Below are 57,671 nucleotides of genomic sequence, written 5' to 3' on the forward strand. Positions count from 1 at the left end.
GCGTTAGGTCAATCAGACGACGGGCCAGACGGATCAGGCGATACAGTTTAATTAAGAAGCTGTCGGGCAATCGCTCCAGTCCTACATCCACGGCGGGACGATCGGCCAGCGGGAGCTGATAAACCCCCAATAGCAGTTGCCCGAAAAGGGCTGAGGGCAATTGCTTGCGATCCTCCCAGTTCACTTCGTCTTGGGCACGCAGCAGGGCCAAGAGCAATAGGTGAACGCCGGCCGCACGAGGCGCTGCAAGATCAAGTTGCTCGATGCTGAGGGCAAAGCCCAAGCCATGCGTCTGGTCGATGATGCTCTCGGGATGTCCGGCATAGGCCGCCATTTCCCGAGCCAGTCCGGCAATGGCTAAACGCAGTTGTTCGGGGGTGTCCAGTGTTGGTGCGATAATCCAGATGTCGTCGATCGGGCAGGTTTCGACGGTCTGTGCTGTTTCGGGGGCAGCGGCGCGCTCAATTTGTTCGCGGATCTGCTGGACACGTGACGGAGGGCTGGCTGCTGATGCGACATTCGTTTCGGGCAGCGTGAGCTGCTCCTCTCGCCTTGTTTCGGCCTGCGTCCTGGTTTCAGCTGATTTGGGATGCGGCTCGGAAGGAGGAGGTTCGGCCGCGAGCTCATCGACGCTCGGCAGAAGGTTGTTCTGCGGGGGCGTGACGACTACACCGGGCGTCTGGATGACCCGTTGGGTATCGCCCAGCTCTAGGGCCAACATGCGGTAGGACTGTCCGAGTAAGCGACTCATGCGTTCGAGCAGTTCATCCTGGATTTGCTCAAGGTCGAAGGACTCTGGGTCGGCATCAAACTGCCCTAAGGTGTCGAGCCAAAGCTCGGGAAAAGCGATGGCGTCGGTTGGATAACGATTCCAGGTTCGTTCCGCCTGGCTACGCAGACCAATCAGGCGTTCAATTTTTGGTTTCCCTAATCCGGCGTACAGAGTTTGTGGAATGGCGGGCAGTAAATGTTCAAGGGTGTCCAGCATACGGCTGATGTGCGACTGCGAAATCGGATAGCCTCCAGCGGCAAGACGTCGTGCCAGCTCACGTTGCGAGAGTGTTGCTCCATCTGATTCAAGCATGGTCTTGAGTTTGGTCACTGCCAGAGCACGCTCGATGAAAGTGAGTTGGCCGTGCAGATCGCTTTCAGCAAGATGGCCGAGTAGGGCGCTGATTTCATTGGTCCAGGGTCGGAACAGGCAATTGATGCGGAAGAAACGCTCGTCGCGGGTTTCCTGCCACAGCTCGCCGAGAATCGCCAAGCGCGTATTGCCGCCGTTTCGGATGATGAAATAGGCTTCTCCCGGGCGGCGAGTAATCGGCGGCGGTTGATCCAGCCCGCGCTCACGGATTGATGCCTTAATATCATCATAAAGTGGGTTACGGATGAACCGCGGGTTGTGTTCGTAGGGCCGCAACTGCTCCAGCGTGACCAGCATAGGAGTATCAGTGACTGGATCGGACAACCGCTCCAGTTCTGGGCCGCGAGAGAAATGATCCTGGTGTAGTTTTACGGTGATCTGCTCCTGAGTGAGCTTCTTCATTGGAGCCACCTCAGTTAACGCCGGGTGCGCAAATGGTCGCCAACCTCGAATTTGACGATCTCGGCAGTGCCCGAGCCTTCGAAATAACGAGACAGTTCCGCGACGAACCAACCCATGGCTGATCGCCCGCCTTGCAGTCGAAAGACCACCGTGCAGTACTCCTCGCAAGATTGCTGGCGCGGTTGAGTGGACGGATGAACGCAGATGGGAAAATGATCCAGCATCAAATACTCCTCGCCAGACACCGCTGGCATCAAGATCGATTAACCTAAACGGCTATCGATAGCACTCGCGCGACGAGTCGCCTCATTTAATCATCGAGACTCTATTTACTGTGTAGATTGCCGAACGCCATTCCGGGAACAACTCGGCGGCCAACGCTTGCATGGTTTCAAGCGTTGATGGCGAACGTCGTTCGAGTGACTGGCGACTCTCAATTCTGTGTGCTGGAAGTCCGAGAGATGCAGCGTTGAGGTACGCCACCCGGTCTGGAATTACAGTATCTAGGATTGATATGTTGGGCGTTTTGATGAAGGTTTCGCGCAGACCCCGAATGATCATTCGAGTATCTTTCCACCGTGCGTTCACTTGGTTAAGTAGCAGTCGCAACGGTGGCGTTGTTATGCCCAAGTGACGAAACGGTTCTAGCTCACTCAGCAGCTTAAGGGTGCCGCGATGCAATTCGCGGGCGGCAAGCATTTCCGGGGTGATAGGCGAGAGTGCAACGTCTGAGGCCAGCGCAGCCATTTCCAGCAGTGCGCTACGTGCGCCTTGGGTGTCGATCAAAAGCAGGTCATAACGAGGGCGAAATTCGTCGAGCAAATTGCGCAGCCGTAATCGGCCGTCAGGGGCGTGCAGCAGTAATGTATTCAACTGGCCTTGAGCGTCGTTGGAGACGATCAGGTCGAGCCCTGCGATCACGGTTCTGGAAACAATCTGTGCAGGCGTTGTTAAATTGAGTGCAATGAGTTCGTACGCGCCAGCGCCAGCTTTCTGGCTCAAGGCGTAATAGCTGGAGAGAGTGGGTTGGCTATCCAGATCGAGCAGTAGGACGCGGAGACCAGCATCCGCCAGCAGGCCGCCGAGATTGGCGGCTACTGTGGTTTTGCCTACTCCACCTTTGGTGGAAACCACCGAGACTACGCGCATGGCATCAGGCCTGCTGGTCCAGCTGTTCAACGACCCACTGCTCTATCTCTAGTGAATCCCAGCCTACCGCTCGCTGCCCAATGCGCTTGGCTTGAGGAAATTTACCTTCCTTCATCAGGTTGTAAATGTGCGACCGTTTGAAACCGGTTTTTCGCTCTACCTCTTCACGTCGCATGATATGGCGCTCGACCTTGGGGTTAGGTACACCCGCGGTAGAGAAGGATTGATTGAGCATTGTGGTCACTCCTGGCGCCGTATGGCATCGGGTGGGAAGTGACCTGGATTCAATATCAGAAAGCGAGAGAAGTCATTGCACTGCAAGTGGAGTGATTGCAGCGCAAGGCCTCACTTTTTTACCTTCGCAAGGTTGCGTCTGCCGGCCGCAAATTTTCCGTCCAGCGTGCGCTTACTCAGTCCTTTCACTCCGTCGTAGTGCGCGATGATCGAGTCGACGATAGACGCCTGACTGTCGAAAATAGAGTGTTTTCTGCCGGAGTTTGTCGAGCCTAAGATGGTTTCGACCAGCGCGCCGATAATGTTAAAAAAAATCTCTTTACTATCGTCGCTTAGATGGATCCTATTTTCAGCGAGTTCACGCAGGTTCTCGCGCTCCAGTCCCGCAGCCTTTAACTCGTCAGTCAGAGTTTGGAGCTTCGCTTCGGTAGCTTTTAGCTGTACCTGTAAAGCGTCACGATCGGCCTGCAAGATCAAATACGTATTGTGGTGAATAGTTTCCTGACTGAGTATGGGCGGGCCGAAAAGAAAAGATGGTCGTTGATCAGGGTGGTACATAAACATCCAGCGCTTTAAATCTGAATGCCGGATGGTCAGTAGCCTTATATCTACAGGGGTGCCTGGAGTCACGGTGACACCCAATGCTCCGTACGGAATTTCGCGATTTCGAATGGCATCCAGAATCTTCCAGAAGGTCGCGTGCAAGCACGGCCACTGCGGAAACTCGTTGCTTAGGCGATCAGGATTGCCCCATGCAGACTCAAGAATCAGAGACTCATGAGCAGTTAAATCACTCCAGCGTATTGCCGCTTCAATGGGCCTGTAGAACAGCTTTTCAGTGGCCCTAAAATCGTTAGGTGCATACATAGCGATGGCCTTCTGTCAAAGGGCAGACCCGCTAGGTACGGTCTAACGTCTAATACAATGACTTAGGCTTCCGTGCGGTTGCTGTCCTGTATGTCTTTAGGGGCTTATAAGTCATCGAGTCCTGTCTACGTTCATTGATCTAAGTCTCGCCGTGAACCGTTCCCATTTCCGTAGAAGCCCGCGTCTGACGCGAAGAGCCTGGGCTGCGATCTCTTGGCATCTATGGGCCCATAAGCTCGAGAGTGATTCGATATGAAGTGCGATCATCCCTTGGGCGAGACTCGTTCAGGTATCAGTTGATCCTGTGTCAGTCGATGTAGTCGACCTTCTGCCCGAGTCAATTTGTATCGTCCTCGGACCTAAGCACAGGGTGTCTGAAACGGCCAGTTAAGACCGTAAAGTGGGATGAATGGCACAAGCTATTGCGTTGAGCAATGCAGTTGAGGAGGGCAGCCAGCCTTTCATCCGACATAGCTTCACAACACCTGTAGTTCAAAGGTATGTGACTATATTACAATCGGGTCATCAGTTGTCAACCGTGGTGGGAATGCGTAAGCTACAGGCATGAACCAGCAATCAGTCTCCTCGCCCGGCGTTCGCGGCCCAGTTGATCATGACATTCGAGATCAGATTGTCGCGGCGGCTAACGAGCATTTCAGCCAGTACGGTTACAGCAAAACCACGGTTTCCGACCTGGCCAAGGCCATCGGATTTTCCAAGGCTTACATCTACAAATTCTTTGATTCCAAGCAGGCGATCGGTGAAGCCATATGCGCGAATTGCCTGGCGGAAATTGTTGCGGCTGTTGAAAAGGCCATTAATGTCGAGGATATTTCGTCAACCGAGCGGTTTCGACGTCTGGTCAGAACCCTGATCTCCACAGGTGTGAACCTGTTCTTCAATGACCGAAAACTTTATGATATCGCCGCGTTTTCAGCGTCGGAAAGCTGGCCGAGCTCACAGGTTTACGACGCACAGATTAAACGCTTCGTTTTACAGATCGTTCGTGATGGGCGGGAAAGCGGTGAATTTGAACGCAAAACTCCATTGGACGAGACGGTAGATTCCATCCATTTTGCGTTGCGGCCTTTCGTCAACCCTTTGCTGCTGCAATACAATCTCGACTTCGTTGAGACAGCACCCACGCTCACCTCAAACCTGATATTGCGCAGCCTCATGCCGTGATTCCAGGCTGCGCATTCTGCGCAGCCTTCGCGTGAGCGTCGAAAAAAATACCTTTTCAGTTCCAGCCATTGCATCGAGCAGTGGCGTACACGTTTTGCCTGAAATGTGACCATTGACATAAATGGTCACATGAATAAACATGGCACCTCAGTTTTGTCTGCATTGCCATGGTTCAGCGCCGCTCTGTTACTTGCGCGGTGATCGCCGGGTTCTTTGGGCGCGCCGGACTGTGGCCTTTTTAAGCGATGCAAACGAACTGAAACCCATAAAAAACTACTGCTAACCGGTTCTTTCCGGTGGTCACGAAGAGTTCCAATAATGAAAAAAGACTCGCTCAAACGTCCACTTGGACTGGCTGTCGTGCTTGCTTCTTCTAATGTGCTGGCGAGCGGTTTTGCGCTCAACGAACAAAGCATCAGCGGGATGGGCTCCGGATTTGCTGGTCGCTCTTCTTCGGCTGAAGATGCGAGCACGGTCTTCGGTAATCCGGCGGGTATGGCTCGTTTGAAAAGCGAGCAGGTCAGCGTGGGCGGCGCGACGCTTTTCGCAAAGTCGGATATAAGCCAGACGCGCAGTACATTCGGCGGTCAGAAAGACGGCGACATGGTGCCAGTGACCACGGTACCGATGGGGTACTACGTCAAGCCTATTGATGAGCATTGGGCACTCGGTGTGGGGTTCTATGTGCCGTTTGGTCTGATGACCGATTACGGCAGCGATTTTGCTGGCCGTTACTATGCCAACAAAAGTGAAGTCACGACCCTTACGTTTCAGCCCACGGTCAGCTATGCCTTTAACGATAAAGTATCGATCGGGTTTGGTCCTACCATCAACCGCATCAGCGGCGAGTTGTCCGGCATGGTGCCCAATCCGCTGAGCCCAGGCCGCAATGACGGCAAACTCAAAAGCACTGGGGATGACACGGCTCTGGGTTTCAACGTCGGTATTTTGGTGCAGCCTACAGACCGAACCCGCCTGGGGATGACTTACCACTCCAAGGTCAGCTACCGCCTGGATGCGAAGACCAAGGTCACTGGCGGTCTCTTTAGCGTGTTAGGGGTGAGTGGTCGTAGCTATGACGCTTCGCTGGAAGTGGATACGCCAGAATCAGTCGACATGTCGTTGACTCATCAACTGGATGATGATTGGACCCTCTACGTGGGAAGTACCTGGACTCGGTGGAGTCGCTTCAAGGAATTGACCAGCGAGACCAAGGGGTTGCCCCCTTTGCTGAATGCTCAACTGGGTTCCGTCGTCGAAGAGCAGAATTGGCATGATACGTGGGCTCACGCGGTCGGTGCGGCGTATAAGCTCAACGACCAGTGGGTGCTTCGTTCTGGCTTCTCGGTCGATCAGTCGCCAACCAATAATACCGATCGAGGGCCGCGCATTCCTACGGGCGACCGGAAAGTGTTCAGCGTGGGCGCAGGCTGGACCCCGGCAGATAACTTCACGATTGATGTTGCCTACTCTTATCTGTGGGAAGAGAGTGTTCAGGTCAACCACGTCTCCGCGACCAGGGGCGCATACAGTTCCAAGTATAAAAACAGCGCGAGCGGTCTTGGCGCCTCTGTCAGTTATCGGTTCTGATTGGCTCCCGTTCCACGCGTCGGCCGGGAGTCGCGCATCACTTCCGGCCGTTTAGAACATTCCCAACGCTTTCCGTTGGGAAGGCGATTTTTTATCACGCGCTCAGACGCCCATTACATGTTCCATAAGCCTCTGGTGAAACCGGCGAGGTGTGGCCCAGGTCAGGACGCTGATGGCCTTATTGCCGAAACCCGGCACGACGCTCATTCGTCCCGCTTGCAGTGCGCGGATTCCTGCTTGCACCACGGGCCGAGGTTGCATCATCACCCTTTTCAGAATCGGGGTAATCGTTTGTTTGGCACTTGCTGCAAAGCCGGTATCAGACATGCCTGGGCAAAGCGCAGTAACGATGACGCCGTCACGTTTGAGTTCGCGATGCAGTGCATCGGAAAATCTAAGCACATACGCCTTAGCGGCAGAGTAAACGGCAAAATTTTTAACGCCTTGGTAAGACAGCAGACTGGCAACCATCAAAATATGCCCTTTGCGCCGTGCTCTCATATCTGCAGCAAAGAGGCGAGTCATGGCGGTCAGGCTGGCGATATCCAAGTCGATCATAGCCAAGGAGTTTTCCAGAGGTTCGTCCAGGAATGCGCCCTGTAAGCCATAGCCCGCGTTGTTGATCAGTGTGTCGACGACAATGTTGCGGTCATGCAGAGATCGATGCAAATCGATAATTACATTAATGGATGACAGGTCCGCTTGTTGCACCAACACATCGACGGTGTAACGTGCGCGCAACTCATCAGCGAGCGTTTCAAGCTCATTCAGCCTGCGCGCAACCAGGATCAGTGATCTTCCTTCTGCAGCATACTGTTGCGCAAACTCTTTGCCGAAACCGCTTGATGCGCCGGTAATGAGTACCCAGGAATTATTGCTCGACTGCATAGTAATATTCTCCGACGTATTGCTGTTGTGTTGTTCGGCAACTCGCCGCTCTGTGCTATTCCCACGGGCTGCCAGAGCAGGCTTGGCTGGTTATCGAGTCGCCACAGGCCGAGGTTCAGGCGCTTGCCATCCACCGCCGAGCGCTCTGAATGCCGCGACCGCCGCCCGAGCCGATTCTGTTCGAGCTTGCACGCGTGCATCGGAAGACCGCAGCAGAGTCTCGTCGGCATGCAGCACATCGATCAGGCTGGCTGTGCCCTTTTCATAGGCTGTGAACGACGATTGGCGGGCCTGCGTCAGGGCTTCCTCGCCTGTGGTGAGAGTGGTTGCCTGAACTTCCCGGTTCACCAGGGCGGAGAAGGCGTTTTCGACATCCTCCGTGGCGCGCAGGACAGATTGGCGGTAAGCGGCCAGGGCTTCGGCTTCCTGCCCCTTTGCCTGGTCAATCTGTGCGTTTATACGACCGAAGTCGAAGAGCCTCCAGCGCAGGCCCAGGACGCCTGCCGACTGGCTGGCACCGCCGGTAAACAGGTTGCCGCCGGATACGGCCGTGGCGCTGCCGAGCAATGCGCTCAGTGAAAACTTCGGGTAGTACTCGGCGGTGGCTTCACCAATGCGTGCGTTGGAGGCCGCAAGCCGGCGCTCAGCCACAATCAGATCCGGCCGGCGGCGCAGCAAATCGGCGGGTGTTCCCGTGTCATTCAATTGTGGTGCCAGGGGAATCTTGCCCTGACTCGCCAATTGCATTCGATGCGTGCCTGGGGGTGTGCCGAGGATCACATCGAGCGCGTTCATGGCGGCATCCAGGCCGTTTTGCAGGGCGGGTACTGTCGCCTGGACTTGCGACAGCGCGCCCTCCGTCTGGCGAACCTCATAGCTGGCGGCGAGGCCTTTGCCATAGAGCAGTTGGACTTTTTCCAACAGTTGCTGCTGCGTTTTGACTTGTCGGTTGGCGATCTCCAGCCGGGCCTGCAATCCACGAACCGCGATGTAGATATCAGCCGTCTGCGCAGCGATGGCCAGGCGCGTGGCGGCAGCGCCAGCCTCGGAGGCCTGGTACTCGGCCAGTGCGGCCTCGCGTCCGCGTCGCAGGCCGCCAAATACATCCACCTCCCAGCTCGCATCAAGGTTGAGCTCGTAGGAACTGCCGTATCGATCAAAGCCAGGGGTTGAATTCAACACTTGGCCCAGTGGCGTCTCGATTGACTGATAGGAACGCGCCGCCTGGCCACTGATGTTACCCGAGGGCAGCAAAGCGGCATTGGCGGCGCCCAGTCCTGCGCGCGCTTGCGTGACGCGCGCCGTCGCTTGTGCCAGGTCCAGGTTCTGCGCAAGCGCTTTAGCGACGAAGTCGGCCAACTGTGGATCACCAAAGCCTTCCCACCACGCGACAAGACTCGCCCGCGGCGCACCAGGCCGTTGTTCAACGGCGGCCTGGCCCATGTATCCAGCGGAAAGCGGCGCGTCGGGACGCTGATAGTCCGGACCGACCGCGCAACCTGCTAACAGGCCGGCGCTCACCAGTAGAGCAAGGGGGTGAAAGAGGGGCATTGAGGTTCCTTTGATAAATCATGAGCGTGACCATATTACTTAAAGGTCACTATCTGTCAATTTTCGTTATCAGCTACGGTTCAAATGGCCTACATATTGGGTGGAATTTGTCTCTAACTATTATTAAGGAAAGAACAAATTGCTGATGAGCACGCCGGTGACTCTAACTGATAAATTAGGTCGTGACCATTGACAAAAAAAGTCACCGGTCTAAAAATATGATTTTCATCCTATTACTGAATCAAGGGAATCTATGCGCTTGCTTCGACCTGTCCCTATTGCCGCTTGCTTGTTGCCTCTTGTCCTGACGGCATGCGGTGAGTCATCCACCGCTCAAGATCCGCGCACGCAAGTCCCGCTGGTGAGGTCTGCAGACGTTCAGGGTTCCTCCGCGATCTCGCGTTCATTCACCGGGGTGGTCGCTGCCCGTACTCAGGGCGATTTGGGTTTTCGGGTGTCCGGCAAGATCCTTGAGCGTCTGGTTGACACCGGTCAGACCGTCAAGCGTGGCCAGCCGCTCATGCGCCTCGACCCGGTTGACCTGGGTTTACAGGCGCATGCACAGCAGGAGTCGGTCACAGCCGCTCGGGCCCGAGCCAAACAGACCGCGGATGACGAGGCGCGATACCGTGACCTGGTCGCTGCCGGCGCGGTCTCCGCATCGGCTTATGACCAGATCAAAGCGGCGGCGGATACCGCAAGGGCGCAACTGGGCTCCGCGCAAGCGCAGGCTGACGTGGCACGCAATGCGTCGGGTTATGCGGTGCTGGTGGCGGATACCGACGGCGTCGTGGTGGAGACGCTCGCTGAGCCTGGGCAAGTCGTCAGTCCGGGGCAGCCGGTGGTTCGGCTGGCAAGGGCAGGGCAGCGCGAGGCTATCGTGCACTTGCCTGAAACGTTACGCCCGGCAGCAGGGTCGACCGCCCAGGCGACACTTTACGGCAACACCACCGGTGCTGTTACCGCAAAGCTCAGGCTACTGTCGGACTCGGCGGACCATATGACCCGCACCTTCGAGGCGCGGTATGTGCTGGAGGGCGCGCTGGCGAATGCACCGATTGGTTCGACCGTCACCCTCAGGATTGCCGAAAATGCGGCGCAGGGGCCAGTGTTGCAAGTGCCCATCGCGGCCATTTACAACCCAGGTAAAGGGGCAGGAGTGTGGGTCATCGCCGGGATACCTGCGAAAGTGAGCTGGCGGCCCGTGCAGGTCCTGGGTTTAAGCGACGACTCGGCGCGGGTCGCAGGCGACCTCAAGGAAGGCGAGCCTGTCGTCGCCTTGGGCGCACACCTGCTGCGCGATGGCGAAGAGGTGCGGCTTGCTCAACAGGGTGACGCCAAGGTTACGGGGACTCAACCATGAGCGAAGGTCGATTCAACCTTTCGGCGCTCGCAGTACGCGAGCGCTCGATCACGGTATTTTTGATCTTCCTGATTGCCGTCGCGGGTATTCTTTCGTTCTTCCAGCTTGGGCGCGCGGAGGATCCTCCGTTTACGGTCAAGCAGATGACGGTGATCACAGCCTGGCCAGGAGCTACTGCTCAGGAGATGCAGGATCAGGTCGCAGAACCCCTTGAAAAACGCTTGCAGGAACTGAAGTGGTACGACCGCTCGGAAACCTATACCCGCCCAGGCCTGGCGTTCACGATGCTGTCATTGCTCGATAGCACGCCGCCGTCGCAGGTGCAGGAGGAGTTCTATCAGGCGCGTAAAAAGCTCGATGATGAGGCGATCAAGCTGCCTGCCGGTGTCATCGGGCCGATGGTCAACGACGAATTCGCGGACGTCACATTCGCCCTGTTTGCCCTAAAGGCCAAAGGTGAGCCACAGCGCCTGTTGGTGCGTGATGCCGAGTCCCTTCGCCAGCGCCTGTTGCATGTGCCGGGTGTGAAGAAGGTCAATATCATCGGGGAGCAGCCCGAACGTATCTTTATCTCGTTTTCCCATGATCGCCTGGCCACCCTGGGCGTATCGCCTCAGGACATTTTTGCCGCGCTTAACAATCAAAATGTGCTCACGCCCGCAGGTTCCATTGAAACCCAAGGCCCCGAAGTCTTCCTGCGCCTGGATGGCGCCTTCGATAAGCTGCAGAAAATTCGCGACACGCCTATTACGCTCCAGGGACGCACGCTCAAGCTCTCTGATGTGGCGACGATCGAACGTGGTTACGAAGATCCCAAAACCTTTCTCGTGCGTAGCAACGGTGAAGATGCGCTGCTGCTGGGGATCGTGATGCGCGAGGGCTGGAACGGGCTGGACCTCGGCAAGGCGCTGGATGCGGAGACGGTCAAGATCAACCAGGGCATGCCGCTGGGCATGGCGCTTACCAAAGTCACCGATCAAGCGGTGAATATCGATTCGGCCGTCGGCGAGTTCATGGTCAAGTTCTTCGTCGCACTGCTCGTGGTGATGCTGGTGTGCTTTCTCAGCATGGGCTGGCGTGTCGGCGTTGTGGTGGCGGCCGCTGTGCCGTTGACGCTGGCCGTGGTGTTTGTGGTGATGGAGGCCACGGGGAAGAACTTTGACCGGATTACCCTTGGCTCATTGATCCTGGCGCTCGGCCTGCTGGTGGACGACGCCATCATCGCTATCGAAATGATGGTGGTGAAGATGGAAGAGGGCTACGACCGCATCAAGGCCTCCGCGTATGCCTGGAGTCATACGGCCGCGCCGATGCTTTCCGGTACCCTGGTGACGGCTATCGGCTTTATGCCCAATGGCTTCGCGCAGTCTTCAGCCGGTGAGTACACCAGCAACATGTTCTGGATCGTGGGCATTGCCCTTATTGCCTCTTGGGTGGTCGCGGTAGCTTTTACCCCGTACCTAGGAGTCAAGATGTTGCCGGACATCAAGACGGTCGAAGGTGGCCATGCTGCTATCTACAATACCCATCATTACAACCGTTTCCGACGGGTGTTGACGCAAGTCATTGCGCGTAAATGGCTGGTGGCTGGCACTGTGATCGTTTTGTTTGTTGTGTCGATCCTGGGCATGGGCCTGGTCAAGAAACAATTCTTCCCGACCTCGGATCGTCCTGAAGTACTGATTGAAGTGCAAATGCCCTATGGAACCTCCATTGAGCAAACCAGCGCCACCACCGCCAAGATAGAAGCCTGGTTGCAGCAGCAGGATGAAGCAAAAATCGTCACGGCCTACATCGGTCAAGGTGCGCCGCGCTTTTATCTGGCGATGGCACCGGAACTGCCGGATCCGTCATTCGCCAAAATCGTGGTGCTGACGGACAGCCAGGAGGCTCGTGAGACCCTCAAGTTGCGTCTGCGCGAGGCGGCTGCCGAAGGCCTTGCGCCAGAAGCGCGGGTCAGGGTCACGCAACTGGTGTTTGGTCCGTACTCGCCATTTCCGGTTGCGTATCGAGTGATGGGGCCTGACCCGGTAAAACTTCGCGAAATCGCCGGCCAGGTGCAGGACGTGTTGCAGGCCAGTCCGATGATGAGAACCGTCAATACCGACTGGGGCCCGCTCACGCCGACCTTGCATTTCACGCTGGATCAGGATCGTTTGCAGGCCGTGGGTTTGACCTCAAGCGCGGTGGCACAGCAACTGCAGTTCCTGCTGGCGGGCGTACCGATCACGGCGGTGCGCGAGGACATTCGTTCGGTGCAGGTGGTCGGGCGCGCGGCAGGTGATATCCGTCTTGATCCCGCCAAAATCGAAGGCTTTACCCTGGTCGGCACGGCGGGTCAGCGGATTCCATTGTCGCAGGTCGGGCAAGTCGACGTACGCATGGAGGACCCGATCCTGCGCCGTCGTGACCGTACGCCGACCATCACCGTACGCGGCGATATTGCCGAGGATCTGCAGCCGCCGGATGTGTCGAGTGTGATTGTGAAGGAACTCCAGCCGATCATCGACAAACTGCCGGATGGCTATCGGATCGAGCAAGCGGGTGCAATCGAGGAGTCGGGCAAGGCCGGTAAAGCAATGTTGCCGCTATTCCCGATCATGATTGCCATGACGTTGCTGGTCATCATTCTGCAGGTCCGCTCAATCTCCGCGATGATCATGGTGTTTCTCACCTCACCGCTGGGTTTGATGGGTGTGGTGCCGACCTTGTTACTGTTTCAACAACCCTTTGGTATCAACGCGCTGGTCGGGCTGATCGCGCTCTCGGGCATCCTGATGCGCAATACGCTGATTCTGATCGGGCAAATCCACCACAACGAACAAGAAGGGCTGGACCCTTTCCATGCGGTGGTCGAAGCCACGGTACAGCGGGCCCGCCCGGTCTTGCTGACAGCGATGGCGGCAATCCTGGCGTTCATCCCGCTGACCCATTCGGTCTTCTGGGGGACACTGGCCTACACCCTGATCGGAGGCACGTTTGTCGGAACCATTGTGACGCTGGTATTCCTGCCCGCGATGTATTCCATCTGGTTCAAGATCCGTCCTGAGTCTGAAAGCAGCACGCATACGGCGAAACCCACCCAAGCACTTTCGACTGATAAATGAAGAGGGCTCAATGAATAATCTCAACGGTCAAAAGCGAATCGTCGTCACGGGCGTCGGCATGGTCGGACCGCTGGGGTGTGGCGTTGAGGAAGTCTGGAAGCGCTTGTTGGCTGGGCGTTCGGGCATCCGCCAGTTACCGGCCGAGGTGACCGAGGGGACGGGTGTTGCAGTCGGCGGCCAGGTGCCGTCACTGGCGGAAGACGCTATCGCAGGGTATGACCCGGAACGCATCATTTCGGCCAAGGACCGCAAGAAGATGGACCGCTTCATCGAGTTTGCCCTTGTGGCGGCGCATGAGGCGCTTGAGCAGGCAGGCTGGCACCCGACCGAGGATGCAGACCAGGAAAGGACCGCGACGATCATTGCCTCTGGCGTGGGCGGGTTTGGTGTGATTGCCGATGCTGTGCGAACCACCGATACACGTGGCCCGCGCAGATTATCGCCATTCACCGCGCCGTCTTTTCTCGCCAACATGGCGGCGGGGCACGTTTCCATCCGGCACGGTTTCAAAGGACCGCTCGGCGCCCCGGTGACGGCCTGTGCCGCCGGCGTACAGGCTATCGGCGATGCGGCCAGGCTCATCAGAAGTGGCGAGGCGGACATCGCCCTATGCGGCGGTACCGAAGCGGCGATCGACCGTGTGACCCTGGGCTGTTTTGCCGCGGCCCGTGCGCTATCCACCGGTTTTGCCGAGCACCCGCAGCAGGCTTCACGGCCGTTTGATCGGGATCGCGATGGCTTCGTGATGTCCGAAGGCGCGGGGTTGCTGGTGATCGAGTCACTGGAGCATGCCCTCGCGCGTGGCGCCACGCCACTGGCCGAGCTGGTGGGTTATGGCACCAGCGCGGATGCCTATCACCTGACCGCAGGCCCCGAGGACGGCAGCGGCGCACGGCGCGCCATGGAGCAGGCACTGCGTCAGGCTGCTGTCAGCCCCTTGGATGTTCAACACATCAACGCACACGCGACCTCCACACAGGTCGGTGACAAGGGAGAGTTGGCCGCCATTCGCTCGTTGTTCGGGAGTGGCTCTGGCGTGGCAATCACCTCGACCAAGTCTGCCACCGGGCATCTTCTGGGCGCGGCCGGCGGCATCGAGGCGATCTTTACCATATTGGCGCTTCGTGACCAGATCGTGCCTCCCACGCTCAACCTGAATCATGCCGATGAGGCGGCTGCTGGGCTTGACTTGATAAGCCACAAGTCCCGGGAGGTGGCCATCACGCACGCACTGTCAAATGGGTTCGGTTTTGGTGGCGTTAACGCGAGCGTGCTGTTCCGTCGCTGGGCGCCTGAGTCTGGAGAGTGATGGCAGTTGTGCCCAGGAGGAAGAGATGAGTCGGTGTAAAGGCAGCAAGGCAGATACGACGCGCGCTCTGATTTTGGACGCAGCGGCCAGGTTGTTTTTAAAATTTGGTGTAAACGAAGTCAGCATTGCCAAGATCATGGCTGAGATAGGCATGACCAATGGAGGGTTCTATAAGTACTTCAGCTCCAAGGAAATGCTTGCGGCTGAAGTCTGCAGCCTTTCGTTTCGTAAAACTCAACGTATATGGGAGGCGCAAGCCACACGGGCTGGGCTGACCGCTGAAAACCCCTATCGATATTTGATCACCCAGTACCTCGCTTCTGCGGAAGAGGGCCGGTGTGCAATCGTTGCATTCAGTCATGACGCGGTGGGTGCGTCCCCCGAGCAATTGCTTTCGCAATCCTATCGAGAAGGGACAAGGTTTTTGTTTGACACTCTACTGAGTGTCGCCCAGGCGTCGGACCCTGGGAGGACGAGGGAGCAGGGACTGGTCCACTTCTCTGCAATGCTGGGAACAGCGCTTCTGCGTCGGACGTTCGGGGCCGAGCCATGGGTGCAGGAGGTTGAGAGTGCTTTACTGGATCAATTGGACTGATATTTCTAGACAGCATGCTGACCACTGCTAAGCGCTGCTAGCGGATTGCCTGAAACAGCATCGCGACCATCGTCATCCTCGGGCGTGCCTACAGAAAAAACTATAACCCACTTGTTGAGAGGTAAAGCTATGAGCATTTATGACGTGGTAATTATTGGAGGTGGTCCCGGCGGCTATAACGCTGCTATTCGGGCCGGTCAGATGGGGCTGAGCGTGGCCTGTATTGAAGGCAGGGAAACGCTGGGCGGCACCTGCCTGAACGTAGGCTGCATTCCTTCAAAAGCGCTGTTGCACGCGTCGGAGCTCTACGAGTCAGCAGTGGGTGAAGAATTTGCCAAGCTCGGTATTGAAGTCACTCCCACGCTCAACCTTGCGCAGATGATGAAACAGAAGGGCGACAGCGTAACTACCCTGACGAAGGGCATCGAGTTCCTCTTTCGCAAGTACAAAGCGCAATGGATCAAAGGCTGGGGCCGCATTGCGGGGCCAGGCAAAGTCATCGTCACCGATGCCCAGGGTGTGGAAACCGAACTGCACGCCAAGGACATCATCATCGCCACCGGGTCAGAGCCAACGCCGCTGCCAGGTGTGGACATAGACAATAAGCGAATTTTGGACTCCACGGGGGCATTATCTCTGACCGAAGTTCCCAAGCATTTGGTGGTCATCGGCGCGGGCGTTATTGGGCTGGAATTGGGCTCGGTGTGGCGGCGTCTAGGCGCTAAAGTCACGGTGGTGGAATACCTTGATCACGTCGCCCACGGGACAGATCTGGAGACAGGGAAGACACTGCAACGCTCACTTTCCCGCCAGGGCATCACGTTCAAATTCCGCTCGAAAGTCACCACCGCAACCACGTCGGATCACGGTGTAAACCTCAGCGTAGAACCCGCAGACGGTGGCGACGCCGAGCTGATCGAGGCCGACTACGTGCTGGTGTCCATTGGCCGCCGGCCCTATACCAAGGGGCTAGGGCTGGAAACGATCGGCCTCACGGTCGACAAGCGGGGCATGCTTGAAAACAAAACTCATCGTACGGCGGCAGAGCATGTTTGGGTGATCGGTGACGTCACTTCCGGCCCGATGCTTGCGCACAAGGCCGAGGACGAAGCCACTGCATGTGTGGGACGCATCGTCGGCAAGGCCGGTGAGGTGAATTACAATCTGATCCCCAACGTGATCTATACTCGACCGGAATTAGCGAGCGTTGGCAAGACTGAAGAGCAACTCAAGGCGGATGGCCGCCCCTACAAGATTGGGAAATTCCCGTTCAGCGCCAACAGTCGCTCAAAGGTCAATCACGAGACTGATGGCTTCGCCAAAGTTCTGGCCGATGAGCGAACAGACGAAATCCTTGGTGTGCATCTGGTAGGGCCGAATGTAAGCGAAATGATCGCCGAATTTTGCGTCGCCATGGAGTTTTCTGCCTCTTCTGAAGACATCGGACTGATCAGTCACGCCCACCCAACTCGGTCCGAAGCACTGCGCCAGGCCTCAATGAGCGTGATTGGGTTGCCGACGCAGTTTTGATGACAGCGTAAGCCATATTGGTTCAGCTTAGCGGCGGGGGCGCGCCTTTTGTGATGCAAGGAAACTTCTTCGAGGCACGGTTGGCGCCGTACATCAGCGCGATGCGACCTTTGATGTGAATGCTGATTCTCCCGCTGTTGCTTATTAGGGATACTAAAACCAAAAGGTCTCAGCTCATTCGCGTTTGTTTCACAAGACTGCCCCGTATAAAGAACAGCGCAAGGGCGATCAGGTAGCGGCAAATGGTCTTCCACGCGGTGTGCTCTATGCCAAAGAGTTTGTACCGCGCGGTAGATCTGATCGGGTAGATCGTCTAGAGATCAGTGACACCTGTCGCCGTGTATTGTCATTCACGCTTTACAATCCAGCTGATTGACTTAGGTATCAGTCCGCCTCGTAAGGCTTTGCGTATAAGGGTGCTCGGGGTGGTCAAGTATTTGTCCGAGCGATCCGGTCTCTACCAGCTTGCCCTGCGGAGCGAGTCAATCCCGAGTCGATGTGAGTGTCAAAAGCACACCTCCTTGCCGAGCTGAGGCATAGGCCGCGTCCATGACCTGCATGATTGCCTCGGCGTCGCGTAACGATGCAATTGGCTTGGCCCCTTTGCGGCATTCAGTAAGCACCTGCTTGACGAACAGGGGGTAATAGACGTCGGTGTCCAATTGTAGTCGGCGGCTTCGAGTGCCGGCAGACAGATTCTGTCGATCTCTGATTTCGATTCGGTCGGGACCGGATTTGGCATACATGTGATCGGACGAAAGAGTGAAGGAGAACTCGCGCTGTTCGTCGGCGGTACTGGGGAAGCTGTATCCCGTTTCCACAACACCGATGACGCCATCTTCAGTCTGCAGGGTCAACAACGAATAGTCTTCGACGGCGCCCCGATGGGTGAGTGAATTCATGACGGCTGAAACGCGCGCAACTTCCTTGCCGGTCAGTAGCCTGAAGAGATCAATGAAATGCGTAGCCACGTTGATCGTGGATCCGCCGCCTGAAAAAACCGGATCGATGGCCCACGCTGAGCCAGCTGTTTCATATCGAGCGGGCGGACCTACGATGAAACGGAAAGACATGTAGTTGAAGTCTGTTGCCAGGCGGCCCTCGGCATCTTGCAGTGCGCTCAGAAGTTCACTCATGCGGAAGATCAGCGGTACCGCGCAGTAAAGATTGGCGTGTTCGGCCAGTTCACGTAGCCGTGTGACCTGTGCCATGTTGATGCCACAGGGCTTTTCCAGGGCGAAGGGGATGTTGCGTGCGATCACGGCCTCTGCCAGCGACGGCATTTCCGAATGCCTACCGAACACAAAAGCAAAATCAACTTCTTCGCGCTCAAGCAACTCGTAGGGCGAGCTATATAAAGAGCATTTAAATCGTTGGGCAATCGCTTCGCCCTTCACGTGTTCTGAATCCGATACGGCCACCACCTCGATCCCATTGGCCTCAAGAGCATTTAAATAAAGCGGCACATGCCAATGGCTGACTTCCAGCAAGGCAACTTTCATACGAACTCACTCCGGGCGCGGTGCACGGGCAGGCATCTGGTACAGGAAATGCCCAGGTTGAATAGCCTCGCCTTATAGAGTCCAGCAGTCTTGTAATTATTCATGGTCTTTCCCTTTGTTCGATTTGAAGACAACGGGTTATTTTCCCGCTTTGGTTGACGCGCTTCTGCGTTATCGGCCGGCATCACCTGCCGACGGCAGCAGTAGTTCGGCGTCGGCAGCTGTCATTTTTTCAGGTTGGTAATCGAACCCGAGAAAACGCAGGGCAAGCAACGCCTGACCTTTGTGCATCGGGCTTCCATCCTGGGTGAGACAGCCTCTTTTACGCGCCGCATCGCAAAGCGCTGTCGGGTCCGGAGAGTTGATGATGTCCACAACGAGGGTGCCAGGCTCAAGCCGCTCGGGATCCACTGGCATGGGGTCGGTCTTGCTCATGCCGAGGGGCGTGGCATTGATCACGATTTCATACCCATGTGGGTCGGGTGGACCGGAGCGCGTGCTGCAACCTGTGTCGTCAGCAACGGCTTTTGCCAAGTCCCGGGCGCGGTTGTCGTCTACATCGGAGATGGTAAGTGATCGGGCGCCCGCCGATGCGACGGCAAACGCTATCGCTCTGCCTGCGCCTCCGGCACCGACCAGAAGAACGTTTTTGTTCGCTGGATCGTGGCCTTCCCACTGCATGCCAAGGACACAGCCTAAGCCATCGAATACTGCGCCGACCCAACGCCCGTTTGCTTCGCAACGAATGACATTGATTGCGCCGACCTGACGCGCGGTGGGGTCAAGGACGTTCACCATTTCAAGCATGCTTTGCTTGTGCGGCATGGTGATCAGGAGCCCGGCCATGTTGCTCACGGCTCGTATGCCTTTCACAAAGTCAACCAGGTCTCCCTGACCGACCTCCAGCGGAATGCAGACGGCGTTAGCCTGCGCTTCGGCAAACAATTTGTTCAGCAGCATCGGGGATTTGGCGCTCTTTAGCGGGGCACCCATTAATCCGTATATGCGAGTGCTGCCGGTAATACCTGAATGCATGTCAACCTACTGTTGTTAGAGTGGCGAGCAATTATCAGTAGAAGGCATGCCGGAACCCACTACTGACAAGGTGCGCATAGTTCATGCCGTAATAGTTGCCGCCCTAATACTCTGAGCGCTGAGCAGAGAAATTGAACAGCGCACTGGGAGTATCAAGACGGGCCATCAGGAACGAGTCGCTGGCAATGGCTGGACTTCGCTACTTTCGGATTTTGCGTTGGATTGCTCCTGCACCCGTTCGTATTCCTCTTTCGACATTGGGACCGCATTGGGGTCACCCAGGTCCTGCAGGCGAATCCGGAATGTTTCGCGCGTAGTAAAGGCCGCAATCGCAGAGATGACGCAGATACCAAACGTCAACGCACCGATTTTGAGAGGGATATTTTCACTGCCGGGAGGTGCAATCGATACGAAGAGGGCCGGTAGGAAACCTGTGCAGGCCACCCCTATATTTTGGCCAATTGCCATGCCAGTTACCCGGACCCGTGTGCGGAATAGCTCAGGGAACAAACTCGGGAATACACCATTGAAACCTTGGTAAGCCACACCCCACATGAGTACCGATAGAAATAAAGAAAGCCATATCTGGTGAATACTGATCGCATAGAGATACGCAAATGACAGCAATCCGCCGCAAAGTACACCCACAATGATCGGAGGGCGGCGACCAATCCTGTCCGAGAGCCTACCTACGAAGGGGATAAGGATGACTGCGCACAAATTGCCCAGCACCGGCACCCACATGAACACGCCTGCAGGAAAGCCGATGCCGTAGGCCGGCTGGACTGCATAGGTGGCGCCGAATACGGAGGCGACAATTGCAAGCACTCCAGAAAGCGCCATGCAAATCACGCGTAACACATCTCTCCAGTTCTGCGTGACCACTTCGACCACTGGTAATTTGCGGGTCTCACCTTGGGTCACGGCTTCGACGAATACTGGGGCTTCATGAACTTCACGCCGAATGATCCATCCGGCGACGAGCACCACGGCGCTGAGCAGAAATGGAATTCGCCAGCCCCAGGCAGCAAATTGATCAGCGGGCATGAACTGGGCAAGGGGCAGGAAAACCGCAGCGGCGAGGAGCTGGCCGGCCTGCACACCCTGGAGCGTAAAACTTGCGAAGTAACCTCGACGTCCATCCGGAGCATGCTCCAGGATCATGGAACTTGCGCAGGACATCTCTCCAGCGACGGCAAATCCTTGAATCAGACGCAGCAGTATCAGTAGAGCAGGGGCCCATATACCAATCTGCTGGTAGGTAGGAAGCAGACCAATGCAGATGGTTGAGAAGCCCATCAGGAACATGCAGTAGACCAGTACGGTCTTGCGGCCATGTCGATCGCCCAGGTGCCCCAAGACCACAGCACCTATAGGTCGGGCTATATAACCTACGCCAAAGCTGGCCAGCGAAATGATGATGCCAACCGTGGGGTTATCTGACGGGAAGAACAACTGCGGGAAAAGCAAGGCAGCCGCAGTGGCGTAAATGAAAAAGTCGTAATACTCCAGAGCCGACCCGATCCAGCCGCTGGCAGCGGCTTTCTTCGACTGCCGTTTGGAATGAGACTCAACCAGTGTGCTTTGACTCATGACGTGTCTCCGTCTTTTGGATTTTTATTGTTGTAACCATGTTCCATTAGTAATGTTGTTACTTTTTGGAAGCTGCTGTCAAGGAGTAGTTACTGGATCAGCCCAAGGATAAATTCGGCCAGGATTCATGCAACGAATCTCGTAATTCTGGGCTCGCCAATGGGCGAAGCAGCACGTTTCAGCCGCGCACAGCAACCTGACAGGAGGACAAAACTCGTCCACCTGTCGGCTGCCTTTGAAGTGGTCTATAGGTCTGTTAGCAGGCCTGTACTTTTACAAGCTGTCTCGGGAAGGATGCCCGTCCACCAGTCTGAAAATGTTCAACGGATTGGCGTTCTTGAGAGCATCGGGTAGCAACGCATCGGGGTAGTTTTGAAAGCAGACGGGTCTCAGGAAGCGATCAATGGCCAATGTGCCCACCGAGGTGCCGCGACTGTCGGACGTCGCGGGATAAGGGCCGCCGTGAACCATTGAATCGCAGACCTCGACGCCTGTTGGGTAGCCATTAATGAGGATACGGCCTACCTTCATTTCCAGTAGAACCGTCAACTCTGCGAATTGGCTCAGGTCTTCTGGCTCACCAATCAAGGTCGCGGTCAATTGGCCGTGAAGGGCTTTGATGGCGGCGCTGAGTTGTGTCTGGTCAGTGACCTCGATGAAGATAGATGTGGGGCCGAAGATCTCTTCCTGAAGCACCTTGTCGCCATTGAGCAGCAACGCTACGTCGGCTTTGAACAATTGTGGCTGGGCCTGTTGACCCTGTTGCGCGCTGCCAGCCAGGTGCACGATGCCGGGGTGTGCGTGCAGGTTCTGCAAGCCTGAGGCGTAGCTGCGCAGAGTGCCTGCGTTGAGCATCGTTTGTGCCGGTTGATCATTCATCAACGCTGCCACGCTGTCCTGAAAAGCGGTGAAAGCATCCGAATGAATGCCAACCACCAGCCCGGGATTGGTGCAAAACTGCCCGCAGCCCTGAACCACCGAGGCGGCAAGATCCTGAGCGATACTGTCGGCGCGACGCGAGAGTGCCTCGGGCAGGATCACTACCGGGTTGATGCTCGACATTTCGGCGAATACTGGAATGGGCTCGGGGCGGGCGGCGGCCATATCACACAATGCTCGACCACCCTTGAGCGAACCGGTGAAACCAACGCCTTTGATGAGCGGGTGTTTTACCAAAGCTTCGCCTACGCCACTGCCATAAATCATGTTGAAGACACCGGCGGGCATGCCGCTGCGCTCGGCCGCGCGGATAATTGCGTTGGCGACCTGTTCTGCGGTGGCCATGTGGCCGCTGTGGGCTTTGAATATCACCGGACAGCCAGCCGCCAGCGCGGAGGCGGTATCACCGCCCGCCGTGGAGAAAGCCAATGGAAAATTACTGGCACCAAACACCGCGACCGGACCGATTGCCGTGCGGTACTGACGAAGGTCGGGGCGTGGCATCGGCTTGCGAAGTGGTAACGCCCGATCAATGCGAGCGCCATAGAAGTCGCCACGCCGCAGTACGTTGGCAAACAGACGCATTTGACCACTGGTACGGGCCCGTTCACCCTGGATACGAGCTACAGGCAAGGCTGTTTCACGGCAAACCAGAGCAATGAATTCGTCGTCCAAAGCCTCCAGCTCGTCAGCAATGGCGTCGAGGAAATCAGCCCGTTTACTTGCGCTCAGGGTGCGGTAGCTGGAAAAAGCATTGAAGGCTGCATGAGCCGCGTCTTCGATTTCTTGGGTAGTCGCCTGGTGAAAGGCATAGGGCAAGGGTTCACCCGTGCTGGCATCCACGCTCTTGACGATAATGGCGCCGGCGGCGCTACGCTGGCCGCCGATAAAATTCTGGCCGGTGATGAGGGACATCGTTGTCTCCAGGTTGTAGATGCAATAGATAGCTGGGCGAGGCGTTCCCAAGACTGGGAGTCAGGTGACGGCGCCGATCTGCCAGGGTACGAACTCATTTTGTCCGTATCCGTGTTGTTCACTCATGCTGCGTTCACCCGAGGCAATGCGCAGCATCGTTGCAAAGATCGCCGCACCGCACTCTTCGATGGTCAACGTGTCTTCGGCTATTTCGCCGCAGTTGATGTCCATGTCTTCTCGCTGACGAGCCCACAAGGCGCTATTGGTGGCCAGCTTGATTGATGGGGCAGGGGCACAGCCATAGGCCGATCCTCGACCTGTGGTGAACGCAATCAGGTTGGCGCCACCGGCGACCTGACCTGTGGCGGAAACGGGGTCATAGCCGGGGGTATCCATAAACACCAGGCCAGTAGCAGTGACAGATTGAGCGTACTCGTAGACATCCATCAGGTTGCTGGAGCCAGCCTTGGCCACCGCGCCCAGTGACTTTTCGAGGATGGTGGTCAAGCCACCTGCCTTGTTACCAGCGGAGGGATTGTTGTTTAGCTCGGCGCCCATACGCTCGCAGTAACTTTCCCACCAATGAATTCGAGCGATGAGCTTTTCGCCGACTTCACGGGTGACTGCCCGGCGCGTAAGCAAGTGTTCTGCACCGTATATTTCCGGGGTTTCTGAAAGAATCGCGGTGCCGCCGCAGGCGACCAGGCGATCCACCGCATTGCCCAATGCAGGGTTGGCGGTTATACCGGAGTAGCCATCCGAACCACCGCACTGAAGCCCAACGGTCAGATGGCGAGCGCTAACCGGTTCACGCTGAATCTGATTGGCCTCGCCAAGTAACTGCTTCACCTGATCAATACCATTGGCGATGGCTTTGGACGTACCGCCACTGTCCTGAATATTGAACGTGCGCAGCGTATTGCTACGGGTCAGTCCCTGGGTGGTGAGTAACGAATCGATTTGATTCGTCTCGCAACCCAGCCCGATGACCAACACCGCCGCAAAGTTGGCATGGGTCGCATACCCCGCCAATGTCCGGCGCAACATGCTCAGGCCGTCCCCCGCAGGATCAACGGCACAACCGGCTGAATGCGTTAGCGCAACAACACCGTCGACGTTTGGATACGCTTGTAATGCCGCGGGATTGATGTCCCGACGAAAATGGTCGGCAATGGCCCGGGCTACCGTTGCAGAACAATTCACTGACGTAAGAATGCCAATGTAGTTGCGCGTCGCGACTCGCCCATCCGCGCGGACGATGCCCATGAATGTCGGCGCCTCGACCGGCCTGATGTCGGGCTTCGCATCGACGCTGAACGCATAATCCCGAGCGAAGTCACCCATCGCCAGATTGTGTACATGGACATGCTCGCCAGCTTCTATGTCGACAACCGCAAAGCCAATGATTTGCCCGTAACGTCTTACCGGTTGACCGGCTTCGATACGCCGGGAGGCCACTTTATGGCCAGGGACGATCGCCTGCCGGATAGTCACCCCCTCTTGCTCAAGGACTTCACCAGCAAGCAGCGGTCGACGTGCAATCAGCACATCGTCCAGCGAGTTCAGACGCAGCACAGCTGCTGCGCCGGTTTTCATGATCAGTTCCATCGCATCCTCACGGGGCTGCTGGTTGGTACGCGGTCGCTAATAGCGCTGCACTTTTGTGCGGGCACTATAGAATTCAAAGAAACGGCTGCCTAATGACAGCTTTCGATTGCTCGATAACTTTGTCTCATTGACTTTATGCGGCGCTGCGGCGAGGCTTTTTCTCCGCAGCGATTTGCCGCTGTCTGGCGAACTCTAATAAGGTCGCCACAAATGTCCGCGTCGGCTCTGACAGCGGCTCATCTCTGCGAGTGATAACGCCATAATCCTGAGATTCAACTTTAAAGGGAGTGTTGAGGATTTTAAGTTGCCCATTGTTCAGTTGTGACTGGACCATGGACTCGGGAAGCATGGCGAGCATTGGCCCGGACTGAAGCAACTGCAGGAAGGTTTGCATCGAAATGGTCTCCACTGTGTTGGTTGGCGGGACAATCTTGAACATCGCAAAGGCGCGCTCCATGCGTTGTCGGATCGGGGTGTTGAAGGGATACATGACCCACGGCCATTCACTGAGCGCTTCGAGGGGGACTTCCTCAAGCGAGCACAGCGGGTGGGTGCTGTTCGCGACAAGACAGAAGGGTTCAGGCCCCAGTGAGATGAATTCGAAAGGCTGACAGTGTTCATCTGTGAAACGGGCAATGATCAAATCAAGTTTTTTCTGTTCGAGCATTTCCAGCAGCTGGTTGCTGGTTTGTTCTATCACCTCGATAGAAAGGAGGGGACGCTCGCGTTTTATACTGGCAATGGCTTCGGGCAGCACAACTGATGTTGCGGCAAAAATAGTGCCGATTTTTAAATGACCATGCCCGCCTTTACGCAGTTTGTTAAGTTGATCGATGAACGACTCCGTGTCTTCCAGGGTAATGCGCGCGTAGCGGGCCACGAACTCCCCTAGTTCAGTAAGTACCAAGTGGCGCGTTTGACGCTCAAACAGCGGGAAACCCAAGACGACTTCCAGATCGCGAAGCAGTTTACTGATAGCCGGTTGCGTAACATTCATCAGCTCTGCGGTGGTGTGCATATTGCGCGTCTTGGCCAGGCTATTGACCATTACCAAATGTTTGATCTTTAGCCATCGGGTAATACCGCCAAAAGTAATTTGATCATTGTCCATCGAATAAGGCCTTGGCTGTCGATAACGAAACAGCATTGATTAGTGAGATTCTTTCATTGGGATTTGCGCAAAAGGTCCATTACTTTTACGACTCTGATGACTGACGGATCTGGAAGCTTTATGGCGAACTTGAAATTGACGCGCGAAAACACCTTGCCTGTGGACGGCCTGGCCGGAACGCTGATTGGCCGAGCCTGGATCCCGGGTGACATTGCCGGACCCTCGCCGGTGCTGTTGCACGAGGAAGGTGTGTTTGACCTTTCTGAAGTCTTTTCCACTGTTAGCGAATTGCTGGAGCATGCCTCGCCGTTGTTGGCGATTCGTCAGGCATCTGGCAAGTACATCGGGACTGTCGAGGCGTTGCTTGGCAACACAGGCAGCCATTGCGATCCCGGCAAGGCATTTCTGTTGCCCCCGGTAGATTTGCAAGTCATCAAGGCGGCGGGGGTGACATTCGCGTCCAGCATGATCGAGCGGGTCATCGAAGAGCAGGCCCGAGGGGATGCTGCCAAAGCCGAAAGCGTTCGCCGCCTGGTGCAGGACGCAATAGGCGATAACTTGCGGGCCATCAAACCGGGTTCGCCAGAAGCGATGCGCCTCAAGGGCGTGCTTATCGAGCAGGGTATGTGGTCGCAATACCTGGAGGTCGGTATCGGCCCGGATGCGGAGATCTTCACCAAGGCACCGGTTCTGGCGGCAGTGGGCAGCGGCAGCGAGATCGGAATCCATCACAAGTCTGAATGGAACAACCCGGAGCCGGAAATTGTGCTCGCCGTGAACAGTCGAGGCCAGGTGCATGGCGTCACCTTGGGCAATGACGTCAATTTGCGGGATTTCGAAGGCCGCAGCGCATTGCTGTTGAGCAAGGCCAAGGACAACAACGCGTCCTGTGCGATTGGGCCATTTATTCGTCTGTTCGATGACACGTTTACCCTTGATGACGTGCGCAATTGCGTAGTGGATCTGCACGTTCAGGGCGACGATGGATTTATTCTGCAAGGCAGCAGTTCCATGGCGCTGATCAGCCGAGACCCGCTGGATCTGGTGGCCCAGACTGTCGGTGGCGATCACCAATACCCTGATGGTTTCATGCTTTTTCTCGGAACCCTGTTTGCGCCGACTCAGGATCGTGAGAAGCCGGGAAGCGGCTTTACCCATAAGCGCGGCGATGAGGTCAGCATCGGTACGCCGTTGCTGGGCACACTGCGCAACACCGTCACTTACAGTCATAAGGCGGCGCCCTGGACGTTCGGCCTGCGAGCGATGATGCACAATCTTTCGGCGCGCGGGCTTCTGTAGGTGAGGCAAGTGGGTGAGAGGCATTGGTCGTTCTTCCGCAAAAAATGAACCTGCACAGGCGCACATCTATTTCAAAAAGGGCCATCTTCGAAGGGGCTGTTCAGATGTCCTCCCTGCGTCCGCATCTCCTGAAGAGCGCCTCAACATTGATCTTTACGCCGATGAGGCGGGTCAGACACAGTGGATTTGACTTATCGGGTAGCGCCTGCATACTATTGGAACAGCGTTCCAGTACGAACAATGTTGCTCACATTCACCTCGTTGTCAAAGAGAAGCAGAGAAAAATATGAGAGTCGTGAAAGGTGCTGTTGACCGCTGTCTGGAAGCGATCGAGCTGCTGGCACGTGCAGCTCGCTGGATGCGGATGTCCGATATCGCAGCCGAGCTGGGCCTGGAGAAGGGGCCCGCTCATCGAGTGCTTGCCCAGTTAGTCGAGCAAGGGTGGGCAGAGCAGGATGAAGCCACGTCGCAATACCGGTTGACATTGAAGCTGGCGCTGTTGGGTCAGCGCTATTTACATGGAATCGGCTTGCCTGAACTGGTCCAGCCGATCATCGAGCACGTGGCTGTTCAATGTCATGAGTTGGTGCGGTTGACGGTGGTCAACGAGGGCACTCTGTCCTGGCTGTCTTCGGCCCAAGGCGCTGCGCCGGGACTCATGTATTCGCCCGCGATGGATCAACCCATCAATCTTTATGCCACTGCCAACGGCAAAGCCTGGTTGGCCTCCATGCCTGATGAACAGGCAGTTGAGTACGCGCTGCGCAGCGGGTTGGGGAAAGCTGACGCTGGGCAGGGGCCGAAAGCGGTCAACAGCATCGAAGGTTTGTTGGCCGAACTGGCGCTGACCCGCAAGCGCGGGTATGGCCTGGTCATTGAAGAAGCTGAGGCGGGTGTCTGGGCGATTGCCGTACCGGTCAAGCTGATTCCGTCCGGTACGGTGGTTGGCACCATGAGTATCGCCGGCCCGGTCTTGCGCATGCAGCCTGAACGTTATGACCAATTGCATGCTCTGCTCGAAGATGCAGCCAACAAGCTGGGAACGGTCTGGCCGCGGCAGAACAATGTGCATTCGGAGAGCGTATGAGTGACCTCGCATCCGCAGGGCCCGAGGTGGGAGCCGCACTGCAAGTCGCCGCCGCCGCTCTGGCACGTGCACGGCTAGAGGGTGTCCGGCTGCCATCCTTGCCAGACTCGAGCCTGCCGAGCAGCCTCGCACAGGGGTTTGCCATCCAGCAGCAGGTCGGGCCATTGGCTGGAAAAACCGTGGGGGGGTGGAAGTGTGCGTTACCCCCGGCTGGCAAGTGGATCGTTGCCCCGATCTACAGCGACAGCATTGTAAAAGGTGAACGTTATCAATTGGCAGCTGACGCCGGTAAGGCACGCATCGAACCAGAACTTGCGTGCGTCCTGGCCCATGATTTGCCAGCACGTGTCGAGCCTTATACAGCTGCGCAGATTGTGGCTGCGATCAGCGAGGTGCACTTGGCGTTGGAAGTGATCGACTGCCGGTACACAGACCCACACACCCTGCCGTTTGAGCAACTGCTCGCGGATGGCCTATTCAATCACGGCCTGGTTCTTGGCGAGGCGATCACGCTGCCGGATTCTGGCCGCATGCCCTCTGAGCTGGATATCACGCTACGCAATGCAACGGAAGAGCGACTGAATATCAAGGGCCGCCACCCGGACGGCGATCCGCTGCTGCCGATCATCTGGCTGGCCAATTTTCTTTCTACACAAGGGATAGGGCTGCAAGCAGGGCAGGTGGTAATCACCGGGTCCTATGCAGGTGTTCTCGATGTGCCTGTTAATCAGCCACTGCATGTTCAGTTCGGCGAAGCAGGCTCATTGTCTGTCCATTTCTCAACGCTGGAGGAGTAAAAAATGCGCTTAGTTCGTTTTGGTTTACCGGGTCAGGAACAACCGGGAATCCTGGATTTACAAGGAGTCGTTCGAGATCTTTCGGGCATTGTCGATGACATCGATGCGTCGGCCCTGAGCCCGACAGTACTGGAGAAACTGCGTGCTGTGGACGTTGAAAAGCTACCGGAGGTGGCGCCCGGCACACGTCTTGGTCCATGCGTCGGTAATGTACCGAACCTGATTTGCATCGGTCTGAACTACTCCGATCACGCGGCTGAAACGAACACGCCTATTCCGAACCAACCGGTGGTCTTCAACAAACACACTGCATCCATCAGCGGACCCAATGACCCTGTCATTTTACCGACCGGGGCTGAGAAGCTTGATTGGGAGGTCGAGCTGGCCATTGTCATCGGCACGCCCGCCTGGCAGATCGATGAGTCACAGGCACTGGATCACATTGCTGGTTATTGCCTGGCCAATGATGTTTCCGAGCGAGCCTATCAGCTTGAGTACGAGGGTCAGTGGACCAAGGGCAAAAGCGGTTTTTCTTTCGCGCCACTGGGACCTTGGCTGGTCACTCGCGACGAAATTGCCGATCCACAGACACTCGACCTCTGGCTCGACGTGAATGGCAAACGTCTGCAGACCGGCAATACCCGGACGATGATTTTCAGCGTTGCACATATTGTCGCGTACCTCAGCCGCTTCATGCCGCTAATGCCGGGTGACGTCATCATTACCGGTACGCCGCCAGGTGTGGGGCTCGGGCAGAAACCACCGGTATTTCTCAAGGCGGGTGACACCATGCGTGTTGGTGGCCAAGGGCTGGGTGAGCAATTTCAGACCGTGGTTCCTTACGTTGCTGAAATGGGCGCTGCATGGGGCGCCGGTCGCCACCCCAATGTTGACTGACTATCGCTGGAGGAAAACGCTATGAGTCTTGCAGGAACAGGTGTAGTCGCGATCTGGCATGATCTTTTGCCCGAAGCGCGGGACGAGTTCTATGAGTGGCATAACCGTGAACACATGCCAGAGCGGGCAGCCATCCCGGGCTTTCTGCGAGGGCGCAGATACATCGCCCTGGATGCAGGGCCTACCTATTTCAACCTTTATGAGGCCGACACCGTGCAAGTGTTGGGAGGGGAGGATTATTTATCTCGTCTCAACACTCCGACCCCATGGACACAACAATCGGTTAAGTCCTATCGCAACGTCGCGCGATCTATTTGCGATGTTACTTACAGCAGCGGTGTAGGGCAGGGCGCGTTTTTGCTGACGGTGCGTTTTGATGTGATCGAAGGACAACATCAATCGGTATCAGACGCTTTACGTCAAGGTGTGCTGCCTCCCGTCGCCGATAAACAGGGCATCACGGGCGTGCATTTGTGCGTAGCTGATGAGGTCGTGAGCAAGGTCGAAACCGCAGAGAAAAAAGCCCGGGCCGAAGGGACCCAGATACCGGCCTGGATCGTCATGATCGAAGGCTGTGCGCCGGACTACGTGCGTGCCGCTGGCGAGTCCTTTTTGGCTGAGTTGCAACGCCTTCTGGAAGGGCAACCGACGGGACCGGAAACCACGCTGTATCAACTGGAATACACACGTTGCAAAACGCCGGAAAGCGCAGGTTGATCACCGAGCATTTCAGCAAGCTTTAACTTCAATCATAGTTCTATTGTTGTGTTCCTCGAGCGTGCCCTTGCAGGCATTGAGTCAGGCTCGTCTGCACACGCTCGGATTTTGCTAAACGTAATGTGAACCCCTTATCAAACTGCTAGATAACAAGCTGCTCAATTAAATGGAGTTTGAAAACAATTAAATTATCTTCCGCTGTCGCTCGATCGTTCTTTGGGGTGCTTATAGGTAGTTTAATTGCGAGCTAAAAGTCGCAACAAAAACAATAATAATTCATTGTGAGAAATATCATGTACCACTCCGTTGTATTTCGCAGCATGTCTGCACACCCATATGTAATCGGTCTGACTTTTTCGTTCTGCGCGGCTTCGTCAGCCGTTGTCCAAGCCGATGAGAAAAGCAGTTTGGTTGACGGCGCAACCGCCACCCTCAATTTTCGAAACGCTTACATCAATCGTAACTTTATTAATCCAGTCTATCCAAACAGCGCCGCGCCACAGAATAAAGCCGAAGAATGGACACAGAGCTTCATCCTTGATGCTCGCTCTGGTTATACCCCCGGGCTGATCGGATTCGGTCTTGATGTATTGGGTCTCTATTCTCAAAAGCTTGATGGTGGTAAAGGCACCGGCGGTTCCCAACTGTTGCCGATCCACAACGACGGCCGACCAGCCGATAATTTTGGCCGTCTTGGGGTGGCTCTGAAAACCAAGCTGTCAAAAACCGAATTGAAGGTGGGTGAATGGATGCCCGTTCTGCCTATCCTGCGCTCCGACGATGGTCGCTCGCTGCCGCAGACCTTTCGTGGCGGGCAGGTGACATCCAGCGAGATTGCTGGCTTGACGCTCTATGGGGGACAGTTTCGCGGCAATAGCCCGCGCAACGACTCCAGCATGGAAGATATGTTCATGAATGGCCGAGCAGCGTTTACCTCTGATCGCTTCAATTTTGGCGGCGGCGAATATACTTTTAACGACAAGCGTACTCAGGTCGGTCTGTGGTACGCCGAATTGACCGACATCTACCAGCAACAGTACGTCAATCTCACCCAACGCCAGCCCGTGGGTGATTGGACCCTGGGCGCCAATTTGGGCTTCTTCAGCGGCAAGGAAGGCGGCAGCGCGTTGGCGGGTGACCTCGACAACAAGACTGCCTTCGCCTTGCTCTCGGCCAAATACGGCGGTAATACCTTCTACGTTGGCCTGCAAAAACTCACAGGCGACAGCGCCTGGATGCGAGTCAACGGAACCAGTGGCGGTACCCTGGCTAACGACAGCTATAACGCCAGTTACGACAATGCCAGGGAGAAATCCTGGCAACTGCGCCATGACTTTAACTTCGCAGTACTCGGTGTACCGGGCCTGACATTAATGAACCGATATATCAGCGGTGATAATGTTCACACAGGTTCGATCACCGATGGTAAAGAATGGGGTCGAGAATCCGAATTGGCGTACGTCGTGCAATCTGGTGCACTGAAAAATCTCAGCCTTAAATGGCGTAATTCGAGCGTTCGAAGAGATTTCAGTACCAATGAGTTTGATGAAAACCGCATTTTTATTAACTATCCTATTAGTCTGCTATAGGGCGACCTTTAGATTGTACTTGATGATAGGTAGCCGGCATTCAGGTGCGCCGCTACCCTCATATTTCCTACCAAAGCGGAACTGCTTGGTTGCTCGGTGCCAAGCTGGGTTAGAGGTCTGGCATTGTATGAATAAATCAAGAAATTAGAGGCAGTGGTCGGCCGTATTGTAGGACCACAAGAGGTGTAGTTCCTTACTCCCATGCTGACATGTTTTGCATATGAAGCCATTGCATCCTGATATCGATTTTGGCCAATGATAAACGGGTAGAAGCTCTAGCCAGGTTTACGTCATTCAAAAGTGGGCGTTTTGATGCGAGTCTGTGTATCTGGAGGAGTGGCTTACCACAGCCTCAGTTACAATGCCCGAACTGCAAGGATGGCTAAGGTTGTGCGCCACGTGACTCGTTTAGCACGCCCCCCCTGTAATGGGGAAAAATCTTGCGCAGCAGCCATGGAGAAGATGGTCAGTGATAATATACGTGCTCGTTTCTAACCTCGAATAGATAACGCGTGATAGTCGATTGCGTTTTACGTGGCACCGCGTTGGCCTGGCCTTAGATATCGCTAGAATCACGGTGCCGCGGCTCGCAGCTTCGAGGCCACAGTCGCGAGTGACTACGCAATGGTTTTACCCAAGCCGAGGTTGGTGCCGGCCAAAAGTGTCTTGATGCGTTTATTTCGTGAGACGGCCGCGGAAAAGGAAGAGCGCAAGCGCGATGAGGCAGACTGTGGTCTGTACACCGCCCAGTGCCGTGACCGGCGCAACAGTTAGTACCGATACCAGCCAGGTAGTCAGTGCGGCCGCCCCCATGGAAAAAAAACCCAGCAGAGCGGAAGCCATCCCGGCCACATTTCCGAAAGGCCCCATGGTGATAGCTGTGCCCAGTGGATTGGCCAGGCCCATGCCCCAAAGAAACGTGACCATCGAAAGGGCATACCACCCAAGACCCGGATCGGACGGACCTGCGAGGAGTAGCCCTGCGCCTGTCAGTGCACAGGCAATGCCGAGAGTGGTGATGAGTCTCGAGCCGTAAAGGTGCGCCAGGCGCGGGGCCGCCATGCCGGCTGCGAACACAACGAATACCGTGCAGGCGAAGTACAGACCTGTCTGCAAGGACGTCAGGCCAATTCCTTTCATCAAAATAGCGGGTGCGGCGGCGAACGACGCGAACAGTCCGCTCATCAGCAGGCTCATCGAAAGGGCCGGAAGAATGAAGCGCCGATCCAGCATCAACCGCCAATAGGTTTGCACTACATTCTTGGTTGAATGCAGGGCGCGTCGGTCGGCGGGATGGGTTTCACCAAGGTCACGAACGTAGAAAAAAGCGAGCGATATAGCGGCTAGCCCTACCAGGATAAAAATTGCCCGCCATCCAAGCGTGACTGACAGCAGACTCCCTGCCAGTGGTGAAAAGCCTGGGGCTGCGGCGGTGGCGATCATGGTCAGCGACAGGGCACGAGCGAGTGCCTCTCCCTCAAACAGATCCCGTGCAATTGCGCGCGACAACACCGAGGCGGCGCACACGCCCAATGCCTGGATAACGCGCCCTACAATCAGCGTATCGAGTGTGGTGGCGAGGCCTCCAATGACAGTGCCCACAACGAAGATCGCGAGTCCGCCCAGCACCAGCTTCTTGCGCCCATAGCGGTCAGCCAGTGGCCCGACCACCAGTTGGCCTAGGGCGAAGGCGATAAAGAAGCTGGACAGTGTCAAGCCGAGCTCGCGAGCGCCTACTCCCAAGTCTTCACCGATGACAGGGAACGCCGGCAGGATGATGTTCGTGGACAGCGTACTGATAGCCGCTAAACCTGCAAGCAGGGCCACAATTCTCCCGGTCAGTGGCTGACTAATTGGCGGCAATTGCGCTTCGGCAACCGCCAGTGTGCCCTTAGCTTCCATGCGTCATCTCCATTGCGTGCTGCATAAAAACGCTTGAAGGGCATCGAATTGGAGGCCAACCTTTCGATAGGCGAAGGATGTGCTCTTGACAGGCCACTTGAGTTGAAGAGCGGACAAGAGTTGTCATGATAGATTTTAAATCCTCTGGATTTTTTATTTTCAAGGGCATTCAACTTCAGGCTTGGGGGCGAAAAATCATGTCCCTGATGTGTCATCCGCATCGTCGCTAAGGCACTGAATGCAGGCATCCAGAAGAGTGTGCAATTCGGCCACGCGCTCGATGCCTAATCGCTCGTTGAGTGCCGTTTGCGCGATCCTCCAGGCGCGCTGTCCTTCAGCTTGCTTAGCGTGCCCAGCGTCAGTCGCCTCGACAAGACGGCTGCGAGAATCATCACCTGCCCCCACCTTCAGCAAGCCTTGGGCAGCCAAAGGCTGAAGGTTTCTGGTCAAAGTCGAAGCATCCATCTGCATACGCTTTGCCAGATCACTCGGACGAATTGGCCCTAGTCTGACGACATGCGATAGCAGCGCGTACTGCGTGTTTTTCAATCCGGTTTCTGCGACCTGGTGGTCGTAGTGGCGCGTCACCATGCGAGTAAGCTGGCGAAGCTTAAGGTTGGTGCATCCTTGTGTCTTGATCGGTGTCTTCATGCGGTATATTGTACCTACAACTGTTGCATATACAAGTATGTGAAGAGGGAGTCGCTGATGGATGTTGATCAGGTTGTTGCACAATGGATTGAGGAGGAGCAGACCGTCCGTGCTCGTCTTCAGGTCGCTGATGTGATGCCAAGAGGACAGGCTTTCAGCCTCACGGGGATGGAAGTCTTTGAGGCGATCTTTGCCGGGGAGTTGCCACCTCCACCTATCGGAGACACCCTCGACTTTGTGCCCATTCACATGGAACCAGGCATCGCTGTCTTTCAAGGTCGGCCCGGGCGCAGGCATTACAACCCTTTGGGCACCGTGCACGGTGGCTGGTTCGCAACGCTACTGGACTCGGCAGTGGGCTGCGCCGTGCATACAACTCTGGCAGTAGGCAAAGGCTACACCACGCTTGAACTGAAGCTGAATGTGGTGCGTGCCTTGACCGATACGGTGCCGTTGGTGCGTGCCGAGGGCAAGGTGATTCATGTCGGAAGCCAGGTCGCCACGGCCGAGGGGCGGATCGTCGGGCCTGATGGGAGGCTATACGCGCACGCCACCACGACATGCCTGATCTTCGATCAGCCCACAACCCCTTCGAAAAGGGCTGGTGGCCGGGGCTGACATCGTCGTCTGGCCCGGTCCGGACGCCGACAGCCACCTGCGGCGGCGCGCTGAAAGGCTTCTGATGTAACTAACGGAGAAAACATGAAATACCTTTCATTCGGCAGGACGGGCTTGCAGGTTTCGCAGGTAGCTCTTGGTACGGGCAATTTCGGCACCGGCTGGGGTCATGGCGCCGATCAGGATACCAGCAAGGCGATTTTCAATGCATACGCCGAAGCGGGCGGCAACTTTATTGATGGCGCAGACGTTTACCAGTTTGGACAATCAGAAGAACTGCTCGGCACCCTGCTGCAGGGGCGGCGCGAGGACTTCGTACTCGCGACCAAATACACCAAGGGTGCACAGTCAGATGCTAACCGGCTTGTCACCGGCAACAGTCGCAAGGCGATGGTGGCCTCTGTGGAGGCAAGCTTGAAACGTCTGCGGACTGATCGCATAGACATTTACTGGGCGCATTGGCCGGATAATGTCACACCTGCCGAAGAAATCGTTCGAGGTTTCGAGGATCTCGCGCGCGCGGGCAAGATTCTTTATGCCGGTCTCTCCAACTTCCCAGCCTGGCGGCTATCGCGGGCTGTCACCCTCGCCGAACTCACCCATGCGGTGCCGATCGCCGCAGCGCAGTTCGAACACAGCCTCGTTCGGCGTGAACCCGAGGCTGATTTGTTTCCAGCCTCTCACGCGCTGGGGCTTGGAATCGTCACCTGGTCCCCACTGGGCGGCGGCATGCTGACCGGCAAATATCGCAGTGGTGAGAAGGGACGTGCTGAAGCGTTTGGTGGCAAGGTGTTTCAGCCGGAGAACAGTGAGCATCGTACCAAGGTGCTCGACACAGTGATCGCGGTCGCTGACGAACTTGCCGTCACCCCAGGGCAGGTTGCGATTGCCTGGGCAGGTACACACGGCGCGGTTCCCATCATAGGCCCCCGGTCAGTAATACAGCTCATCGACAATCTCGGTGCACTGTCGGTGCAACTTTCGGCAGAGCAGGTCAATCGTCTTGACGCGGTGAGTAGTCTGCTAGCTGTGGAGATTGTAAGGAAGGTCGTTCCTTGGGCTACAGGGGATGGAAGTCAGGTCGTTGCCTGATGAGTTAGGCAGGCGCTCCAAGGCGAACTCTGAGAGTGTGACGTTTTATAGGCTCGGCAGCAGGCCATTAGAGTGTAACCGTCCGGCGAAGTCACCTACCCGATCCCTGTAATAAGGGCGATGTTCTCCACTTAAAAAATACGTGGACACCATCGCCCTTATCATCAGGATTGCCATGCGCCAGAGAACTTCTTACCCCAAGCCCTTTAAAGCTCAGATCGTCCAGGAATGCCTGCAACCTGGCATATCGATGGCCAGCGTAGCCCTGCGCCACGGCATCAACGCCAATCTGGTTCGCAAATGGATACCTCTTTATCGTGATTGTAAGGCAACAACGTTGCCCACTTTTGTTCCGATAAAACTACCACCTCCACCGCACTCCGATCTGCAAATGTCCGTCAGTATCGACGTTCCTTTCGGCCATCAAAACCTCACCGTGAAGTGGCCGCTGGCCGATCCCGACGGGTGCGCCCGTTTTATCCGTGATCTCACTCAATGATCCGCATCGACGCCATCTGGCTCGCCACCGAGCCCATGGATATGCGCGCTGTCACCGAGACCGCCTTGGCCAGAGTTATCACGGTGCTCGGTGCGGCGAAGCCGCACTGCGCTTATATCTTTGCCAATCGACGGGCCAACCGAATGAAAGTGCTGGTGCACGACGGGATTGGTGTCTGGCTGGCGGCACGCCGGTTGAACCAAGGCAAATTCCACTGGCCAGGCATTCGACAAGATAGCGAGCTGGAACTGGATGCTGAGCAACTTCAGGCCCTGGTACTTGGTCTGCCTTCAGCGCGTTGGCGCTGGCGGTGCAATAACGATCCTTTAAAAGGCTGTAATTAACGTCTGAGCCTGCTGCCGCAGCCGGTCTGCTTTGGTAAAAGCCACGGCATGACTTCCTTGCCCAACCTCGACCACATGACCCCCGACCAACTGCGCGCTCTCGCTTTGCAGTTGCTATCGAAGGTCGAGACCATGGGCAGAAAGAGCCACCGCGATGACACCATCATCGAGCAGTTGACCCACGAGATCGCACTTCTCAAGCGGCACCGGTTTGCCAAGCGCAGCGAGCAGATCAGTCCTGAGCAAGGCAGCTTGCTCGACGATCTGCTTAACATCGATCTTGAGGCTATCGACGCTGAGCTGACGGCACTGCTTCCGGCTCCAGTTCCAGCAGAGGCGCGCCAAAAGCCAAAGCGCGCGCCGTTGCCGCCACAGTTTCCACGCACCGTCATTCATCATGAGCCAGAAAGCACTCAGTGCTCCTGCGGTTGCCAGCTCCAGCGCATCGGCGAGGACGTCAGCGAGAAGCTGGATTACACGCCAGGCGTGTTCACCGTCGAAAAACACGTGCGTGGAAAGTGGGCCTGCCGTCAGTGCGAAACACTGATCCAGGTGGCGGTACCGGCTCAGGTGATCGAAAAGGGCATCCCAACCGCAGGCCTGCTGGCTCACGTGATGGTGGCGAAGTTCGCTGACCACTTGCCGCTGTATCGGCAGGAGAAAATTTTCGGGCGCGCCGGTTTAGCGATCCAGCGCTCGACACTGGCGCAATGGGTTGGGCAGACCAGTGTGCAGCTTCAACCGTTGGTTGATGCCTTGCGAGAAGCTGTCTTGGCACAGCAAGTCGTCCATGCCGACGAGACGCCGGTGCAAATGCTTGCGCCCGGACAGAAGAAAACTCACGGTGCTTATGTCTGGGCTTACTGCACCACACCGTTCTCGGCAATTGAAGCTGTGGTTTATGACTTCAGCCCGAGCCGGGCCGGTGAGCATGCGCGTAACTTCCTCGGCACGTGGAACGGCAAGCTGGTGTGCGATAACTTTGCTGGTTACAAAGCAGGGTTCGAGAAGGGCATGACCGAAATCGGCTGCATGGCCCACGCCCGCCGTTAGTTTTTCGATCTGCATGTGGCGAATAAAAGCCAGCTGGCAGAGCAGGCGCTGCACTCGATTGGCGGCTTGTACGAGGTTGAACGCCAAGCGCGAGACATGAGTGACGAGGATCGTTGGCAAATCCGGCAAGAAAAAGCAGCACCATTAGCGAAAGCACTGCGCGATTGGATGTTGACCCAGCGCGATCTTGTGCCTAACGGCTCAGCAGCAGCCAAAGCCCTGAAACGCTGGGCAGCGCTAACGCGCTACCTTGATGACGGGGCCGTGCCCATAGATAACAAATGGTGTGAGAACTAGATCGCCCTTGGGCTCTTGGACGTAAAAACTGGCTCTTCGCAGGGTCGCTACGCAGCGGAAAGCGAGCGGCGGCGATCATGAGTTTGATCCAGTCGGCGCGGCTCAACGGGCATGATCCGTATGCTTATCTGAAGGACGTTCTTATACGCTTGTCGACGCAGCGCGCGAGCGAGATTACCGAGCTGTTGCCGCACAAGTGGGTACCCATTTAATCACGCACTGTGTGCTTACTGATGCGCGTTTAGACAGGTATTACCTTGACCTGCTCAACCGGCCTAGTCAATCTGATCTAGCTGGCTGCCATCGGTTGAAACGTACACCATGTACGGATTCGTCCAAAAAGCTGAATATCTGGAATCAAAAAGGAGGCACTATGCCTGTTTTCAATGCACACATCCCAAGGGGCCGCTTTTCGAGTGAGGAGAAGCGAGCTATCGCCGATGCCTTGAACCAGTCTCTTGTTCAAGGACTGGGCATACCAGAGGGTGACCGCTTCATAATGCTCAGCGAGCACGGCCCCGATGAGTTGTTCCTGCACCCGACTTTTATGGAAATGAACCGTGATCCAGCTCAGGCGATGATCATCACTGTGCTTGTCGGCGCTCATCGACCTCTTGAAGATAAACGCAAACTGGTCGCTGCTATAAACCGTTTGATCGTAGATGCAACAGGAATTTCACCTGACGATATCTTCATCTCGCTGATTCCTGTACCAAACGAGAATTTCTCGTTTGGCCGTGGCGAACTTCAGCTTGCGGAAGGCGGAGCGAAGTGGTGACCGAGGAGTAGTTAGAGTCAGAAGGCGGTCGCGAAGCGAGCGGTGGATTTACCCTTCTAGTTCCAACATTATGGGTGGTGTCCGCGAAATTTGAGTGGACAGCATTCCCCTTAAATCTAGAGTCGTGTAGATGACTTCGCCGGACGGTTACATTAGAGTAAGTGCTAGATGGCGTGAGACAACGCACGTCACTCACGCATCCGAATGCTCTCCTTCAAGGACGCGGGGTTTCATCCTAAGGCATGCTTCGGTGTCTATGACAGTTATAAGGGCTGCATCTCGCCCACGAGGAGTCCATTACCTTGCTGACGGCCAAATCGATTTCAAGCCAAACTCAACAAGCTGGCGCAGTGCGGCTTCACAGGGTGGACCGTGCTGGAGCTGGATGCAGCCGATAGATTTCGCGCAAGAGTTGCCGAAAGCGCGACGTTCATTCCCCAACACATGATTACTCGCGGCCACACAGCCTTTGACGATTTCGTCAACGTAGCCAGTCATGCGGCGCCCAATAAGGGTTTTCTAGGCATTCCCGAAACTTGAATTTACCAGTTCCTTCCAAACACGATGAGACGATGACTGTTATAAAGTGAATGAATGCGCGCTTGAGCGTCATGATGCTTCTGCAGCTCTTTGTTTGGCGAGAAGGTCTTGAACGATGCTGATCAAATCAGTATTTGAACCGGCCGATTAACTCTTTGAGTCGCCCGGAGATATCAGCCAGCCGCCCTGAGCCGCTCTGTGCGGAATGCGCGAACTGTTCGACCAGTTGAGCGTCTGTGTGGATCTGGGCTATGTGTCGGTTGATCTCTTCAGCCACTTGGTGCTGTTCTTCCGCCGCAGTGGCGATCTGCGTATTTTGGTCGCGAATGATGTCAACCGATGAACGAATTTTATCGAAGCTGTTGCGGGCTTTCTCTATAAAAGCCACGCTGGTCTGTGAGAACTCCAAGCTACCCTGCATCTGGTGAGTGACCATTTGGGTTCGTTTCGCCAAATTGCCGAGCAAACTGTCGATCTCACCCGTAGAGTCGGCGGTGCGACGTGCCAATGCGCGTACCTCATCGGCCACTACCGCAAAACCACGCCCCTGATCGCCGGCCCGCGCAGCCTCAATAGCCGCGTTGAGGGCTAGCAGGTTGGTCTGTTCAGCAATCGATCGAATGGTATCGAGGATACTGTTGATATTCTTGCTGTCCTCTTCGAGCCTTTGCATGGTTTCGGTTGATTGCTGCAGATCCTTGCTCAGTTTCATAACGCTGCCAGTGGCTTCGCCGATATGATGTTGGCCATTCTGGACGTCCTGATAACCCTCATCTGCACTAGATGCGGCTTGGCTGCACGAGCGGGCAACTTCATTGGCCGTCATCACCATTTCATTGAAAGCGGTACTCACCAGTTCTAACGCCAAGCGCTGACGCCCCGCGACCTCGTCCATATTTTTTGCGACTTGGTGGGTATCAGCTGCTGCTTCCTGTAATTCTGAAGATGCACCACCTATACGCTGCATCAGATGGGCGATCATGCCGAGAAATTGGTTAAACCATCCTGCCAGCTCGGCCGTCTCATCCTTGCCCAAAACTTTGAGCTGGCGAGTCAGATCTCCTTCGCCTTTCGCTATTTCCTGTAAGCCATCTGCGACACTTCGGATAGGCCGCACGATCAGGCTAGCAAAACTGGCACCGACGACCGCAAAAAAGAGGCCGAGCCCCCCTGCAATCGCCGCTATTAACCATGTCAAACTGGATGCCTTGGCCATGACTTCATCGCGCTCGATCAGGCCAATAAAGCGCCACCCCAGCCTTTGTGAGGTAACAACATTGGCCATGTAGAGCTTGCCATCGATCTCGACTTGGGTCACACCGTCGCTACTCTTGGCAAGACCCGCGTAGTTGGAGCCCAGATCCGTCATCGACTTGAAGTTATGCTGTGCATTGTGGGGGTCTACAAGCACGTTTCCGTTTGCTTCGACTAGCATCAGGTAGCCGCTATCCCCGAGCTTGATATTTTTAACCAATTCAGTCAGTTGCTTGAGCGATACATCCATACTCACCACACCAACCAAATTACCCGTGGCGCCGGTAACGGTACGTACAGTGCTGATGAGGGATACGTCATCAGCAGCCCAGTAATAGGCGCCTGTACGAACAGTCATACCTGGTGAAGCAATAGCAGCCTTGTACCAAGGGCGTTGGCGTGGATCATAGTTGGCAGTCTTGGGATCATCTGGCCAGCTGGCGTAGCCGCCGTCGCTCAATGCTAAGGAAAGATAAGCCGTTGTAGGATGGCTTTTGGCGAAGTCGTCGAAAACCTCCAGAAGCTTATGATTAGTCTCGGTAAGAGGTATTTTCGTTGCGTCAGCCCCGATGTAGCTCTTCAGGTCTCTGGCGGAGACGATGCGATTATCTGTGGCTATGTAATTTACATTTTGGCTGATGCTGTCGAAGAACTGCATCATGCCGTTATCGATTTGACGAATTTCACGTCTGCTACTGTCGACGAAATTTTCTCGGGCTGCGTCTCGCAGATTAACCACAACCAACGCTGCAACCACAATGACAGGGATACATGCGATAGCAGCGAATCCACAAGTCAGCTTCTGTTTGATATTCATGATCGCTTCCATAAGGATTTAATTTTCATAGGCAGAAACAACGTGCGTGGTTGAGTGTGAGGGCGGTTTACGCCTGCTTATTATTATACAATTAGGTATAATTATTTTATGCTTAACGCGCTTGCTCTCGTGCGAGTGATTGTGCAGCACAATGACATCTCTCAAATTGAAACAAATGCACGCTATTTATTAATGTGAACATGCCGTGAATGCTCAATGATGAATGACTTGGCTTATGATCTGACTAGTCAAGTGGTCGCCACGTGCAACTGACTAGGGTGAGCAGAATCATGACTCGTCCCGCTAGATTTCATTTAGGTGCTTCCGGTAGAGACTGGGCGGTATTCCGTAGAGTTCTTTGAAACATCTTTGAAAATGCGGCGGGCTTACGAAGCCAGTCTCAATACTTATATTTTTTAGCGGCTGCTCCGTATTACCGATCAACTGTTTCGCCCGAGTAAGTCGTAGCTCCAGGTAGCCCCTGTTGGGAGTAAGCCCTAGGTATTTCATGAAACGGCGCTCCAATTGCCTGCGCGAGACGTTGGCAAGCGCGGCGAGTTCGTACATATCGATTGGATCAGCGAGGTTTTCGCACATGAGTCTCAATGTGCTGTGCAGATGTTTAGGCAGCCTTTTAGGCGCACCGAATGCGCTCCGGAGTAATGTTTCGTAATACGCGTAATCTGCAGTCGGAAAGTTTTGTACTTTGTCCTTTACTGGGAGGGCTCTATTGATCTGTTCCAAGAATTTATTAACCAACGCCGTTGTGCCTTCGGGCCCAAACGCGGTTAACCTATTCCGATCCATGACGAACGACTCTGAACAGGTGCGTACGTCTGCGAAGGCCCATGACAGGGCGCTTTGCATTGGGGCGTGGCAAGCACATCGGTAACCGTCTAGTAGCTTGGCTTGGGATAGCGACCAAGTCCCTGACCACACGCTTGCTAAATATGCCCCTGAAGACGCCGCCGTTCTCAGCTTTTTCACAAGCCAAGGATTCTCGACCGTTCGAAGGTTCTGGCCACCTATAACCATTATCAGATGTGGGTCGGTTCTGAGTTCATGCGGGGTTTTGTCTGCTAAGACCTGTATCCCGAGATCGCTGTTAACCTCATATCCTGCAAGGCCTACAGTCGTAATTCTGATGTCAAGTGCTGGGCGCCTCGCCGTCTCAGAGGTAAAAGCCTCTAACGCGCAAGCATAGGCTGCCATAGAAAAATCTTGCAGGAGCACCAGCGCAACATCGACCGGATCTGACGTCTGTACGCCAACATTGAAAATCTTCTCAAGACGTTGTTCGGCTCCAGGAAATCCGATCTGCTGATCCATCTGGATGTCTCCTAATTGATGAAAGGCCAGCTCACTGAGCCAGCCAAGAGTCTTCAAACGGATAGGCCGAAAGGGGCACGCAGCCATCGCGAGTTATCAATACTTGCTGCTCTAATTTGACCCCCTCCTTACCGCCCTCAGCGCCGACACAGCTTTCGACGCACACAACCATATTTTCCAGAAACACCCCGTCATATCCGCCTGACACCCAGTCATTTCCTGCGTGGGCTATCGCTGGATATTCGTCCACCATCCCAACACCGTGGGCTAGGCAGTTGTACCGATTGTTAAAAAACTCTTCCGGGATGCGCCATGCATGATCCGAGAACTCGCGAAAAGAAATCCCGGCTTTGAGAAGCCCCAGGTTATGGTGAATCTGTTCATGTGCTGCGCGATACAGGCGCTTCTGCTCGGGGGTTGGGGGGACATGGCCGACTGTCCATGCGCGCGATATGTCGGCGCAATACCCATAAGGCCCGATGAGATCAGTATCGAAGGCGACGATTTCGCCTTCCTGCATAACTTTGTCGCTGCTTTCCTGCATCCATGGATTGGTGCGGGGGCCTGAGGCTAAGAGTCGAGTTTCTATCCACTCGCCCCCATGACGGACGTTCTCAAAGTGTAGCCATGCCCATAGCTCATTTTCGGTCATGCCTGGCCGCAGTTCGTCATACATCCGCTGGATGCCTCGCTCGCATACGGAAATTGTCCACTTCATGAGCTTTAATTCTTCAGGGGACTTCACTGCCCTAGCAGTTTCCATCAGCGCTTGGCCCTGTATGACCTCAATGCCATGACCCGCTAGGTAATATCGACCCTCAGGTTCAAGCCTATCGACTGCCAGCCGGCAATTTTTACCTCCGTAAAGTTTTACGAGATCTGCGATCTCTGCAGCCCACTGGGAAGCCTTCTCGTTCAGCCGGGGCCCTGATCCGAAGTAAGCCCAATTCACCGCTGGACGAAATTCTGTAATGCAATCGAGGTGTGCCGAGAGGTGGTTGCAGTTATGAAATTCCCATAAAACGATGGGCCCTGATGCGAAGACCACCGCATATCGCGACGGATTGCGGCCTGTCCAGACTTGCATATTCGATGAGTCAGTTGCGTAACGGATATTGACAGGGTCGTATAGCAGGATCGCGGTGCATTCGCTCGCCGCTAAGACGTCTCTAACACGCTGAAGGCGATAAATCCGGGCGGTATTAAGATCTTCCGATGAAACAGGATCCTTCAGCGGTTGGTCGGCAGCATCTTGATTGATGTAATGATTTTTCATCGCCTAAACCGTGTTGGGAGTTTTACAACAAAATAAATAGATTCCAGCTAGAAAAAAAATGAGCTCAGGTGGTAGATGCCGGTCTGAGCTCCAAATTTACGAGGTGTGAAAAGCACAATCAGGTCAAGCATCTATCGAGGGCTCGAGCCTCAGCGTTTCCAGATGTTCAACACATCTTTGATGAGAGGCAGATGCAGCTCGGTCTTAACTGCTGCCATCTCGTCCAGAACAGCCGGATTAGGTGTGTAGCCTTCGAAGTTCTCAAACACCCAGCAGGTGCCCACGCTCCAGAGGATCATTTTGGTGATCAGTTCATCGTCAATGCCGATGCCGCGACCCAGTGCATAAGCTTCCTCGACGAAGATGTAGTTGGTGTACTCCATGAAGCCAGCCAAGGTGTCTGCCAAGGCAAGCTGCTCCTTGGTAGGTTTGAATGCAGGGGCCGCATAGTGCGCAGGCAGCTTCGGCTTGATCCGACCGTACTTGTCAGTAACCATCTCGGGGCCGCGAACGTAGCTTTTGTTGATGCCATAATGCGTCGGTGCCTCAAACCCCGCGATGCGGATCTGGACGTCGTTCGAGTCCTCAGTAAGCTTCGAGATTTTCAGGTGGCCCAGTCGTTGATCGTAAACACGGCCTGCTGTGTGGTAGCGCTCATTGATAACTCGACCCAACGCTAGGTCGAGACCGAACTCGTTACCCAGAGCAACGGTGAGACTCATGTCCTTAACACCGATTTCCAAGGAGCACGATGAGTCATAGCTGCCGTCGAACAGCATTGGCATGAACTGCTCGGTGGCGACAGAGTTACCCTTCGACTCCTTCACGTAGTCCCACATCCAGTGGTTCGGGATGCCAGCCTGCTGGGAGATGGCAAAGCAATCGCCGGCGATGGCGACTGGGCCGTAAAACAGCAGGTTGGTGAGCAATTTCGTGGTTTGGGCTGAACCTATCTCACCTGTGTAAAAGGAAATCTTGGTAATCGTGTGCAGGACGTCAAGAGATACGTCGTAGCCCTCACGGTCGCCAGCGCAATAAATGCTGGAGTTGGCGAAATCGACCCCCATGTGAGAAAGATTGCTCACCGGGCCTTCGATGCTATAGACGCCCTTAGCTTTGGCCTCTTTAGCAATACGCAGTGTGTTGTGATAATCGGTTGTCGAGGTGTCGATCCAGGTTGTCCCCGGCTCCATCCCAGCCAATGCTCCGGAATCACCAAGCATGTTTTCGAGTACGTCTTCAGGGAGCGGCAAGCAGGTGATGACGATGTCATTGCCTCGGGCGGCGGCTTTCGGCGAGTCGGCCCAAACAGCACCAGCTGCGAGTACAGTTTTAGACGCAGCCGGAAACTTGTCATACACGGTCACTGAGTAGCCTTTTTTCAGCAACTCAAGGATCATTGGACGGCCCATGCAGCCGGTGCCGATGAAACCAATCTTATTGACGCTCATGCTCAATTTCTCCTACACACGGAAATAATATTATTAGAACTGACCTTATACATGGCCGGTGCAATCGGCGTATCGGGCTGAGGTGAAACTTAACATTGGGCATGTTTGTGTCAACTTCAAAATTACGGCAGTTGAAGGTTTAATTCAAGGTTGTGGGCTCCAGCGCTCTGACCAAAACCTCTATATTATCAGTTGGTTATGGCGTTTTAACTGTCTCGGATATGCGGCGGGCATCAGAAAAATCGATCACCGTAGATCAAACAATTCGGGGTCGGTTTAAGTGTGATCGAAATACTAGATCACGGTGATCGGTTAAATTCGCTTTACCAATGCTCTTAATGCATTTAATAGTTGGGGTCATGACCACCGGGGCATGATAGCTTCGAAAAAATGACTAGAAGAGGTGTGGTATGGTTAGAGAGGTGATTTTTAAAGGTTTATTCGGCACAGTAATAATTTGTGCTTCCTTTACGGCGTACGCCGACTGTAAAACAAGTGAGAAGATTCAGATTGCGGATATGGGGTTCGCTTCTGCCACCATTGTGGCGAACATTGAAAATCTTATTCTGAAGAAAGGCTACGGTTGCAATACTGAGCTTGTTCCTGGGGATACTGTTCCAACTGCAACCACTATGGCCACCAAAGGTGTACCTCACATAGGGCCTGAAATGTGGACGACTAATATTGGCGAAATATTGGAGGAGGGCGAGAAAAAGGGTAATTTGGTCATTGCCGGTGATGTAATTTCTACTGGCGGGGTTGAAGGATGGTGGATTCCGAAATACCTCAGTGAGCAATATCCGGATTTTAAGTCCGTTGCCGACATGCCTAAATATGCCAAGCTTTTCGCTGATCCAAATGATCCTGCGAAAGGTCGGTTTTTTAACTGTCCGCCAGGCTGGGGCTGTGAGATTGTCAACACCAATCTTTTCAAAGCTTATAAGCTTGGCGATGCTTACAATTTAGTCTCTCCTGGGTCGGGTGCAGCGCTGGATGCCACTATTGCGTCTGCGTACAAGCGTAAATTACCTTGGATCGGTTATTACTGGGGCCCAACCGCGATTCTTGGTAAATATGACATGGTGCAGTTGCAGATGAATCCTCCAGACACAAAACTGGATGCCTGCAATCGCAAGACAGACTGCCAGAACCCCCACGCTGGAGCCTTCTCCAATGTCCGAGTAGTGACTGCAGTAGCCACCACCCTCAAGAACTCAGAGCCTGACGTCTACTCATTTCTGTCAAAAGTCAGCCTGGATGTTCCGACTTACAACCGGCTGCTCTCATGGGGCGACGATAACAAGGCTGAGCCTAAAGAAACGGCTGAGTATTTCATCAAGAATTTCCCTGATGTGTGGAAAAAGTGGGTCACTGAGGAAGCGGCCAGCAAGATCTCCAAAATCTAGTCACTGCCATACCACTTGGTTATCTGCCTACTCTTGCCCCCGCCTCGGGGGCTTTTTATTGAAAGGTAGTACCCTTGGTGTAGAAAGGTATCGACCTTAGCCCTTCGACAGCCTTTATCACGGCGTCTTCCTTTTCTCTCAACCTTGAGTGCGCCAGATAGGTTCTTACACTGAGAACAGGGGCATTCTCGACCTCAAATAAGCAGCCCTGCTCAATTAGCGCTCTAACCATAGAATCGGAAAAATAGCCAGAGCCGCCTCGTTTGATGATGTAGTCAAGGGCAATTGTTTCTTGTGTGATTGAGAGGCGATGCTGAGGCACCCCGGGAAATGCTTCACTGTGTTGTTCCCTGAATGAACGGCTCCAATTGATGAAGATGTATCCCTCACCATGTCCCTGGTCGGCCTTCCTAGGTTGTGTGGATACGAGAATCAACCTTTCTTCAAGGTAAGGCTCCAGGGCCACGTCAGGCCAATGCGTGGGTTCGTACAGGATTGCGACATCCAGCAAACCTTCTCTGAGTTCGTTCATTAATAGCGTGGAATAATCAGATGTGACTTGAGTGCCTACTTTAGGGAGCTTGTCGCTCATCCAGCCCAGCCAGTCGCTGGTTATGTTTCCCCAGTGATTCATGGGGATACCCAAGTTGACCGAGGTCTGGACATTTAAGGGTAGAGACACCTCATGCTGTGCATGCTCCCATGTTTTTACCACTGACAATGCGTGGCGATAGAACATGTTTCCGCCGGTGGTAAGTGACACTCCGTGACGCGTCCGATTGAAGAGTTGGCGGTTCAAGCGGTCTTCCAAAGCCTTGATTCGTGCACTTACAGACGACTGGGTGATGTGCAGCTTTTCAGCAGCCTTGTGGAAGCTGCCGTTAGCTGCTACCTCGATAAACGCTCTCAGGTTTTCAATATTCATGGCTTTCCTTCGGGGTTTGCTAATCGTGAAGCGGCTGGGATCGTTAGCTAGCCTGCACAGTCGATCATGCGCAGCGATTTCTGGTGAGAACTGCGGCTCCACGCTGTGTGCTGGCGACTTGTAGAACTATGCCAGATTCGCTATTGAGTTCCTCTGCGCTTGCGCGATTTAACGGGGCGCGGGCAAATCGGGACGGACTTTTACCGACGCCAAACCAGACCGGGAGCTAAAGCTCCCGGTCTGGTTAATCCATCAAATTGGGAAACAGGGATTTTCCTTCCTCCTTGTTTTCGAGTTAGAAGTCACTCGGCTCCGCCGACATTAGGATTGCTGCGCAAAAGCTTGCCTCCGCTTTCCTCAATCAGTTTGAGCACTGCAAGGTGCGGAGCGGATTCACCGTACTTCTCGGTGGCCTTCTGATAGGTCTGGTACACGGTATTGGCAAGCGTGAGGTCTACGCTCAGGTAGTCGCCGAGGCCAGTTATCAGGCGCATGTCTTTGGTCGCTAGCCCGAGAGCGAAGGATGGATCATACGTCCCATCAAGCACCATGGGGATGTAGCGATCGACGACGTAGCTTTGCGCACAGCTATTCTGGAGAACGTTGTGAAGAACGTTGAGATCCAACTCAGCCTTAGCCCCAAGCATGAGCGCTTCGCCAATTCCTTGTGCTACCAGGTAGTTGAGATGCAACTGGATGAGTTTTGTAACATACCCTGCACCGGGTGGGCCCATGCGCACCGCACGCTTTGTGAAGCTTGCCAAAATCGGTTGCACGACTTCAAGGACAGGTTCGTCAATACCCAGCAGCATGGTCAGAGTGCCTACTGCGGCACCCTCAGCGCCACCGGTCACAGGCCCGTCGACCAGCGTGAGGTGATCAGGAGCCAAGGCACGGATCTTTGACCATTCCGCCAATTCACTGGTGCTTGTTTCGATCCAGATGGCGTCTGCTTTTGCGTTTTGTAAAATGCCGTCGCTACCTAGCGCAACTTGATTGACCTGCTTGGAGCTGGGTAGGGACGTGAACAAAATATCGCTTTGGCTGGCGATCTCTTGTACTGAAGCCCCGGATATAGCGCCTGCGCTGACCAAGCGCTCAACCGCTGAAGGGTTCAAATCCAATACTGTGAGTGTGTGGCCATTAGCCAGGCAATATCGAAGGAGGTTTGCCGCCATGCCGGAGCCCATATTGCCCAGACCGATAAATCCGATTTTCATGTTCTGACTCCAGTTTTAAATTCGAGTACCAAGGCTTGCACGCGTTTTAATAAATCAGATGGAGCTAACATAGGGAGCATGTGCGGTGAGCCCACCATCCATCACGTAAAGCTGACCTGTTGCAAATGTGGCCTCATCGGACACTAGCCATGTAGCCAAGTTGGCTATGTCAGCAGGCTCTCCTAAGCGACCAGCCGGATGCTGAGCAACGATTTTGCGCTCTGCCTCCGCGCCCGACTGCTGGCTTTTGAGATAGGCCGCCATCATTTCAGTGCGAATCCACCCTGGACAAATGGCGTTACAGCGTATGCCAAACTTTCCGTAATCAACCGCTATGGATCGAGTCAAGGCGTGTACTGCACCCTTCGATGCGCAGTAGGCTCCAAGGTCAGGGTCGGCGACCAAGCCATCGTAGGAGCCTATATTCAGAATCACGCCACCTGTTTCTTTCATGCTCTGGATTGCAGCTTTGGAGCATAGGAAAACGCTGCGCACGTTTGCTGCCATGACGTAATCCCATTCTTCAGGCGAGGTGTCACCAATAGGCTTTTCTAACTGAACCCCTGCGTTGTTAACGACTATGTCGATCCGGCCAAATCGGCCTCGTACTTGAGTGAAAAGGTCTTCTACGGCGCCTTCTTGAGTGACGTCGGCAGCAAGCACCATTACTGAATTGCTACGCAAGCCCTCGACCGAGCCTGTGCTGCGGGTGATAATCGCGACGTTCGCACCTTCACTAATGAAACGCTGCGCGATGGCTTGGCCAATTCCACGCCTTGCGCCAGTGACGATAGCGGTTTTCCCGCTTAATCTTCCCATGATCATTGATGCCTCCTCAGTAACCTTTGCCAGCGTCATAGACAGGGGAAGGAAGCTCGCCGCTGATAATCTTTTGGATGTTTTCTGCCATGACACGCACAGCGCTCTCGGGATAATTTATACCCCCAATGTGAGGTGTGACTATTGCGCTAGGATGTGTCCACAAACGACTGTTTTGCGGAAGGGGTTCATGAGCGAAGACGTCGAGAGCGGCCCCTCTTACCCGTCCGCTGTCCAGAGCCGCCAATAGAGCTTGCTCATTAATAATGCCGCCACGGCTGGCACTGATGACGAATGCGCCGTCTGGTAGCAAGTCCAGCTCCTTGGCGCCGATCATGTTTTGGGTGTGGGGCGTCAATGGGAGCGAGTTGATCAAAATGTCAGTTTCTCGAAGAAAACCTTCGAGCTCGTTTTCTCCACAGCGATAGCCGATGCCCTGCGCTAAAACACACGGATCGATCCCCCATCCGGTAACAGAAAATCGCATGTGATGCAGCAGTGCGGATGTATGCTGGCCGATTGCGCCCATCCCCATGATCCCAATACGCCGCTGATGCACAGCCACCGCCTGAAGGGGCTGCCATAAGCGCTCAAGCTGCTGCTTGTGGTAGCGCTGATAGCCACGATGGAAATGAAGTACCCAATGCAGTATGTGCATCCCCATATCATGTACTACTGCGTCATCTACAAGTCTTACCACTGGCACGCCTGCAGGTAAGTCAGGGTCGCTGACGATGTGCTCTACACCTGATCCAAACGAAAGTATCGCTTTGAGGTTTGGATACTTTGAGAGATCGCCATGCGGGTGTTGCCACACGGCTGCGTATTCAATTTCTTCAGGATTTCCAACGTTCGGATATACGCGTGCTTCCACATCCGGAAGAGCAGTCTCGAAAGCCTTTACCCAAGGTTTTGGATCTTTCCCGCTGTAGCTTATAAGGAGAGCCACTTGTTATTCCTCGCTCGGGGTGACTATTTCATGAGATGTTGATCAATAAAGTCATAGTCAAAAGTAAAGCCCAAACCTGGCCTGGTTGGAATGAGGGCGAAGCCGTCAATCACTTCAATAGATTCTTTGAACAGAGAAGAGAACCAGGAAACGTGCTCTACTGAAATGCAGTTGACCGCAGAGCCCGCAATGCAGAGGCTTTGTTCGGTGAAGATATGAGTTGAGACTGGAATGTGATACGCGGATGCTAGGGCGACCGATTTACGAAACTCGCTCAAGCCACCGATACGTTGTAGGTCAGGCATCAAAACATCCACAGCGCGGGCGTCAAGGATACTTTTCATGCCGAAGCGGGTGTAATCAGTTTCACCACTTGCCACAGGAATATTGATGCCGTTGCGCACTTGCTCATGACCGGCGAGGTCAAGTGCAGATACTGGTTCTTCGAACCAGCCTATGTCGTACTTTTCTATTCGTTGGGCCAGGCGGATGGCTGCCCTGGGGGTCAATGACTGATTCGCATCTGTCAGTATCTCGATGCTGGCACCGAGAGCCTCTCTCAAAGCAGCCACACGAGCGACATCTTCGTCTGGATTTTCTTTGCCAAGTCGCAGCTTCACAGATCGGAAGCCTTGGTCGACATAACCCAATGCTTCATCAATAAGTTGATTTACATTCGACGATAACCAAAGTCCACTGCTCGCGTAAGCTTTTACTTTTTCTCTGCATGCACCAAAGACTTGATGAAGAGGCATGTTTGCCTTCTTGCCCACCAAATCCCACAACGCGGTGTCTATAGCAGAAAGTGCAGAAATGGAAACCCCCTTATGGCCTACGGGATTAATGTCAAGCCACATATTTTCCCAAATTCGCTCCACATACATCGCGTTTTCACCAATGACGTGGTGTGCCAGGCTTTTGATCATTCCATCGAATACATCTAAGCGCGACTTGTTGAGAGCAAATACATAGTTTTCACCCGTCATTCCACACTCAGTCTCAACTGTTACAAGCAAGCAGCCAACGGACTCGGTTTTATGAATAGCGGTAATCATTGGTTGCTCCAACGGAACATCCACTTTTAGAGTTGTGAGTTTTTTGATTATCAAAATAATTACCTACCATTCAATGCGGTGAGGGCGCTGGCCTAGTGGTTTATGCTGGGTTTAAGGGTGGTTGACACGCAGCGCTGATATTACTTTTGCCTTGTCTAGATAGCCGACAATCGAATTGTCTTCGTCGACTACTGCAATATTCTTCTCTACGCCCATCAGAATGGGAATCACTTCTTCAAGGGATTGATTTCTGCGGACGGTCGAATGAGGTGTCACCCTCTCGGCTGCAGCCTTATCGCCAATAGCTACAGCCGAAACGCTATGCATTAAATGCTCAACCTTAATGGCTTTAGAGCGATTTACCCCGCCAATGAAGTCTTCAACATAGCTACAGGAGGGAGACATCAAAATATCTGATGCGGTCCCAGTCTGAATAAGCTCTCCATCTTTCAATATCGCGATCTTATCGCCGATTTTCAAAGCCTCATCCAAGTCGTGAGTAATAAATACAATAGTCTTATTTAGTTTTTTCTGTAGCTGGAGAAGTTGTTCCTGCATTTCCGCCTTGATCAAAGGATCAAGTGCGCTGAAAGCTTCGTCCATTAGAAGAATGTCTGGATCGTTCACCAGCGCCCGAGCAAGACCTACCCGCTGCTGCATACCACCAGAAAGCTGAGCGGGGTAGTGAGCTTCGACGCCGGAGAGTCCGACCTGTTCCAGCCAGTGCCGAGCGATTTCTTCCCGCTCCTTTTTTGAAACCCCTTGAATTCTCAAACCAAAAGCGGCGTTGGATAGTACGGTTTCATGCGGCAGCAGCCCGAATCGCTGAAATACCATACTGATCTTTTTACGCCTAAACGTCTCGAGTTCGTTTTTTCCGAATTTTAGAATATCGCGACCATCTATCAGCACCTCACCGCTGGTCGGTTCAATCAATCGATTGAAGTGGCGGATCAACGTTGATTTTCCTGATCCCGATAGGCCCATGATGACGAAGATTTCACCCTCACGGATCGTTAGGGAGACATCGGTCAAACCTACAACGTGGGCAGTTTCGCGTAATATCTGAGCTTTAGACTCGCCAGCATGGATGCGCTTAATCGCGCTTTCAGGATGATTGCCGAAAATTTTATAAATATTTTTGACTTCGATTTTCACATTGGTATTCATTTTTGTGCCCATTATTTATTGATATGAAGATGGGCCTGGGCACGCTTCCCGTAGGCTTGAGTAATTCGATCAAATACGATTGCCAATATCACAATAGCCGTTCCGGCGAGTAAGCCACGGCCAACTTCAAGCCGGGTGATGCCTTGTAATACTTGATAGCCTAAGCCTTGTGCGCCAATCATTGATGCTACAACTACCATGGCCAAAGCCATCATCGTCGCTTGGTTGATACCCGCCATAATATTTGGTAGCGCAAGCGGTATTTGTACCCAGAATAAGCGTTGGAAACGATTTGCGCCGAAGGAATGCGAAGCTTCCATTATCTCGTTATCTACCATTCGTATGCCGAGGTCTGTAAGCCTTATCAGTGGCGGAACCGCATAGACAATAGTGGCAAGTACAGCGGGTATTTTTCCTGGCCCGAAAAGCATGATCGCAGGAATTAGATAAACGAAACTTGGCATCGTTTGCATGACGTCCAGCAGCGGCAACATAACCGAGCGAAACCTGTCCCACCAAGACATCATGATTCCCAACGGAACCCCGATTATGATTGACAGTATGGTGCACACCAGCATGAGTGCGAGAGTCCTCATACCATCCTCCCACAGCCCCAGTACGCCTATCAGCATCATTGCGCCGGCCAGGAGAATTGTGAGTAAGATCTTTCGCGATCCTAAGTAGGCAACGGCTGCTATTGCAGCTACCACGACCCACCAGGGCACCCCCATCAGGAAAGATTCAAACGCGTTGAGCATTACCAGGAAAGGATGAAAAAGATTTTCAAGGAAGGTTGCCCATTGCGTGACGAAACCATCTACGAAACTGTCGATGGCGCCGCGAAGGGCGCGCGGATCAATTATTACTGGAAACATTCAAATTACCCCACTGGGACGAAGCCCGGCTCAGATGCCAATGTTATTGTTCTAATTAATTAAGGGCATTCCGTGACCCGAAAGCGCGGCAGGGGTCTCGATATTGCACCGATTCCTTTTTGGTGGGCCTCCCGTCATTTAGGGCACCCATCGATACCAGCTTATCTGACTGTTTCCCTCCGAATAATCCAAATATCTATAGACGTTTGAATGTATTCGGGGGTTATCTAGGACAGATATCTGCCACGCTTAAAAACGGTAGGAAGAGTCTTTGCGATCTAGCAACCTGATGAGCGCAGGCCATTCATGTTTACCGGCAGGAAAGCTCTGATATTGTTCGCAGGCTTTTTCCCACATGGCCGGATTTGTCTTTACTAAAGGCAATCCAGTCGCGCAAGCCTGAAGCATTGTTTGGCAAGCTCTTGTGAGGTAATACATGTTGATGAAGCATTCCCCAGCCGTTTCACCTACAGTGAGAAATCCATGGTTGCGCATAATCATACATTTGTTGTTGCCCAAGTTGTCAGCGAGGCGTTGGCTTTCATTCAGGTCAACCGAGAGACCTTCCCAGTCGTGGTAACTGATTCTGCCGTAAAGCATTGATGAGTCTTGAACGAGGTGAACGATGTCTTCAATCGCTGTGGCTGCCAGGGCAGCTGGGGCGTGCGAGTGAAATACGAACTTGGCGTTTGGTATGCTGTTGTGGATGCCTTTGTGGATCACGAAACCCGCTGTGTTCACGTCCGGAGGGCCATCAAGGACGTTGCCATCCTGGTCGATCTTAATCAAATTCGACGCAGTAATTTCGGTGTTATGCAGTCCGAAATGGTTCATCAGGAAATTATGGCCACCGCCAGGTACGCGGGCAGTGATGTGGTTCCACACGATATCGTCGAACCCATGGTCATGCGCCAGTCTGTGCATCGCCGCAAGGTCAATTCGTACCTGCCATTCCTCGGGCGTGTAGCGTGGTTTTGCCGAGGTTGCTCCGCTAAATTCAGCCATTATTGCGCATCTCCTCATCATTTTTGTCGGTCTAGAATACCTTTTGGTTTGGATCTTATGCCCGGTACATCAGTGAGGGAAATTAATAATCGTAGCAAAGAACTTAAACGTTTTTTATGGTTGTCAATGCCCCAATTTAGAGCGCTTGGTCTCAAAGTGACCTTGATACCCTGTAGCTTGACGCCGTGCGCAGGCTCGCTCCTTAGGCATCCCCGACATACCCAGCGCACTATTTTTGCAACGTTATACGATTACTCATCTATCACCGGGCGGGTGAGTGAGCACGGATGGTGCAGATTTATTAGCCCGAAATATTCGAGACATGAAGCTCAAGCTCAGCGGCGAAGCAGTTTACGGCTTCAGTGGACTCGCAAGGGCTACGATGCAGCTCTATATCAATTGTTCCAAGCACTGGTAGCCTGGGCGACGTCAGTATCTGCCATTCGTCTTCCTTGACCAGAGAAGCGGACATCGGGGAAAGGGCTAAGCCATTGCTGATGGCGATGTCAAAACCGGTTACGCCAGAGCACTCAAAGGCGATGTACCAAGGGATCTCGCTTTTGTTAAGCATATCGATTGCTCGGCGACGGTAGTCACATCCTTGCTGATAGAGTGCTAATGGCAAGGGGGAGTCTAGGTTGACCTCGAAGTCTCTCGCTGCAACCCACACAAGCTGCTCTCGCCTTACCACGGTTCCACCCGGCTCGCGCGGAGACCTCGTGACTAGAATCAGATCCAAGTCCCCGTCGTGCAGGCTCTGAAATAATCTTGGGCTGAATTCGTTTTTTATCTGAAGGCGGACGCGTGGAAACCGCTGAATGAAGCGTCGGATGACGTCCTGCATGAACGTACGCGCGTATCCATCAGGCACGCCGAAGCGAACCACCCCCTCGATTTCGTCTTCACTAATAGCGTGGTAAGCCTCGTCCGCCAACGCTAGGATGCGACGTGCGTAAGGCAAAAGGATCTCACCCTCTCGGGTTAGACTAATTTTGTTATACGCCCTATTTATAAGGCTCTTGCCCACGGTTTCTTCAAGCTTTTTCAACTGGATGCTAATAGCCGCTTGAGTTCTGTGTAGCGATAAAGCTGCCTTCGATATGCTTCCAGCCTCAACGATTGAGGCGAAGGTGACCAGTTGGCTGAAATCGAAACGCTTCATTTGACGCATCACCTCTTTCTTATGAGCTAGTCCACCCTAATCCAATATCGCGGGGCCAGATATACCTGCTTATGGAAAAATGATGCGTAATTGTCGTGCTGCGGATGAGCTGCAGTCTCTCTCAAGGGCCACCCCCCGATGGGTACGCCTGCTTCAAGCAAAAAACCTCAAATCAACCCACTGACAAAGCAGCAACGGTCAACGAAGTACCGAAAAGCAACTTAACAGCGGTGAATAGGTTCTTGATGAGGCCAAGCTCAACCTCATGTTTCCCAACAAATCGACTGTTTTCAACAGAGTCGACTCCAAGCGGACGTTCGTGATGGATTTAATGGGCGAGTGGATGATTGGTCCTCGACTCATCTGCGGTCGATCGCTCAGGGAGCAGGGCCCTGCTGCCATTGGGCTGAAAGGGCTGGTCAAAGCTCGTAATGCATTGGTGCACCATAGATCCAAGGAGTGGGAAAGCGGGAAAGGCCCAGCGCTCGATGGCGGATCGATGAGTAACATTTGAAGACACGGTACCCAAAGCCTTCAAAACACTCTAGCTCTGCGCTGATGCGGTGCTGCAATCATTCTTGGGTGAGCTTTCCTTTATATGGGAAACAAATCTTAGCGACACATCACGTATTCCTGAGACAGAGGCAACGCGGCCGCAAGATCCATTAAAAACTTGGAAAGTGCGTAGAGTTCCGAACTTGTTATCCAAGCAGGCTCACGGCGGTTGAGTTTTATAGACCCTGACTGGTCGATCTGGAAGGGCACGGCCTGCCCGGTACCACCATTCGCCGCAGTCTCGCGGCACCGGCCATCTGTTCAATCAACTCCTGGACTGCAATGCAGTCGCCGGCGGCAATCCAGCACATGGGGTCCAGCGTCCACTGCTCGAAATTACCGAATGCAAAGCTCTCGTCCTGGGCGATCACTGAGCGACCAAGAAACCAGCTCGGTAGCCCGGAGGTCGCTATTTGTACCAATGCGCATTGAGCGGAGGGCCTCGGTGTTCCCGCCATTGGCCTCTACATCCCTTAATTGTTTTTTTGATTTGACAAACGCAGCGCTGCAAGCATAGCCTGATTGCGTTTCTGGGATTAAATAAGCAGTTTTCTGGGGTGGATCCACCCTATGGCATCCGTGTCCTGGCCAGCTTTTTCAGAATGCCAGTGCTAAAGCAATGGATT

47 protein-coding genes and 1 pseudogene (1 of these 48 running past the window's edge) are annotated in these 57,671 nt (G+C 54.5%); 20 read left to right on the forward strand and 28 right to left on the reverse strand.

Annotated elements, in window-relative coordinates; genetic code table 11:
* The 5 genes from KDX30_RS04575 to KDX30_RS04595 all read right to left on the reverse strand — a co-directional run.
* Window positions 1–1,546, reverse strand: the 5' portion of a protein-coding gene (locus tag KDX30_RS04575) for a ParB family protein (RefSeq protein ID WP_231675100.1). It extends 38 nt beyond the left edge of the window; 1,546 of the gene's 1,584 nt are visible here — the first part of the coding sequence; it begins with the start codon at window positions 1,544–1,546; its stop codon lies beyond the left edge, outside the window.
* Between the two features lie 14 nt (window positions 1,547–1,560).
* Window positions 1,561–1,770: a hypothetical protein gene (locus tag KDX30_RS04580; protein WP_231675101.1), complete on the reverse strand. Its 210-nt coding sequence runs from the start codon at window positions 1,768–1,770 to the stop codon at window positions 1,561–1,563.
* A gap of 82 nt (window positions 1,771–1,852) precedes the next feature.
* On the reverse strand, window positions 1,853–2,695 hold the full coding sequence (locus KDX30_RS04585; RefSeq protein ID WP_231675102.1) for a ParA family protein: 843 nt from the start codon (window positions 2,693–2,695) through the stop codon (window positions 1,853–1,855).
* Between the two features lie 4 nt (window positions 2,696–2,699).
* The gene (locus KDX30_RS04590; protein WP_231675103.1) at window positions 2,700–2,930 is read right to left on the reverse strand and encodes an AlpA family transcriptional regulator; all 231 of its coding nucleotides are present in this window, start codon (window positions 2,928–2,930) and stop codon (window positions 2,700–2,702) included.
* Between the two features lie 110 nt (window positions 2,931–3,040).
* Window positions 3,041–3,796 carry a hypothetical protein gene (locus tag KDX30_RS04595; protein ID WP_231675104.1) on the reverse strand — a complete coding sequence of 252 codons (756 nt, stop codon included), beginning with the start codon at window positions 3,794–3,796 and terminating at the stop codon, window positions 3,041–3,043.
* Between the two features lie 564 nt (window positions 3,797–4,360).
* On the opposite strand from KDX30_RS04595, the gene KDX30_RS04600 reads away from it, so the two are divergent.
* Both KDX30_RS04600 and KDX30_RS04605 read left to right on the forward strand, forming a co-directional pair.
* The gene (locus KDX30_RS04600; RefSeq protein WP_231675105.1) at window positions 4,361–4,981 is read left to right on the forward strand and encodes a TetR/AcrR family transcriptional regulator; all 621 of its coding nucleotides are present in this window, start codon (window positions 4,361–4,363) and stop codon (window positions 4,979–4,981) included.
* 318 nt (window positions 4,982–5,299) lie between these two features.
* On the forward strand, window positions 5,300–6,571 hold the full coding sequence (locus tag KDX30_RS04605; protein ID WP_231675106.1) for an OmpP1/FadL family transporter: 1,272 nt from the start codon (window positions 5,300–5,302) through the stop codon (window positions 6,569–6,571).
* Between the two features lie 102 nt (window positions 6,572–6,673).
* Here KDX30_RS04605 and KDX30_RS04610 read toward each other — a convergent pair whose 3' ends face one another.
* Together KDX30_RS04610 and KDX30_RS04615 are read right to left on the reverse strand one after the other, a co-directional pair.
* Window positions 6,674–7,459: an SDR family NAD(P)-dependent oxidoreductase gene (locus KDX30_RS04610; protein WP_231675107.1), complete on the reverse strand. Its 786-nt coding sequence runs from the start codon at window positions 7,457–7,459 to the stop codon at window positions 6,674–6,676.
* Window positions 7,460–7,549: 90 nt separating this feature from the next.
* Complete coding sequence (locus tag KDX30_RS04615) at window positions 7,550–9,010, reverse strand: efflux transporter outer membrane subunit (protein ID WP_231675108.1); 1,461 nt, start codon at window positions 9,008–9,010, stop codon at window positions 7,550–7,552.
* A 253-nt stretch (window positions 9,011–9,263) separates the two neighbouring features.
* Between KDX30_RS04615 and KDX30_RS04620 the strand changes: the two genes are divergently transcribed.
* From KDX30_RS04620 to lpdA, 5 genes are all read left to right on the forward strand, one after another.
* A complete protein-coding gene (locus KDX30_RS04620) occupies window positions 9,264–10,373 on the forward strand; it encodes an efflux RND transporter periplasmic adaptor subunit (RefSeq protein ID WP_231675109.1) in 1,110 nt (369 codons plus the stop codon).
* On the forward strand, window positions 10,370–13,480 hold the full coding sequence (locus tag KDX30_RS04625) for an efflux RND transporter permease subunit (protein ID WP_231675110.1): 3,111 nt from the start codon (window positions 10,370–10,372) through the stop codon (window positions 13,478–13,480). Before KDX30_RS04620 ends, KDX30_RS04625 begins: the two co-directional genes overlap by 4 nt.
* 10 nt (window positions 13,481–13,490) lie before the next feature.
* Window positions 13,491–14,789, forward strand: a complete 1,299-nt coding sequence (gene fabF, locus KDX30_RS04630; RefSeq protein ID WP_231675111.1) for a beta-ketoacyl-ACP synthase II — start codon at window positions 13,491–13,493, stop codon at window positions 14,787–14,789.
* Window positions 14,790–14,814: 25 nt separating this feature from the next.
* Window positions 14,815–15,384 carry a TetR/AcrR family transcriptional regulator gene (locus KDX30_RS04635; protein WP_231675112.1) on the forward strand — a complete coding sequence of 190 codons (570 nt, stop codon included), beginning with the start codon at window positions 14,815–14,817 and terminating at the stop codon, window positions 15,382–15,384.
* A gap of 129 nt (window positions 15,385–15,513) precedes the next feature.
* Entirely contained in the window at window positions 15,514–16,914 is a 1,401-nt protein-coding gene (gene lpdA, locus KDX30_RS04640; RefSeq protein WP_231675113.1) for a dihydrolipoyl dehydrogenase, read from the forward strand.
* A 482-nt stretch (window positions 16,915–17,396) separates the two neighbouring features.
* Here the strand turns inward: lpdA and KDX30_RS04645 are convergent, their stop codons facing one another.
* The 6 genes from KDX30_RS04645 to KDX30_RS04670 form a co-directional block, all read right to left on the reverse strand.
* A complete protein-coding gene (locus tag KDX30_RS04645; protein ID WP_231675114.1) occupies window positions 17,397–18,416 on the reverse strand; it encodes a Gfo/Idh/MocA family protein in 1,020 nt (339 codons plus the stop codon).
* A 171-nt stretch (window positions 18,417–18,587) separates the two neighbouring features.
* The gene (locus tag KDX30_RS04650; protein WP_231675115.1) at window positions 18,588–19,451 is read right to left on the reverse strand and encodes a shikimate dehydrogenase family protein; all 864 of its coding nucleotides are present in this window, start codon (window positions 19,449–19,451) and stop codon (window positions 18,588–18,590) included.
* A gap of 165 nt (window positions 19,452–19,616) precedes the next feature.
* Window positions 19,617–21,044 carry an MFS transporter gene (locus KDX30_RS04655; protein ID WP_231675116.1) on the reverse strand — a complete coding sequence of 476 codons (1,428 nt, stop codon included), beginning with the start codon at window positions 21,042–21,044 and terminating at the stop codon, window positions 19,617–19,619.
* A gap of 273 nt (window positions 21,045–21,317) precedes the next feature.
* The gene (locus KDX30_RS04660) at window positions 21,318–22,898 is read right to left on the reverse strand and encodes an aldehyde dehydrogenase (NADP(+)) (protein ID WP_231675117.1); all 1,581 of its coding nucleotides are present in this window, start codon (window positions 22,896–22,898) and stop codon (window positions 21,318–21,320) included.
* A gap of 60 nt (window positions 22,899–22,958) precedes the next feature.
* Window positions 22,959–24,506, reverse strand: coding sequence for a UxaA family hydrolase (locus tag KDX30_RS04665; protein WP_231675118.1), 1,548 nt, complete (start codon window positions 24,504–24,506; stop codon window positions 22,959–22,961).
* A 133-nt stretch (window positions 24,507–24,639) separates the two neighbouring features.
* Window positions 24,640–25,617, reverse strand: a complete 978-nt coding sequence (locus KDX30_RS04670) for a LysR family transcriptional regulator (protein ID WP_231675119.1) — start codon at window positions 25,615–25,617, stop codon at window positions 24,640–24,642.
* A 120-nt stretch (window positions 25,618–25,737) separates the two neighbouring features.
* Between KDX30_RS04670 and KDX30_RS04675 the strand changes: the two genes are divergently transcribed.
* From KDX30_RS04675 to KDX30_RS04700, 6 genes are all read left to right on the forward strand, one after another.
* Complete coding sequence (locus KDX30_RS04675; protein WP_231675120.1) at window positions 25,738–26,916, forward strand: fumarylacetoacetate hydrolase family protein; 1,179 nt, start codon at window positions 25,738–25,740, stop codon at window positions 26,914–26,916.
* Window positions 26,917–27,202: 286 nt separating this feature from the next.
* Window positions 27,203–28,003, forward strand: a complete 801-nt coding sequence (locus KDX30_RS04680) for an IclR family transcriptional regulator (protein WP_231675121.1) — start codon at window positions 27,203–27,205, stop codon at window positions 28,001–28,003.
* Window positions 28,000–28,800, forward strand: a complete 801-nt coding sequence (locus KDX30_RS04685; protein ID WP_231675122.1) for a fumarylacetoacetate hydrolase family protein — start codon at window positions 28,000–28,002, stop codon at window positions 28,798–28,800. Before KDX30_RS04680 ends, KDX30_RS04685 begins: the two co-directional genes overlap by 4 nt.
* 3 nt (window positions 28,801–28,803) lie before the next feature.
* Window positions 28,804–29,697 carry a fumarylacetoacetate hydrolase family protein gene (locus KDX30_RS04690; RefSeq protein ID WP_231675123.1) on the forward strand — a complete coding sequence of 298 codons (894 nt, stop codon included), beginning with the start codon at window positions 28,804–28,806 and terminating at the stop codon, window positions 29,695–29,697.
* A gap of 21 nt (window positions 29,698–29,718) precedes the next feature.
* On the forward strand, window positions 29,719–30,414 hold the full coding sequence (locus tag KDX30_RS04695; protein ID WP_231675124.1) for a DUF4286 family protein: 696 nt from the start codon (window positions 29,719–29,721) through the stop codon (window positions 30,412–30,414).
* Between the two features lie 293 nt (window positions 30,415–30,707).
* Window positions 30,708–32,003: an OprD family porin gene (locus tag KDX30_RS04700; protein ID WP_231675125.1), complete on the forward strand. Its 1,296-nt coding sequence runs from the start codon at window positions 30,708–30,710 to the stop codon at window positions 32,001–32,003.
* Between the two features lie 675 nt (window positions 32,004–32,678).
* Here KDX30_RS04700 and KDX30_RS04705 read toward each other — a convergent pair.
* On the reverse strand, window positions 32,679–33,905 hold the full coding sequence (locus KDX30_RS04705) for a multidrug effflux MFS transporter (RefSeq protein ID WP_231675126.1): 1,227 nt from the start codon (window positions 33,903–33,905) through the stop codon (window positions 32,679–32,681).
* 195 nt (window positions 33,906–34,100) lie between these two features.
* Window positions 34,101–34,556, reverse strand: a complete 456-nt coding sequence (locus KDX30_RS04710; RefSeq protein WP_231675127.1) for a MarR family winged helix-turn-helix transcriptional regulator — start codon at window positions 34,554–34,556, stop codon at window positions 34,101–34,103.
* Between the two features lie 57 nt (window positions 34,557–34,613).
* On the opposite strand from KDX30_RS04710, the gene KDX30_RS04715 reads away from it, so the two are divergent.
* The 6 genes and pseudogenes from KDX30_RS04715 to KDX30_RS04740 all read left to right on the forward strand — a co-directional run bounded on the left by KDX30_RS04715 (window position 34,614) and on the right by KDX30_RS04740 (window position 39,237).
* Window positions 34,614–35,174: a PaaI family thioesterase gene (locus KDX30_RS04715; protein ID WP_231675128.1), complete on the forward strand. Its 561-nt coding sequence runs from the start codon at window positions 34,614–34,616 to the stop codon at window positions 35,172–35,174.
* A gap of 84 nt (window positions 35,175–35,258) precedes the next feature.
* Window positions 35,259–36,266, forward strand: coding sequence for an aldo/keto reductase (locus KDX30_RS04720; RefSeq protein ID WP_231675129.1), 1,008 nt, complete (start codon window positions 35,259–35,261; stop codon window positions 36,264–36,266).
* Window positions 36,267–36,441: 175 nt separating this feature from the next.
* Window positions 36,442–36,765 (forward strand): IS66-like element accessory protein TnpA, encoded by a 324-nt coding sequence (gene tnpA / locus KDX30_RS04725; RefSeq protein WP_231675130.1) that lies wholly within the window; start codon window positions 36,442–36,444, stop codon window positions 36,763–36,765.
* Window positions 36,762–37,109, forward strand: a complete 348-nt coding sequence (tnpB, locus tag KDX30_RS04730) for an IS66 family insertion sequence element accessory protein TnpB (RefSeq protein ID WP_231675131.1) — start codon at window positions 36,762–36,764, stop codon at window positions 37,107–37,109. Before tnpA ends, tnpB begins: the two co-directional genes overlap by 4 nt.
* Before the next feature lie 48 nt (window positions 37,110–37,157).
* Window positions 37,158–38,671 (forward strand): annotated as a pseudogene (gene tnpC, locus KDX30_RS04735) (IS66 family transposase).
* Between the two features lie 161 nt (window positions 38,672–38,832).
* Window positions 38,833–39,237 carry a tautomerase family protein gene (locus KDX30_RS04740; RefSeq protein ID WP_231675132.1) on the forward strand — a complete coding sequence of 135 codons (405 nt, stop codon included), beginning with the start codon at window positions 38,833–38,835 and terminating at the stop codon, window positions 39,235–39,237.
* 667 nt (window positions 39,238–39,904) lie between these two features.
* Here the strand turns inward: KDX30_RS04740 and KDX30_RS04745 are convergent.
* The 4 genes from KDX30_RS04745 to KDX30_RS04760 all read right to left on the reverse strand — a co-directional run bounded on the left by KDX30_RS04745 (window position 39,905) and on the right by KDX30_RS04760 (window position 45,904).
* Window positions 39,905–41,848 carry a methyl-accepting chemotaxis protein gene (locus KDX30_RS04745; RefSeq protein WP_231675133.1) on the reverse strand — a complete coding sequence of 648 codons (1,944 nt, stop codon included), beginning with the start codon at window positions 41,846–41,848 and terminating at the stop codon, window positions 39,905–39,907.
* Between the two features lie 303 nt (window positions 41,849–42,151).
* Window positions 42,152–43,177: a GlxA family transcriptional regulator gene (locus KDX30_RS04750; RefSeq protein ID WP_231675134.1), complete on the reverse strand. Its 1,026-nt coding sequence runs from the start codon at window positions 43,175–43,177 to the stop codon at window positions 42,152–42,154.
* Between the two features lie 31 nt (window positions 43,178–43,208).
* Window positions 43,209–44,453: a M24 family metallopeptidase gene (locus KDX30_RS04755; protein WP_231675135.1), complete on the reverse strand. Its 1,245-nt coding sequence runs from the start codon at window positions 44,451–44,453 to the stop codon at window positions 43,209–43,211.
* Between the two features lie 149 nt (window positions 44,454–44,602).
* The gene (locus KDX30_RS04760) at window positions 44,603–45,904 is read right to left on the reverse strand and encodes an NAD(P)-dependent oxidoreductase (protein ID WP_231675136.1); all 1,302 of its coding nucleotides are present in this window, start codon (window positions 45,902–45,904) and stop codon (window positions 44,603–44,605) included.
* A 410-nt stretch (window positions 45,905–46,314) separates the two neighbouring features.
* Between KDX30_RS04760 and KDX30_RS04765 the strand changes: the two genes are divergently transcribed.
* The gene (locus KDX30_RS04765) at window positions 46,315–47,310 is read left to right on the forward strand and encodes an ABC transporter substrate-binding protein (protein ID WP_231675137.1); all 996 of its coding nucleotides are present in this window, start codon (window positions 46,315–46,317) and stop codon (window positions 47,308–47,310) included.
* A gap of 55 nt (window positions 47,311–47,365) precedes the next feature.
* Here KDX30_RS04765 and KDX30_RS04770 read toward each other — a convergent pair whose 3' ends face one another.
* The 9 genes from KDX30_RS04770 to KDX30_RS04810 all read right to left on the reverse strand — a co-directional run bounded on the left by KDX30_RS04770 (window position 47,366) and on the right by KDX30_RS04810 (window position 56,490).
* Window positions 47,366–48,235: a LysR family transcriptional regulator gene (locus tag KDX30_RS04770; protein WP_231675138.1), complete on the reverse strand. Its 870-nt coding sequence runs from the start codon at window positions 48,233–48,235 to the stop codon at window positions 47,366–47,368.
* A 302-nt stretch (window positions 48,236–48,537) separates the two neighbouring features.
* The gene (locus KDX30_RS04775; protein ID WP_231675139.1) at window positions 48,538–49,455 is read right to left on the reverse strand and encodes an NAD(P)-dependent oxidoreductase; all 918 of its coding nucleotides are present in this window, start codon (window positions 49,453–49,455) and stop codon (window positions 48,538–48,540) included.
* 54 nt (window positions 49,456–49,509) lie between these two features.
* Entirely contained in the window at window positions 49,510–50,280 is a 771-nt protein-coding gene (locus tag KDX30_RS04780) for an SDR family NAD(P)-dependent oxidoreductase (RefSeq protein ID WP_231675140.1), read from the reverse strand.
* Between the two features lie 10 nt (window positions 50,281–50,290).
* Window positions 50,291–51,223, reverse strand: coding sequence for a 2-hydroxyacid dehydrogenase (locus KDX30_RS04785; RefSeq protein ID WP_231675141.1), 933 nt, complete (start codon window positions 51,221–51,223; stop codon window positions 50,291–50,293).
* 23 nt (window positions 51,224–51,246) lie between these two features.
* Window positions 51,247–52,332 (reverse strand): mandelate racemase/muconate lactonizing enzyme family protein, encoded by a 1,086-nt coding sequence (locus KDX30_RS04790; RefSeq protein WP_264760203.1) that lies wholly within the window; start codon window positions 52,330–52,332, stop codon window positions 51,247–51,249.
* A gap of 57 nt (window positions 52,333–52,389) precedes the next feature.
* Window positions 52,390–53,448: a quaternary amine ABC transporter ATP-binding protein gene (locus KDX30_RS04795; RefSeq protein ID WP_231675143.1), complete on the reverse strand. Its 1,059-nt coding sequence runs from the start codon at window positions 53,446–53,448 to the stop codon at window positions 52,390–52,392.
* A gap of 11 nt (window positions 53,449–53,459) precedes the next feature.
* Complete coding sequence (locus tag KDX30_RS04800; RefSeq protein WP_231675144.1) at window positions 53,460–54,323, reverse strand: ABC transporter permease; 864 nt, start codon at window positions 54,321–54,323, stop codon at window positions 53,460–53,462.
* A 249-nt stretch (window positions 54,324–54,572) separates the two neighbouring features.
* Complete coding sequence (locus KDX30_RS04805; RefSeq protein WP_231675145.1) at window positions 54,573–55,328, reverse strand: class II aldolase/adducin family protein; 756 nt, start codon at window positions 55,326–55,328, stop codon at window positions 54,573–54,575.
* Between the two features lie 301 nt (window positions 55,329–55,629).
* Entirely contained in the window at window positions 55,630–56,490 is an 861-nt protein-coding gene (locus KDX30_RS04810; RefSeq protein ID WP_231675146.1) for a LysR family transcriptional regulator, read from the reverse strand.
* Window positions 56,491–57,671 lie beyond the last annotated feature (1,181 nt).

This window comes from Pseudomonas quasicaspiana, from assembly GCF_021147825.1.
Lineage (GTDB): Bacteria > Pseudomonadota > Gammaproteobacteria > Pseudomonadales > Pseudomonadaceae > Aquipseudomonas > Aquipseudomonas quasicaspiana.

Coding starts and splice junctions, on each gene's coding strand:
- KDX30_RS04685 (WP_231675122.1), top strand. CDS start 28,000: ATGAGTGACCTCGCATCCGCAGGGCCCGAGGTGGGAGCCGCACTGCAA.
- KDX30_RS04635 (WP_231675112.1), top strand. CDS start 14,815: ATGAGTCGGTGTAAAGGCAGCAAGGCAGATACGACGCGCGCTCTGATT.
- KDX30_RS04810 (WP_231675146.1), bottom strand. CDS start 56,490: ATGAAGCGTTTCGATTTCAGCCAACTGGTCACCTTCGCCTCAATCGTT.
- KDX30_RS04795 (WP_231675143.1), bottom strand. CDS start 53,448: ATGAATACCAATGTGAAAATCGAAGTCAAAAATATTTATAAAATTTTC.
- KDX30_RS04655 (WP_231675116.1), bottom strand. CDS start 21,044: ATGAGTCAAAGCACACTGGTTGAGTCTCATTCCAAACGGCAGTCGAAG.
- KDX30_RS04660 (WP_231675117.1), bottom strand. CDS start 22,898: ATGTCCCTCATCACCGGCCAGAATTTTATCGGCGGCCAGCGTAGCGCC.
- KDX30_RS04670 (WP_231675119.1), bottom strand. CDS start 25,617: ATGGACAATGATCAAATTACTTTTGGCGGTATTACCCGATGGCTAAAG.
- KDX30_RS04680 (WP_231675121.1), top strand. CDS start 27,203: ATGAGAGTCGTGAAAGGTGCTGTTGACCGCTGTCTGGAAGCGATCGAG.
- KDX30_RS04720 (WP_231675129.1), top strand. CDS start 35,259: ATGAAATACCTTTCATTCGGCAGGACGGGCTTGCAGGTTTCGCAGGTA.
- KDX30_RS04765 (WP_231675137.1), top strand. CDS start 46,315: ATGGTTAGAGAGGTGATTTTTAAAGGTTTATTCGGCACAGTAATAATT.
- KDX30_RS04585 (WP_231675102.1), bottom strand. CDS start 2,695: ATGCGCGTAGTCTCGGTGGTTTCCACCAAAGGTGGAGTAGGCAAAACC.
- KDX30_RS04610 (WP_231675107.1), bottom strand. CDS start 7,459: ATGCAGTCGAGCAATAATTCCTGGGTACTCATTACCGGCGCATCAAGC.
- KDX30_RS04740 (WP_231675132.1), top strand. CDS start 38,833: ATGCCTGTTTTCAATGCACACATCCCAAGGGGCCGCTTTTCGAGTGAG.
- KDX30_RS04770 (WP_231675138.1), bottom strand. CDS start 48,235: ATGAATATTGAAAACCTGAGAGCGTTTATCGAGGTAGCAGCTAACGGC.
- KDX30_RS04595 (WP_231675104.1), bottom strand. CDS start 3,796: ATGTATGCACCTAACGATTTTAGGGCCACTGAAAAGCTGTTCTACAGG.
- KDX30_RS04625 (WP_231675110.1), top strand. CDS start 10,370: ATGAGCGAAGGTCGATTCAACCTTTCGGCGCTCGCAGTACGCGAGCGC.
- KDX30_RS04750 (WP_231675134.1), bottom strand. CDS start 43,177: ATGGATCAGCAGATCGGATTTCCTGGAGCCGAACAACGTCTTGAGAAG.
- KDX30_RS04590 (WP_231675103.1), bottom strand. CDS start 2,930: ATGCTCAATCAATCCTTCTCTACCGCGGGTGTACCTAACCCCAAGGTC.
- KDX30_RS04700 (WP_231675125.1), top strand. CDS start 30,708: ATGTACCACTCCGTTGTATTTCGCAGCATGTCTGCACACCCATATGTA.
- KDX30_RS04690 (WP_231675123.1), top strand. CDS start 28,804: ATGCGCTTAGTTCGTTTTGGTTTACCGGGTCAGGAACAACCGGGAATC.
- KDX30_RS04755 (WP_231675135.1), bottom strand. CDS start 44,453: ATGAAAAATCATTACATCAATCAAGATGCTGCCGACCAACCGCTGAAG.
- KDX30_RS04780 (WP_231675140.1), bottom strand. CDS start 50,280: ATGATCATGGGAAGATTAAGCGGGAAAACCGCTATCGTCACTGGCGCA.
- KDX30_RS04805 (WP_231675145.1), bottom strand. CDS start 55,328: ATGGCTGAATTTAGCGGAGCAACCTCGGCAAAACCACGCTACACGCCC.
- tnpB (WP_231675131.1), top strand. CDS start 36,762: ATGATCCGCATCGACGCCATCTGGCTCGCCACCGAGCCCATGGATATG.
- KDX30_RS04800 (WP_231675144.1), bottom strand. CDS start 54,323: ATGTTTCCAGTAATAATTGATCCGCGCGCCCTTCGCGGCGCCATCGAC.
- KDX30_RS04645 (WP_231675114.1), bottom strand. CDS start 18,416: ATGAAAGTTGCCTTGCTGGAAGTCAGCCATTGGCATGTGCCGCTTTAT.
- KDX30_RS04775 (WP_231675139.1), bottom strand. CDS start 49,455: ATGAAAATCGGATTTATCGGTCTGGGCAATATGGGCTCCGGCATGGCG.
- KDX30_RS04600 (WP_231675105.1), top strand. CDS start 4,361: ATGAACCAGCAATCAGTCTCCTCGCCCGGCGTTCGCGGCCCAGTTGAT.
- KDX30_RS04620 (WP_231675109.1), top strand. CDS start 9,264: ATGCGCTTGCTTCGACCTGTCCCTATTGCCGCTTGCTTGTTGCCTCTT.
- KDX30_RS04705 (WP_231675126.1), bottom strand. CDS start 33,905: ATGGAAGCTAAGGGCACACTGGCGGTTGCCGAAGCGCAATTGCCGCCA.
- KDX30_RS04710 (WP_231675127.1), bottom strand. CDS start 34,556: ATGAAGACACCGATCAAGACACAAGGATGCACCAACCTTAAGCTTCGC.
- lpdA (WP_231675113.1), top strand. CDS start 15,514: ATGAGCATTTATGACGTGGTAATTATTGGAGGTGGTCCCGGCGGCTAT.
- KDX30_RS04745 (WP_231675133.1), bottom strand. CDS start 41,848: ATGAATATCAAACAGAAGCTGACTTGTGGATTCGCTGCTATCGCATGT.
- KDX30_RS04605 (WP_231675106.1), top strand. CDS start 5,300: ATGAAAAAAGACTCGCTCAAACGTCCACTTGGACTGGCTGTCGTGCTT.
- KDX30_RS04695 (WP_231675124.1), top strand. CDS start 29,719: ATGAGTCTTGCAGGAACAGGTGTAGTCGCGATCTGGCATGATCTTTTG.
- KDX30_RS04580 (WP_231675101.1), bottom strand. CDS start 1,770: ATGCTGGATCATTTTCCCATCTGCGTTCATCCGTCCACTCAACCGCGC.
- KDX30_RS04715 (WP_231675128.1), top strand. CDS start 34,614: ATGGATGTTGATCAGGTTGTTGCACAATGGATTGAGGAGGAGCAGACC.
- KDX30_RS04665 (WP_231675118.1), bottom strand. CDS start 24,506: ATGGAACTGATCATGAAAACCGGCGCAGCAGCTGTGCTGCGTCTGAAC.
- KDX30_RS04615 (WP_231675108.1), bottom strand. CDS start 9,010: ATGCCCCTCTTTCACCCCCTTGCTCTACTGGTGAGCGCCGGCCTGTTA.
- fabF (WP_231675111.1), top strand. CDS start 13,491: ATGAATAATCTCAACGGTCAAAAGCGAATCGTCGTCACGGGCGTCGGC.
- KDX30_RS04760 (WP_231675136.1), bottom strand. CDS start 45,904: ATGAGCGTCAATAAGATTGGTTTCATCGGCACCGGCTGCATGGGCCGT.
- tnpA (WP_231675130.1), top strand. CDS start 36,442: ATGCGCCAGAGAACTTCTTACCCCAAGCCCTTTAAAGCTCAGATCGTC.
- KDX30_RS04650 (WP_231675115.1), bottom strand. CDS start 19,451: ATGCATTCAGGTATTACCGGCAGCACTCGCATATACGGATTAATGGGT.
- KDX30_RS04675 (WP_231675120.1), top strand. CDS start 25,738: ATGGCGAACTTGAAATTGACGCGCGAAAACACCTTGCCTGTGGACGGC.